Annotated in this window: 46 protein-coding genes and 1 tRNA gene (2 of these 47 running past the window's edge); 17 read left to right on the top strand and 30 right to left on the bottom strand. The window is 49.5% G+C overall.

From position 1 onward, the window contains the following. Together AAC022_RS00500 and lhgO are read right to left on the bottom strand one after the other, a co-directional pair. Positions 1-711: the 5' portion of a glycosyltransferase gene (locus AAC022_RS00500; RefSeq protein ID WP_339726936.1), read on the bottom strand. The gene continues 465 nt to the left of window position 1, outside the view; 711 of the gene's 1,176 nt are visible here — the first part of the coding sequence; its start codon is at positions 709-711; the stop codon falls past the left edge of the window. Between the two features lie 19 nt (positions 712-730). Then, positions 731-1,930 carry an L-2-hydroxyglutarate oxidase gene (lhgO, locus tag AAC022_RS00505; RefSeq protein ID WP_339726938.1) on the bottom strand — a complete coding sequence of 400 codons (1,200 nt, stop codon included), beginning with the start codon at positions 1,928-1,930 and terminating at the stop codon, positions 731-733. Positions 1,931-2,053: 123 nt separating this feature from the next. Between lhgO and AAC022_RS00510 the strand changes: the two genes are divergently transcribed. Then, entirely contained in the window at positions 2,054-3,427 is a 1,374-nt protein-coding gene (locus AAC022_RS00510) for a dipeptidase (RefSeq protein WP_339726940.1), read from the top strand. A 308-nt stretch (positions 3,428-3,735) separates the two neighbouring features. Here AAC022_RS00510 and AAC022_RS00515 read toward each other — a convergent pair whose 3' ends face one another. From AAC022_RS00515 to AAC022_RS00530, 4 genes are all read right to left on the bottom strand, one after another. Further along, positions 3,736-4,404, bottom strand: a complete 669-nt coding sequence (locus tag AAC022_RS00515) for a nitroreductase family protein (protein WP_339726941.1) — start codon at positions 4,402-4,404, stop codon at positions 3,736-3,738. Positions 4,405-5,447: 1,043 nt separating this feature from the next. Beyond that, a complete protein-coding gene (locus AAC022_RS00520; protein ID WP_339726943.1) occupies positions 5,448-6,791 on the bottom strand; it encodes a DUF1501 domain-containing protein in 1,344 nt (447 codons plus the stop codon). A 135-nt stretch (positions 6,792-6,926) separates the two neighbouring features. Then, positions 6,927-7,667, bottom strand: coding sequence for a 2-amino-4-hydroxy-6-hydroxymethyldihydropteridine diphosphokinase (folK, locus tag AAC022_RS00525; RefSeq protein ID WP_339726944.1), 741 nt, complete (start codon positions 7,665-7,667; stop codon positions 6,927-6,929). A 249-nt stretch (positions 7,668-7,916) separates the two neighbouring features. Beyond that, positions 7,917-8,087 (bottom strand): Flp family type IVb pilin, encoded by a 171-nt coding sequence (locus AAC022_RS00530; RefSeq protein ID WP_339726945.1) that lies wholly within the window; start codon positions 8,085-8,087, stop codon positions 7,917-7,919. 394 nt (positions 8,088-8,481) lie between these two features. Between AAC022_RS00530 and infA the strand changes: the two genes are divergently transcribed. The 3 genes from infA (at position 8,482) to recG (ending at position 11,432) form a co-directional block, all read left to right on the top strand. Further along, entirely contained in the window at positions 8,482-8,700 is a 219-nt protein-coding gene (gene infA, locus AAC022_RS00535) for a translation initiation factor IF-1 (RefSeq protein ID WP_339726946.1), read from the top strand. 141 nt (positions 8,701-8,841) lie between these two features. Further along, positions 8,842-9,336 (top strand): ribonuclease HI, encoded by a 495-nt coding sequence (rnhA, locus tag AAC022_RS00540; RefSeq protein ID WP_339726948.1) that lies wholly within the window; start codon positions 8,842-8,844, stop codon positions 9,334-9,336. 20 nt (positions 9,337-9,356) lie between these two features. Then, on the top strand, positions 9,357-11,432 hold the full coding sequence (recG, locus tag AAC022_RS00545; protein ID WP_339726949.1) for an ATP-dependent DNA helicase RecG: 2,076 nt from the start codon (positions 9,357-9,359) through the stop codon (positions 11,430-11,432). Positions 11,433-11,453: 21 nt separating this feature from the next. Here recG and AAC022_RS00550 read toward each other — a convergent pair whose 3' ends face one another. Then, a complete protein-coding gene (locus AAC022_RS00550) occupies positions 11,454-12,572 on the bottom strand; it encodes an LptF/LptG family permease (RefSeq protein ID WP_339726950.1) in 1,119 nt (372 codons plus the stop codon). Between the two features lie 442 nt (positions 12,573-13,014). On the opposite strand from AAC022_RS00550, the gene AAC022_RS00555 reads away from it, so the two are divergent. Together AAC022_RS00555 and AAC022_RS00560 are read left to right on the top strand one after the other, a co-directional pair. After that, complete coding sequence (locus tag AAC022_RS00555) at positions 13,015-13,467, top strand: TraR/DksA family transcriptional regulator (protein WP_339726951.1); 453 nt, start codon at positions 13,015-13,017, stop codon at positions 13,465-13,467. Positions 13,468-13,739: 272 nt separating this feature from the next. After that, positions 13,740-15,266, top strand: a complete 1,527-nt coding sequence (locus AAC022_RS00560; RefSeq protein ID WP_339726953.1) for a trypsin-like peptidase domain-containing protein — start codon at positions 13,740-13,742, stop codon at positions 15,264-15,266. A 199-nt stretch (positions 15,267-15,465) separates the two neighbouring features. On the opposite strand, the gene AAC022_RS00565 is transcribed toward AAC022_RS00560, so the two are convergent. Next, positions 15,466-17,634 (bottom strand): hypothetical protein, encoded by a 2,169-nt coding sequence (locus AAC022_RS00565; protein ID WP_339726955.1) that lies wholly within the window; start codon positions 17,632-17,634, stop codon positions 15,466-15,468. A gap of 509 nt (positions 17,635-18,143) precedes the next feature. Here AAC022_RS00565 and AAC022_RS00570 point away from each other — a divergent pair. The 9 genes from AAC022_RS00570 (at position 18,144) to argS (ending at position 28,291) form a co-directional block, all read left to right on the top strand. Continuing rightward, positions 18,144-18,890: a hypothetical protein gene (locus AAC022_RS00570; protein ID WP_339726957.1), complete on the top strand. Its 747-nt coding sequence runs from the start codon at positions 18,144-18,146 to the stop codon at positions 18,888-18,890. Continuing rightward, entirely contained in the window at positions 18,877-19,776 is a 900-nt protein-coding gene (gene lipA / locus AAC022_RS00575; RefSeq protein ID WP_339726959.1) for a lipoyl synthase, read from the top strand. The genes AAC022_RS00570 and lipA overlap by 14 nt, the downstream gene beginning before the upstream one ends. Continuing rightward, a complete protein-coding gene (locus AAC022_RS00580; RefSeq protein WP_339726961.1) occupies positions 19,777-20,043 on the top strand; it encodes a lipoyl domain-containing protein in 267 nt (88 codons plus the stop codon). It begins immediately after the preceding gene. A 27-nt stretch (positions 20,044-20,070) separates the two neighbouring features. Then, entirely contained in the window at positions 20,071-21,126 is a 1,056-nt protein-coding gene (holB, locus tag AAC022_RS00585) for a DNA polymerase III subunit delta' (protein WP_339726962.1), read from the top strand. Positions 21,127-21,318: 192 nt separating this feature from the next. After that, a complete protein-coding gene (gene ricT / locus AAC022_RS00590; RefSeq protein WP_339726963.1) occupies positions 21,319-22,170 on the top strand; it encodes a regulatory iron-sulfur-containing complex subunit RicT in 852 nt (283 codons plus the stop codon). Between the two features lie 217 nt (positions 22,171-22,387). Beyond that, positions 22,388-22,804, top strand: coding sequence for a Minf_1886 family protein (locus tag AAC022_RS00595; protein WP_339726964.1), 417 nt, complete (start codon positions 22,388-22,390; stop codon positions 22,802-22,804). 333 nt (positions 22,805-23,137) lie between these two features. Continuing rightward, a complete protein-coding gene (locus tag AAC022_RS00600) occupies positions 23,138-25,750 on the top strand; it encodes a sodium-translocating pyrophosphatase (RefSeq protein ID WP_339726965.1) in 2,613 nt (870 codons plus the stop codon). A gap of 62 nt (positions 25,751-25,812) precedes the next feature. Continuing rightward, positions 25,813-26,202 (top strand): ribosome silencing factor, encoded by a 390-nt coding sequence (gene rsfS, locus AAC022_RS00605; protein ID WP_339727642.1) that lies wholly within the window; start codon positions 25,813-25,815, stop codon positions 26,200-26,202. A gap of 124 nt (positions 26,203-26,326) precedes the next feature. Beyond that, positions 26,327-28,291, top strand: a complete 1,965-nt coding sequence (gene argS, locus AAC022_RS00610) for an arginine--tRNA ligase (protein ID WP_339726968.1) — start codon at positions 26,327-26,329, stop codon at positions 28,289-28,291. 74 nt (positions 28,292-28,365) lie between these two features. Here argS and AAC022_RS00615 read toward each other — a convergent pair. From AAC022_RS00615 to AAC022_RS00660, 10 genes are all read right to left on the bottom strand, one after another. Continuing rightward, positions 28,366-28,436 (bottom strand) — tRNA-Gln (locus AAC022_RS00615). A gap of 142 nt (positions 28,437-28,578) precedes the next feature. Beyond that, entirely contained in the window at positions 28,579-29,904 is a 1,326-nt protein-coding gene (locus AAC022_RS00620; protein ID WP_339726970.1) for a DNA-directed RNA polymerase subunit alpha C-terminal domain-containing protein, read from the bottom strand. Between the two features lie 215 nt (positions 29,905-30,119). Continuing rightward, the gene (gene rsmB, locus AAC022_RS00625; protein ID WP_339726972.1) at positions 30,120-31,565 is read right to left on the bottom strand and encodes a 16S rRNA (cytosine(967)-C(5))-methyltransferase RsmB; all 1,446 of its coding nucleotides are present in this window, start codon (positions 31,563-31,565) and stop codon (positions 30,120-30,122) included. Continuing rightward, positions 31,547-32,815: a 3-phosphoshikimate 1-carboxyvinyltransferase gene (gene aroA, locus AAC022_RS00630; RefSeq protein ID WP_339726973.1), complete on the bottom strand. Its 1,269-nt coding sequence runs from the start codon at positions 32,813-32,815 to the stop codon at positions 31,547-31,549. The genes rsmB and aroA overlap by 19 nt, the downstream gene beginning before the upstream one ends. A 149-nt stretch (positions 32,816-32,964) precedes the next feature. Next, positions 32,965-33,879, bottom strand: coding sequence for an SDR family oxidoreductase (locus tag AAC022_RS00635; RefSeq protein ID WP_339726974.1), 915 nt, complete (start codon positions 33,877-33,879; stop codon positions 32,965-32,967). A 41-nt stretch (positions 33,880-33,920) separates the two neighbouring features. Further along, entirely contained in the window at positions 33,921-34,421 is a 501-nt protein-coding gene (locus tag AAC022_RS00640; protein ID WP_339726975.1) for a hypothetical protein, read from the bottom strand. Between the two features lie 63 nt (positions 34,422-34,484). Then, complete coding sequence (locus AAC022_RS00645; RefSeq protein ID WP_339726976.1) at positions 34,485-35,432, bottom strand: ribose-phosphate pyrophosphokinase; 948 nt, start codon at positions 35,430-35,432, stop codon at positions 34,485-34,487. Positions 35,433-35,647: 215 nt separating this feature from the next. Continuing rightward, positions 35,648-36,394: an NTP transferase domain-containing protein gene (locus tag AAC022_RS00650; RefSeq protein ID WP_339726977.1), complete on the bottom strand. Its 747-nt coding sequence runs from the start codon at positions 36,392-36,394 to the stop codon at positions 35,648-35,650. A 51-nt stretch (positions 36,395-36,445) separates the two neighbouring features. Continuing rightward, positions 36,446-37,594, bottom strand: coding sequence for a hypothetical protein (locus tag AAC022_RS00655; RefSeq protein WP_339726978.1), 1,149 nt, complete (start codon positions 37,592-37,594; stop codon positions 36,446-36,448). 528 nt (positions 37,595-38,122) lie between these two features. Then, the gene (locus AAC022_RS00660; RefSeq protein ID WP_339726980.1) at positions 38,123-38,362 is read right to left on the bottom strand and encodes a hypothetical protein; all 240 of its coding nucleotides are present in this window, start codon (positions 38,360-38,362) and stop codon (positions 38,123-38,125) included. Positions 38,363-38,748: 386 nt separating this feature from the next. Between AAC022_RS00660 and AAC022_RS00665 the strand changes: the two genes are divergently transcribed. After that, a complete protein-coding gene (locus AAC022_RS00665) occupies positions 38,749-39,744 on the top strand; it encodes an NAD(P)H-dependent glycerol-3-phosphate dehydrogenase (RefSeq protein WP_339726982.1) in 996 nt (331 codons plus the stop codon). 118 nt (positions 39,745-39,862) lie between these two features. Beyond that, on the top strand, positions 39,863-41,152 hold the full coding sequence (locus AAC022_RS00670; RefSeq protein ID WP_339726984.1) for a PQQ-binding-like beta-propeller repeat protein: 1,290 nt from the start codon (positions 39,863-39,865) through the stop codon (positions 41,150-41,152). A gap of 91 nt (positions 41,153-41,243) precedes the next feature. On the opposite strand, the gene AAC022_RS00675 is transcribed toward AAC022_RS00670, so the two are convergent. The 12 genes from AAC022_RS00675 to AAC022_RS00730 all read right to left on the bottom strand — a co-directional run. Continuing rightward, positions 41,244-42,692 carry a DUF1501 domain-containing protein gene (locus AAC022_RS00675; protein WP_339726986.1) on the bottom strand — a complete coding sequence of 483 codons (1,449 nt, stop codon included), beginning with the start codon at positions 42,690-42,692 and terminating at the stop codon, positions 41,244-41,246. 204 nt (positions 42,693-42,896) lie between these two features. After that, a complete protein-coding gene (locus AAC022_RS00680; protein WP_339726988.1) occupies positions 42,897-43,217 on the bottom strand; it encodes a hypothetical protein in 321 nt (106 codons plus the stop codon). Positions 43,218-43,391: 174 nt separating this feature from the next. Further along, the gene (locus tag AAC022_RS00685; RefSeq protein WP_339726990.1) at positions 43,392-44,390 is read right to left on the bottom strand and encodes a DUF1559 domain-containing protein; all 999 of its coding nucleotides are present in this window, start codon (positions 44,388-44,390) and stop codon (positions 43,392-43,394) included. 515 nt (positions 44,391-44,905) lie between these two features. Further along, positions 44,906-45,904: a DUF1559 domain-containing protein gene (locus AAC022_RS00690; RefSeq protein ID WP_339726992.1), complete on the bottom strand. Its 999-nt coding sequence runs from the start codon at positions 45,902-45,904 to the stop codon at positions 44,906-44,908. Positions 45,905-46,084: 180 nt separating this feature from the next. Next, positions 46,085-47,659: a CRTAC1 family protein gene (locus AAC022_RS00695; RefSeq protein WP_339726994.1), complete on the bottom strand. Its 1,575-nt coding sequence runs from the start codon at positions 47,657-47,659 to the stop codon at positions 46,085-46,087. A 155-nt stretch (positions 47,660-47,814) separates the two neighbouring features. Further along, positions 47,815-49,125, bottom strand: coding sequence for a tetratricopeptide repeat protein (locus AAC022_RS00700; protein ID WP_339726996.1), 1,311 nt, complete (start codon positions 49,123-49,125; stop codon positions 47,815-47,817). 236 nt (positions 49,126-49,361) lie between these two features. Next, complete coding sequence (locus tag AAC022_RS00705) at positions 49,362-51,416, bottom strand: hypothetical protein (RefSeq protein ID WP_339726998.1); 2,055 nt, start codon at positions 51,414-51,416, stop codon at positions 49,362-49,364. Beyond that, positions 51,413-52,162 (bottom strand): RNA polymerase sigma factor, encoded by a 750-nt coding sequence (locus AAC022_RS00710; RefSeq protein WP_339727000.1) that lies wholly within the window; start codon positions 52,160-52,162, stop codon positions 51,413-51,415. Before AAC022_RS00710 ends, AAC022_RS00705 begins: the two co-directional genes overlap by 4 nt. A 133-nt stretch (positions 52,163-52,295) precedes the next feature. Then, a complete protein-coding gene (locus tag AAC022_RS00715) occupies positions 52,296-52,730 on the bottom strand; it encodes a hypothetical protein (RefSeq protein ID WP_339727002.1) in 435 nt (144 codons plus the stop codon). Between the two features lie 375 nt (positions 52,731-53,105). Next, a complete protein-coding gene (locus AAC022_RS00720; protein WP_339727004.1) occupies positions 53,106-53,660 on the bottom strand; it encodes a hypothetical protein in 555 nt (184 codons plus the stop codon). Positions 53,661-53,727: 67 nt separating this feature from the next. Beyond that, positions 53,728-56,964: an efflux RND transporter permease subunit gene (locus tag AAC022_RS00725; RefSeq protein WP_339727005.1), complete on the bottom strand. Its 3,237-nt coding sequence runs from the start codon at positions 56,962-56,964 to the stop codon at positions 53,728-53,730. Positions 56,965-57,038: 74 nt separating this feature from the next. Beyond that, positions 57,039-57,671 carry the final stretch of an efflux RND transporter periplasmic adaptor subunit gene (locus AAC022_RS00730; RefSeq protein WP_339727008.1) on the bottom strand. Its footprint extends 858 nt past the window's final position, so only the last 633 of its 1,491 coding nucleotides appear in the window; its start codon lies beyond the right edge, outside the window; it ends in the stop codon at positions 57,039-57,041.

Genomic DNA, 57,671 nt, shown 5'->3' on the forward strand with positions numbered 1-57,671 from the left:
TACATCCAGCTTGATCGTTTCAAAGCCGCCAATCGCCTGATACACGGAGGTCCGCACGAGGTTAAACGCCCCGATGCCGATATAGGCGAAGGTCCAGCGAGTAGGCACTAACCAGAGAAACGTGCCTCCGGTGAGCAGGAAGCCGAAGAAGGTAATGAACGCCATTTCAATCAAACCGCCGCGTGCGAGTTGCGGTAACAAGCAGAGATGATCGAGCTGCTGATGCAGAAAAATGCGGGCAGCGCTGGAGATGGCGTGCGGAGTAAAGATGATGTCGCCATCCGTAAATAGCAGGAGTTCTCCGTTTGCCCGCTGCGCTGCTTGATGCATGGCGTGCGACTTTCCCATCCAGTCTGATGGCAATTCTTTGATGTGGACCACCTGCATCGAAGTCTGTTCGTTTTTTGCGGCTTCTTTGGCGACGCGTTCCATGATTGGGCCGGTCTCATCCGTAGAGCGATCATTGACGGCGATGATTTCCAGGCGGGGATAGTCAGAGGCCAACAGTGAGTTGAGCGTAACTTCAATCGTTTCGGCTTCGTCTTTGGCGGGGACGATCACCGAGATCAACGGCCATTCCGCGGGAATGTCTGTATCAGGCACACAGCGAGAGATGCGTTTGCGGATCATCATGACTAACGAGGGGGCGAGTATGACGATCCAGAAAACAATCGTCGCATAACCCCAGTAGGTGATGATCAATGCCTGCATGGAGTTGAACTTCCTTTGATTATTCGAACCGGGGTGCCAGCAGGTCGGTGACCATCGTGCCGATGCGCAGCGATGACGTCGCGGCGGGCGAGGGAGCGTTGAGGACATTGACCATGCGGTCTGATTCATCGATCAGAAAATCATCAATCAGCGTGCCATCGGGGCCCAGCGCCTGGGCGCGGACGCCTGCGGGAGCGACTTCCAGATCTTCGGCTTTGATTTCGGGAATCAGACGCTGCAGTTCTTTGACAAACGCAGGTTTGCTGCAGGAGCGCCACATTTCTTTCAGGCCGGTCTTCCAATATTTGAGTGCCATCTTCAAGAAGCCGGGATAGGTAGCGGATTCAAACAGATCGCGAATGTTGATCTGGCTTTTCGTGTAACCTTCGCGGGCAAAAGCCCAGACGGCGTTAGGACCACATTCGACGCCGCCTTGAATCATCTTTGTGAAGTGGACGCCGAGAAACGGGAACTCAGGATTGGGCACGGGATAAATCAGCGAGCGGCAGAGATGTTCCGCTTCCGGCTTGAGTTCAAAGTATTCGCCGCGAAAGGGGACGATTTTGGAGGCAGGATGTGAACCGCCCATACGGGCGACGCGGTCGCTGAACAGGCCACTGCAGTTGATGACCTGTTTCGCGGCATAATCGCCTTGCTTTGTTTGAATCGTTATATAGTCGGCGTGATGCTGAATTCCGATGACTTCGGTGCCGGTGAGAATCTGGTTCTCTTTATCCTGAATGCGTTCGGCGAGTCGAGCGGAGACCTGTTTGTAATCAACAATGCCAGTTTCAGGTACATGGATGCCGCGAATGCCGGCGACGTGCGGTTCGAGTTCTTTGAGCCGTGCTTCATCGATCATTTCACAGGTGACGCCGTTTTGCTGGCCGCGTGAAAAGATGGTGTCGAGGGCCGCGAATTCACTTTCATCGACGGCGACGATGACCTTGCCGCATTGATCCCAGGGAATTTCTTCCGCATCGCAGAAGGCTTCCATGGCAAGTTTGCCTTCACGGCAGTTGGTGGCCCTTAAGGAACCGGGTTTATAATAGATGCCTGAATGCAGCACGCCGGAGTTGTGTCCGGTCTGATGCTGGGCAACCTGCTTTTCTTTTTCGAGAAGTAAAATCGATTTATGGGGAAACCGCTGTGTGATCTGCCAGCCGGTGGCCAGGCCGATGATTCCTCCCCCAATTATTGCGACATCTACCGTTTTCATGGATGACTACTATACTCAAATGGTCCACAGGTTCTTATACTCGGACATCATGACATCATTCACGAAGTCTCTCTCACCTTCAGTGATACCATAACTTAGCAGGATCAAGGTTACAGGAAAACAATGGTTGAGCAAGTTCGCAATTATTTAGAAGAACATCAAGATCGGTTTGTCAGTGAACTGGTTGAATTATTAAAAATCCCCAGCGTGAGTGCCGACTCGACTTTGAAGTCGGAAACAAGGCGCGGTGCCGAGTTTGTTTTGAAACAACTCGAAGCAGCGGGCATTGAAAGCCGACTGGTGGAAACGGCCGGGCATCCGATTGTGTATGGGTCATGGAAGAAAGCAGCCGGCAAGCCGACGGTACTGGTTTACGGGCATTATGATGTGCAGCCTCCCGATCCGCTGGACCAGTGGACGACGCCCCCCTTCGAACCAGATATTCGCGACGGACATATTTATGCCCGCGGTGCGACGGACGACAAAGGGCAGATGTATACACACATTAAATCGGTCGAAGCGTGGATGAAAACACACGGGGAACTGCCGGTGAATGTGGTCTTCGTGATTGAAGGCGAAGAAGAAGTCGGCAGCGATAACCTCGATCTCTTTCTGGAAGAGAACAAAGATCTGGTGGCTTGCGACATCGCGGTGATCAGTGATACCAGCCAGTATGCACCGGGCATTCCGGCGATTACCTACGGCTTGCGAGGGATTTTGGCGTGTGAAGTGATCGTCCGCGGGCCAAAGCAGGATTTGCATAGCGGCGTATTTGGTGGTGCGGTCACAAACCCGGCCAATGGTCTGGCTCGTATGATCGCAGCATTACACGATGAGCAGTGGCGGGTGCAGATTCCCGGATTCTATGATGGCGTGATCGAACTCACACAGGAAGAACGCGACCAGTTCGCCGCCCTGCCCTTCGATGAGTTCGCTTTTATGGAAAGCCTGGGCGTGAATGCCGTCGATGGTGAAGAAGGCTTCAGCACACTGGAACGACGCTGGGCACGGCCCACCTGTGATGTGAACGGCATGATTTCCGGTTATACCGGGGAAGGTCCCAAGACAATTGTGCCTGCGGAAGCCCGTGTGAAGATCACTTGCCGTCTGGTGCCTGATCAGGATCCGGCTGCGTTGACGAAAGCACTGGAACAGTTTTTACGCGATCAGCTGCCGACCGGCCTGACGATGGAGTTCATCGATTTCCATGGCTGCCGGGGACTGGTGTTTGATTTTAACAGTCCGTATATGAGCGCCGCTCGATCGGCGATTGAGCAGGCCTTCGGTGCGGCTCCGGTGATGATTCGCGAAGGGGGCTCGATTCCCGTTGTGGAAACGTTCCAGAAACTCGTGGGGGTGGAAACACTTTTACTTGGCTGGGGCCAGAACACTGACAATCTACATAGCCCGAACGAACGCTTTTCTCTCGAATCATTTCGACAGGGAACCCTGGCCAGTGCCCTGCTCTGGCAGAAGCTGGCGGAAATTCAGGTGTGAGATTTTAATACCACGAAATTCACGAACGTGTGGGAATTAAAAAGTGAGCGTACCGGGTGGTCCCGAATGCAATTCGGGATTGCTGTAAGCAACAGGAAACTGACAGGGTATTTGAACGAATTTTAATATCACACCAATCTTTAACGATCACTCAAATATCTCGAGCACTATTCCTTGTTCTGGTTCTCTGCCAGATTCCTGCTCGCTGCGCTCGGCCCGAATTTTATTCGGGCCCACCCAATATTTGTGAGTGGAAATTGGATGAGGATTATCAAACAAAAAAGTGAATATGTATGATTTGGTTGTTCTCAAAGGGTCACTTCGCGAATCCACTGATCACTCCGATTATTTCGCTGGCTCCCTGCTTTGCGCTCTTTGGAATCATCCATCATTTCCGGGTACTCAACAAAGACGGCTGCCAGTAATCGTTCCTGCTTGGAAATGCCCAGATAATTGAACATCTCGGGTCCCCGCAGTTTTCCGCCACTCGACCAGTAGTTTCCCATGCCGTGGGCGGTCAGCATCAGTAATAGATTCTGGACCATGGCTGAAGCAGCAGCCAGGTGTTCTTCGTCACGTGCGATTTGTGCTTCTCGGTCGAGTTTGGAAGCATGCTGCGATTCAAGGTCATAGAACTCCGGTAGCCATGTCACGAGCACTAACGCACTACAAGCGGCTGCCAGCCTGGGCCCTTTTGTGGTGACGTTTAACTCATCACGCAGGTAAATCGCCGCCTGTTTTGCTTCCTCATGCCATAAGACATGCGCACGCCACGGTTCCGCTAAACCATCGACTTTCCGTGGATAGTGAAATGGAGCCCAGCCCGCAGTCTTAATCGCCTGGAGTACAATTTCTCGATTCCGTTCCGCTACGTCAGTGGGAACAGGCCGGTGTGACTCAATATCACAGAGTACTTTTTCCGTCTTGCGTTTTCGGATTATGGTTTCCATGGTCTCTGGTGATGTTCTGTCGGGCATCTTTAATCCTTCGAGTCTCTTCACGCGACAAAGCTGGCGTAAGTGATTCCATATCGTGTTAACTGAGTGTTGCGATTTGAAGTGTATTTGACAGAATATCCATCGAAAAGTACAGCGTGATATTTCTGTAGTCGAAACGCTGCTACTCGGTTGGGAACAGAACATCGATAACCCAGCAGATCGAACGAACGGTATTTACTGGACTCATTTCGCCAGGGAACACTGACCTGTCCCCTGCTCTGGCAGGAACTGTCGGAAATTCAGGTGTGAGCGTTGGTTGAGATCGGGTAGAATGGAACGTGCTGCTTCGTTTTTTTACTACCACGAAAAACACGAAAGTTCACGAAATCATTTTTAAGTTACTGTACCTGAGGATTCTTTTTATTTCTGAATTGCATTCGAGGCTACCCATTTTGATGTAACGGATGCTTTTTCTCATTCACTGTTGGCAAGCCAACAGTGCCAGCCGGTTGTGGCTGATGAGGTTGAGAAAAACGATGCGTCGTCTCGGATTGTTGTTGAATCTGATGTCAGATGACAGAGATTTGGAGCCTGGTTCAAGCACTGTCGGGCAAGCCGATCAGTGGCACACGGACGTTGTTAATTACTGTTTGATTGCGGACAGGGAAACGGGCTTATTCTTGTATTTGGGTGTTGTGACTGCTGGTAACTTATGATTTGGAATTATGCTGGAGGGCGTGGTTGGTGCAAGGCGCATTCTTGTTGAACATGGTTCTGCGTTTGTTTAAATCGTCTCCAAGTGTGTCATTTTATGGTTCGTTGCGACACTCTTGAAACTGATCATATTGAAGTAATGACGGCGTTTTTACTATTGGTTCGCGTATGCATAGCGGCTTTTATAGTGCTGCATCTGACAGGTGCTGAATTCATCAGTATTTCCCTCACGCGCGCGACGCAGGCCTTGTATGATGGCGGAGGGCGGCGTGAGGTCAAGGTGTAAAAAACGCCCTGTTTCCAGGGCGTTGAGGTGTCTTTGAATTGTCATGAGATTGTCAAGTGGATTTCATTTTCGCACGGATTGCTTAAACGAGTTCAGGCATGACTTTGTACTGGTTGGTGTCGACCAAGTAGCGGGGTCGTCCCTGGAGATCCGTGACGGTGCTGTTTTCGACGTTGATTCCCAGATTGTGATACAGGGTTGCAAAGACTTCCTGGAAATGCACGGGACGGGTTTCTGCATATTCGCCGAGACGGTTGGTGGAGCCGATGACCTGACCGGTTTTCATGCCGCCCCCTGCGAGCAAGGCTGTGGAAACACGGGGCCAGTGATCGCGGCCTCCATTGGCATTGATTTTGGGAGTTCGACCGAATTCACCCCAGACGACGACAGTAACGTCGTCGAGCATGCCACGATGTTCGAGGTCTTCTACGAGGGCGGTGACCCCTTGATCGAGCATCGGCATGTCTTCGCGGCCGCGATTGAAGTTTCCGCTGTGCCAGTCCCAGCGACTGAAGGCGAGCGTCACACAGCGGGCACCGGCTTCAATCAGACGGCGGGCTGTGAGGAAATCATCGAGTAGTTTTGGTCCACCGTCGGCGCGAAGCTGTTTGGTCCCTCGGCCGTAACGGTCACGGAGCTGCTGATCTTCTTTGGAAAGATCAAGGGCATCGGCGAGTTTGCTGGAGGTGAGAATTCCAAACGCCTGCTGTGTGAACGAATCGAGGCCTTGCATCATGCCAGACGAATCGACTTTGCTGCGGAACTGATCGAGCGAGTTGAGAACCTGCTTTCGGTTATCGAGTCGATCGAGAGTAATGCCGTTGAGCGTCATGTTCGCCATGCCTTCGCCGTTAGGTCGGAAGGGAGCGTGTGCTAAACCGAGAAAGCCAGGCTCACCGGCGCGAGCCCATTCCATATGGCCCATTTTCGGAGAGAGACCGAGGAACGGAGGCACCGAAGGATCGACGGCGCCATATTTTTTGGAGAGGACTGATCCCAAACAAGGCCAGCCGCCGAGTGGCTGGTTATTGAATCGCTGACCAGTGAGACATTGAAAGGCGTCGTGTCTTCCATCTGAACCGACCATGGAACGAATGAAGGCAAACTTGTCGGCCATTTGTGCCATGCGTGGGAATTGATCGCCGATTTCAATGCCGGAAACGTTGGTTTGGATCGCGTTGAATTCACCACGAATTTCGCTGGGAGCATCGACTTTGATATCCCACATATCCTGATGGGACGGACCTCCCGGCAGGAAGATCATGATGACGCCTTTGTGGTTCTTCCGCTGTGGCGTTGCTGCTTCTGCCTGCAGGATTTGCGGGAGCGACATGCCACCTAACGCGAGGCCACCGATTGAAAGAAAGTTTCTGCGTGTAATCTGATCACAGAATTTACTTTTTTGAGAACCCAGGATATTCAACATCGTGTCAGGTCTCCAAATTCAAAAAGGTGGGAGGAGCATGGTGGGCAAGACTGACAGAATCAACCCGTCTGTGTGAATCTGATCAGCCCTCATATTAAACATCGGCGAATCTTAATATTATAGTATAGATGTTTTTTACTGGAAATCTAGCGCAGATTGCAAGACATGAATGATTTGTCCAGTAATGTTTTGCTCTTTCGAAAGAGCCAGACGCGGCAAAACAGGGAGTGAATCCCAATTTGGTGCCGATTGAGGAGTGCCCAGCCAGGCAATTAATGTGGGTTCTTCTGCCTGGGACATATTTTCGGTTAATTCCCAACAGGTAAATACAACATCGGGATACTGAGGCTTTAACTCTTCAATCAGGGCTGCTGTCTCGTCCGGTGGTAATCCAGCGATAGAGAATATAAAGGGTTGTTTCAGCAGTCGCTGCCTAAGTTGTTTGATGGTGATGTGTTTCAGCGGATGCAAAACGTCGGGGGCGATTTCGGTTAATGGATCGAGCACAAAGCGACGGTACCAGAACGCAGGATGCGGAATGAGTAAACCGGCCGATTCAAAAACGAGTTGATCGTACAGCAGCAAATCCAGATCGAGTGTACGGGCACTCCAGCGAACTTCGCGAACGCGGCCCATTTCTGTTTCGACGGATTGCAATTCTGCCAGCAGTGCTTCAGGCAAGAGACTGGTTGAAAGATGGGCGGCCCCGTTAAGGAACGTGGCATCGGTTTGGCTGCCTACCGGTGCGGTTTCTACCCATTGGCTGGTATTGATCAGCGAAATCTCAGGATGCTGGTTCAGTCGATCCAGTGCCTGGGAAAATGTTTCCCGGACATTCCCCTGGTTTCCTCCCAAAGCGATATAGCAGTCAGGCATAGCCGTTCCGTGAGACTGAAGAAAAGTGTATTTTGATCTGTATTGACTGCCTGTGTCCAGGTTGATTGAAACGCATCCAGGGTCATTCGGACCGAGTATAATAGCACGGATGACTTTATGGTTAAATGGGATGCGCTCTCAAAGTTTAGTCAATCAGTAGAGAAGTGCAATTCCACAGAGAGTGGATTGAATATCGGGAAGTGATGCGCGTTGCGCGAGAAAGAATAGGAGCGCGTACAAAAAAGAAGCTTAGCCGTGATTTTGTAATTCGGTCGTGGCGTTTTCGAATAATGCGTTCGTGCGTGTTCCGACTGCAGCGATGGCGGCGATACAAACCATAACAATGGCTGCCAGCATCACAGCATATTCCACCGCGGTGGGACCATCTTCTTCTATTAGCAATCGTTTGAGAAATTGCATGTCTACAACCCTTAGGACAAATGGCAGTCTGAAATTACCTGTCGACATCAAATAAGTGGTTCTTGGGCGTCAGTTCTGTGAGAGAACGCACTCTGACTCCGATTGCATAAATTTACCTCACGTTTTGATAAGGAGATCCGTAAAAACGGGAAAAGTTGTCCTAAATTTCTAAATTTGTAGATACGAAACCGGAATTTTCCCAGGGAATTAGAAGGAATGGCGGTTGGGAGTCTGTTCAGACTGGCATATTCGACGGTCCCCTGTCACAATAAGCGATACAAACTCTCTCCCACTGCAGACCCCAATTTGGTCAGGAACAGTCAGGAGTTAGGTTTATGCGAGTTGTTTCGCTTATTCCCATTTTTTGAACTTTATTGGATAGGATACCATTGTTATGGCCAAAGAAGAGGCCATTGAAGTCGAAGGTACAGTGACAGAAGCACTGGCTAATACTCAATTTCGAGTAGAACTGGAAAACGGGCATCAGGTCATGGCTCACGTTGCAGGCAAAATGCGAAAGCACTTCATTCGTATTGTTCCTGGTGACAAAGTCGTGGTTGAAGTATCACCCTATGACCTGAACCGAGGACGAATCGTCTATCGAGAACGATAGACCGTTTTTTCTCCCCGTCAGATTTTCCGAACCAGCAGCAGGATGAATCACCCATTGAGTGCTGTTCCCTGCGTTTGCAGTTCGATCTGAATTCATATTTGATTCGTACTATTTTCCAATCAGACTTGCGCCTGAAGAATTATGCCCGATCCATCAGAGAAACCGGAATCTCTTCCGTTTGTGCAAATCTTTACCGATGGCGCCTGTCGAGGAAATCCGGGGCCTGGAGGCTGGGGCGTCATACTACGACATCCCTCGACGGGAACGGAAAAAGAGTTTTCAGGCGGCGAAGTTCTCACGACGAATAATCAAATGGAGCTGCAGGCAGTCATTTCCGGCCTGGAACTTTTAAAGAAATACTCGCGCGTCGAAATCATTACAGACAGTGTTTACGTGGCGAAAGGCTCCCTGGAGTGGATGCCGAACTGGAAGAAAAATGACTGGCGTCGGCGAGAAGGCAAAAGCTGGAAGCCCGTCAAAAATGAAGAATTGTGGCGGCGTCTGGATTCGCTGCTGGAACAGCACGAAGTAGCGTTTACCACAATCAAAGGTCATAGCGGCCATCCCGAAAACGAGCGCTGTGATGAGCTGGCTGTCGAATATGCTTTAAAGCTGCAAAGCCAGTCTGATTTATAAACCCAGGGTTCTGGAACGCGATGACCGAATCCCCTTTGGAAACCCCTGTTCAATTACTTAATGGAGTAGGATCGGACCGCGCAGAGGTTCTGGCTAAAATTGGGATCCAGACCGTTGAGGATGTTTTGTGGCATCTGCCGCGCAGCGTACTCGACCTGACTGATGTCCGCCCGGTTAACGAACTGGAAGATGACCAACCCGCTTCCGTCTGTGGAAAAGTAGTTGATCTGGACGCCCGCACGATTTCTCGCGGCCGCACAATTACCGCAATCATGCTGGATTGTGGTACTGGTTTTCTCAAAGGAACCTGGTTCAACCAGCCTTGGGTTATCAAGCGTTTCTTTCAAGGCCAGTTCCTGATGTTTTCGGGGAAGGCAAAACGCCGCTCGGGCAAATGGGAAATGTCGCACCCTCAATATCAGGCATTGGAAGAAGACCTGGACGATCCGCAAGGCCTGATTCTGCCGAAGTACAGTTTGACCGAAGGCATCAAAATGTATCAGATGCGGCGGCTGGTACGGGCTGCCGTTGATGATTATGCGCATCTGATACCGGATTACCTGCCGGAAGCGTTTCGCGAGGAACACTCCTTAATCCCCTTGTCCCAAGCGGTGATTCAGATGCATAAGCCGCAGACGATGGAAGAATATCATGCTGGCGTGCATCGCGTAATTTTTGACGATCTGCTGGAATTTCAACTGGGACTGGCGATGCGACGGCGACTGTGGACGTGTGTGGATAATGCGCCGCTGCTTAAAGTTACCGCGAAGGTCGATGCCCGCATTCGGCGGCTGTTTCCTTATGAATTTACCGAAGGGCAAAATCAAGTCGTCAAAGAGATCAATGCCGATCTGGCTTCGGGGCGCGCTATGCATCGCATGCTACAAGCGGATGTCGGTGCCGGTAAAACGGCAATCGCGATTTACGCGATGCTGGCTACGATTGCCAGCGGTTATCAGGCCGTGTTGATGGCGCCCACAGAATTGCTGGCGGTGCAGCATTGGGAGACGATTAATAAAATCTTACAACATAGCCGGGTTGAGCGGTGCCTTCTGACCGGCAGCCTCTCTGCTGCTGAGAGAAAAACCACACGGGAGCAGATTGCGAGTGGGCAGCAGCAACTGATTATCGGTACGCAGGCAGTCGTTCAGAAGGACGTGCGGTATCATGATTTGGGACTGGTGATTATTGACGAACAGCACAAGTTTGGCGTAATGCAGAGAGCGCATTTTACGAGCGATGAGAATACGCCGCATATGCTGGTGATGACGGCCACGCCGATTCCTCGCAGTCTGTGCCTGACTCAGTTTGGAGAGCTGGATATTTCTGTGAACTCGGAGCTCCCTCCAGGACGACAGCCAGTCGTGACCAGCCGAGTGAGTACAACGCCACAGAGAAAGAAGGCATGGGAGTTTTTACGAGCTCAAATTGCTGCGGGTCGGCAGGCTTTCATTGTTTGCCCAAGAATCGATTCGGAGATTGAGCAGAACAGCCGTTCCAGCGCAGAAGAAGTGTATCGCAAGCTGCAGAAAAGCGAACTGGCTTCTGCTTCGATTGGTCTGGTACACGGGCAGATGGATCGTGAGGAACGTGCTCAGATCATGAACGAGTTTCATCGCGGCACCGTTCAGGTGTTGGTTTCCACAACCGTTGTCGAAGTCGGCGTTGATGTTTCAAATGCAACTTTAATGGTCATCCTGCAAGCTGACCGGTTTGGGTTATCACAGCTGCATCAGCTCCGCGGTCGCGTGGGGCGTGGTGTCCATCGCGGGCATTGTTTTCTCTTTTCCTATACCGAAAATGAAGATGCTTTAAAACGGCTTTCGGTAATGGAGCAGACGACCGATGGGTTCGAAATTGCCGAAGCAGATTTTCAGGCACGAGGCCCGGGAGATATCTTCGGAACGAGGCAGCACGGAGACCTCCCGCTGCGCGTGGCCGATTTGAGGCGTGACGAAGCGATTCTACAGGAAACACGGGCTGTCGCGCTGCGTCTGGTAGAAACAGGGGTATTCGATCAACCGCGGTTTGCCCCTTTAAAAAATCGCGTGCTGGATCGATTCGGCCAGTTGATGGACCTGGGACAAAGTGGGTGAGTCGGTAGCGAGCCGAACTTGTCAGGTCCAGACACGATTGGAAAACCAGGCGGCCAATGCGCCACATGTGATGACCGGAAACCAGGCGGCCTGATCGGGGCTAATCATTCTGGTAGTTCCCAGATAAAAAAAGCACTGAGAAATGGCAAACAGGCTCCCCATGACACAGGCACAGACGGCGATATTCAAAATCTGACTTCGGCTCTCTTTCCGCAGCACAAATGGTATCGACATCATCACGGCGATCAAATTCATTAAGGGACGCGTTAAGCGAGAATGCAGATCCAGCGTCTGTTTGCGAATTGAAAGATCACTGAAAGAGGGATTATTGATACGGGCAATCAAGTCGGGTGTGGAAATCAAAGAGCTGGTATTTCGATTACAGAGTTGATCGCAGCCAACATCTGTAACGATAAAAATATCATTCGGATTCGTTCCTGGAAGGATCATTTCTTTGGCAAACTCTGCAATTTCCAGTTCTTCGTAATTCGGGTTGGCTTCTTTAAGTAGCCAACCTCCCGGTCTATCCAGAGTTTCAGTCTGGTAAAATGCCTCATCTGATTTGACGGTCACAAAGTCATGCACTGTGGGCTTTGACAAAACAAACTCTGCTTTGATCATTTGCTTTTCTGTTAGATAGAGTTGCTCACCATTAATCATAATTCTGGTACTGAAGTCATAGACCGGTTCGACGAATTGCGCACTACTTCCAAGATCGCCGCGTTCCGCCTGCAACTTGTCCGCAATCTTGGGAATTAAGAGTTCCTGATTTGCGACAATCAAGCAATTGACAACAATGGTTGCCAAAGCCAGTGGAATGGCGAGTCGGTACGTTGGAATTCCGGCTGAAAGAACCGGGTTGAGTTCGCCATGACGGACCAGCAACGAAAATACGACGATGCCAGAGAGTACTGTCAGAATCGGGCTGACCATATCAAAAAAGAGACTGGACCGAAATGTATAGTATTCCAGCATAACCATCAGCAGGCTGGTTGAAGAATCTTCTTTGATCTCTGCCTGAAAGCCATCAATATTCGTAAAACCATCGAAAACGACGTAAAGGCCGTAGGTTGCGATGAATCCAATGATGAAAACATGGAAATATCGTTTTAACAAATAACGGTCGAAAGTAGTAAACACGTTTCTCAATCGCTGTCTGTGGCTGATCAATCAACCCATAAAAAAGTGCGGAAACACAAGGGACGCGTATTACATCGGAATCAGACAGATGGGTCAATATCAGGAAACCGACAAGAACGCCGCCCCATACTGAACAAACAACACCGCAGCTTGCAGCAGAAAAAGTTGAATTCCGTGAGTGGCGTTTCGCGGAAAATGAAGAAAACCGTGAAATCAATAACTACCATAAGTTATTGATCAATAAATACTTGTGCATAATTTTTACATTTTAAAAGTTTCCAACTCTCGACATTTAATTCGCGTATTGAATAATAGCTAAGGAGGCATTTGATTTAATAACTGTCAATGTTTCTGATATCTTAAGCTCATTTAAAAGCTATGTTTTGGGAGAATCCACTTTTGAATTTGCTTGCCGAACATGATTTTTATGAGGAGAAGAAACATGGTCCGAAAAGACGCAATAGTCCGGTTGCATAAGCAACTGTTAAACAGGCGAGATGAGCTTAAGAAGATGGTGAGCGACAGTTCAGAAGGATCTTCTGCAAGCCGCTCTACCGTGGAAGATATTGGTGATGCTGCCCTGCGTGAAACGCGGCAAGGACTGGAATCGCATCTGGCAGAAATGGAATCGAAAGAACTCATGCAGATTCGTCGTGCGATCTCGCTGATTCAGGAGGGCCGCTATGGTCATTGTGAGACCTGCAACAAAAGCATTCCGATTGCGCGGCTTAAGGCGGTTCCTTACACGATGTTTTGTGTCGATTGTGCGCAAAAACGCGAATCAATGGGCTTAACCAGTCATGATCTTACTAGCGATTGGGAAAACGCCTACGAGTACGAAGGACGTCTTAACGACCAAGAAGTCAGAATCAACGATTTAGACCTCGATAAATAAGCTCTCCCTCCGATAATAAACAACAGAGGGTCACTGCGACTTGATTGCGTTTATTCATCTCTCCACAAACGACTTTCCCTCATGCCTGATTTAATCTCGGGAGAGATTCACTGCAATCAGTCTGGTGTCCCTGCGTATTACATGAAATCAGACTTTGATTGGTTTCATGGAATCAAATCGTCCGGCAGTTGGCGAAGGATTGCCTTTTTTTGCCGTAGCTAGAAATAGCTGGAATGCAAAAGGGTCCTGAGTCACGCTGAGAGATTTGCAATATGAAAAACCGATACTCACTTTTGCTGGTGCTTGCACTTGTTGCCTCTGCTTTTCTATGGAATACCTGCTTTGAGTCTCCCTTGATTCCAAAGCAACTGGAAGCAAAAGTTCCTTCGCAGGGAAACTCACGGCAACCTCACTCTGCGATGTTTTCGCACTCCACATTGCACGAGGGCAGTAAGCATCTGGCCAAAATTGCAAAACTAGCCACTCCCAGCGTGGTGCATATTCAATGTGAGAGACAGACTCCACGTGGCGCCGTAGAAGAAACCGGTTCCGGCGTGATTGTGCGTGGCGAAGGTGCTCCTGGCTTGTATATTGTCACAAACCGCCACGTTGTTCGCGATTCCAATGGGCAGTCGATTTCGATTCAACTGCATGATGGTCGCATGATTCATCCGCAGCGCAAGTGGGAAGATAAAGACACCGATTTAGCGATTTTAAAAATTAACGTGACAGACCTGGCCCCCGCAGATTGGGGTGACAGTGACAAACTTGACATTGGCCACATGGTTTTGGCGATGGGAAGTCCCTTTGGCTTAAGCGAATCGGTTACCCTGGGAATTATCAGTGCCAAAGGGCGTCGATCGCTTCAATTAGGAAGTGGTTCTGAAGTTCTCAATCAAAACTTTTTGCAAACAGACGCCGCGATCAATCCTGGTAACAGTGGTGGACCGCTGATTGATCTGGAAGGAAAAATCATCGGGATCAATACGGCCATTGCCTCGAATAGTGGTGGCAATGATGGGATCGGCTTCAGTATTCCCAGCAAACTGGTGCGACACGTATTCAATCAGCTCGTCAAGTACGGGCAGGTATACCGGGCTTACCTGGGCGTCCAACTCGATCCCGAATTCAGTGTTGCAACCGCGGGACGTTTAAAGCTGGACCGTGTCCGAGGTGCTCGGGTTGTCAAAGTGATTTCCAATACCCCGGCTTCCCGTTCGAATTTGAAATATGATGATGTCATCCTGAGTTTCGGCGGAATTGACGTTCTGGACCAGAATCACTTAATCAATCTGGTCAGCCTGACTCCCATCGACAACAGAGTCAGCGTGGTTTTACTTCGTAGTGGTCGCAAAGTGAATGTGATGGTGGAGCTGGCGAACAGAGAAATTCTTGATGAACTGGAAAAAAAGCAAAAAGAATCTCAACAGTCTTCTCGCCGCTTTAGAACTCCCGCTGAGCCAATGAGCTTCCAGCGAGTCAAGCATTCACAAGATCAGGATGCCCTTTCGGGATTACAACTGTATGCCATGAACACAGAACTCGCTGACCAATTGGGATTTGAGAAATCCCAGTCAGGATTGCTCGTGATGAATGTAGACCAGCAGAGTTCACTCCACGGCGTTGTTGGTTTGTACGATGTCATCGAAGAAGTGGCCGGGACCCCGGTGCACAACCTGAGTGAACTACGTCAGGTATTAAGCGAGAATCAGACGCGGAATAATCTGGTAATCAAGGTTTCCAATGGCAAACAGGGAAAACCACATCATCAGCTCGTGATCTGGCAGAGAAAGCAATAAGTGTTTTTGTGTAACAGCTTCCCGAGTGTTATCAGCTGAATAGCAGTCTCGCAATCGACTTTGATTCGATGAACGTGATCGATTTGCTCACGGATCGAAAACAAGGTTCATTGTCCCCAACAGGCTCTGCTTCAACGAAACAAAACCAGGTCAGAATGTTCTGACCTGGTCTTGATTTTTTCGTTACTGCGTGATTCGTTTAGTCTCGATAGAATCGAGTCAATTCTTCAAACAGCAGTGGATCGCGGATCGAGTCGCTGGCGAGACGTGCTCGGAAGCGATGATTTCCTTCGAGCGTACCCCGCACGACGACCTGGTATTGAACCGAATCTCCCGGTGCCAGATCTCCTAACGACTTGAAGACGACAACACCATTTTCAGCGATGTGCTGAGTCGGCCCGGTTGCAGAGATCAATTCCACCCCTGGAGGCAGTTCACAGGATACGGAAACATTGGAAGAAGACTTGCTACCATCGTTCTTAACAACGACTTTGTATCCGGTTTCTTTACCGATTTCGACAGGGTCATCCAGATCAGAAATTTCGAGAACCAGTTGAGCAGTGCCTTCAATTCGAGTTTGAATCTGAGCATCTGATTTCACATTGTGCTCAGAGATGGCCCGAACATGATGGACATAGTTGCCAATGGTTTTGGACTTCAGATCCAGATTCACATTCGCAGATTGCCCTGGCTCCATGCGTCCGAGGAACCAGCTGATCGTAGAATCTTCCGGATTAAACTGACCGCCGTGATCGGCTTTGACAAATTCGAAACCGGCTGGAATTTTGTGTAAGACACGAACGTTGTTTGTCGCGGCAGCTCCGTCGTTCAGCGTTGTGATGACATACTGAGCACTGCGACCTTTATAACGCAGTCCCGGTCCATCGATGGCAACCTGTACTTTGGGAGCAATGACATTCACGCGAGCTTGAGTCGCCTGCTGGAGGCCACCTTCCGCTTTAGCCATAACATTCAGAACCTGTTCGCCACCCAAGACGGCAGCTAATGCCAGACGAATCGTACGAGTCTCACCCGGATTGAGTGATCCGACCTGCATCTGCAGATACTCGGCTGTCACATGTTCCAGTCCTTTGGGAATTTCTGCTTCAAGAACAACGTTGTGTAATGTTCCTGTTCCCGGATTGGAGATTGTCACAGACTGTGATGCAGGTTCGCCGATCATGACATTGGTGGGGCCTTTGATGGCCACTTGCAGCAGGGGTTCTGCTACAGTAAATGATTCGGTTAACACGTTGGTATAGCGAACATTGGCAGAAGCCGAGATCGCACCACGTTGACTGGGAATCATGGTAATCGTAATTGATTTTGTTTCGCCGGCTTTCAGCGACTCAAATTTCCATTCCAGATGATCACGGCTGGAACTCGGACGTGGAACAGAATTTGTCAGGCGAACGGAGACAGGAAAGAACGCTTCTACCAGAACATCTTTGGCAGACTGCTTTCCTTCATTCGTGATCACCAGTTCAAATTCACATTCCTGGCCTACGTTAATTTCACTTTTCTTAATCCACTTGTGAGAAACCTTTGCGCTGGAGACTTCGGAAGAAGTACCAACGGGTTTCGATGTCGGCTCATTGCTGCGACGACTCTGCGGTGTAGACGAAATTGTGATTCCCGTATGCGGGGTTGCTTTGTTTTCCTGTTGTGTATTCCCGAAAGTCAAATGATGTTTGTTTTCAACAGTCTTTTGATCTGGAATTCGGGGAACAACTGCATTTGTTGACTTGGGAGCTGGTTGATTGAACTCCGTTGGCAAGCGGAATTGCTCTGTGCTTCTTCCAGCAGAACTAACCTGCTGAATTTTACCTTGAGCGGTTTGACGATTGCCCTGCTGAAATTCGGCATGAACAATCCCTTTTTTACCTGCCTGCCCTGAAGTGAATTCTTCATAGCGAACTTTTTTCTGGCTGTCGTCTGATTCAGCATGACCAACCTGCTGAAATGGAGACTGGCTTATCGCTGGTGTTTGTGCTTTTTCGTCCAGCCGACGAAAAGGCCGCTCCTGACCAAACAATTCTTGATAGTAATTGGGGACCTGTGAGAGTTTGGCTTTGTCCGTTGGTTTAAATTGCGCTGTCTGAGGTGAGACAGGTGCGTTCTGTCTGGAGGCGTTCTGTCTGGAGACAGTTGCTTTCTGCCTGGGCTGTGAAATGGTGACTCTGCCTGTATTACTTGCAGGCGCGAGTCCAACATTCGTTTTCCCCGTGTAGAATTCGCTCGTTGTTTTCGATGGGGGAGCTGAATCGAAGGGTGACTTTGATTCAAACATGCGATCATCGGCGGTTGCGATACTCGCACTCATTACCATAGTTGAAAATATCGCGAGCATCTTTTTTCCGCGTCGCATTTTGTTTCTCCTTACCGATTGGAATTTACTGCTGGATTGGGACTGATTTGTTTTTTGGATTGACATGACGAGAATTGTGAGACAGGGTGAGATCAAATAAATTTCAAAACGGTTTACTATTATTATCCATCTCTCTCTATCGGATGTGAGGATTCCCGAAATTGAACCAGATGTGCTGATTTTTTAAAATAAACCGAAATTATAGATTTTTCCGGTTATGACGATTTTCCGTCATTCCTCAAAACAGATATGGCTAATTTTTCGCAAGCCCATATGAAATATAGCCTTACGCAGTTAGTTTTATCAGCAGCCAGTGTAAAATCAATTCCTGCCTTCACCCAGTTACCCCAACGGGAAACAGGTCTCTAATTCCCCTGCCCAACGATTCAATCCAGGCTATTCCATTTTATGAGTCCCAATCATTGACTCATGAACGCAACCGCTGAAAATGATAGTAGGCCGTGAAAAGCCTGCTTCGAATGTAAATTTGTCCCCTGTCTGACAGAACCATGAAAACTGAGACCCCCTATTTTGAGCGAGCGCAACACCAAGACCGGACGATGAAAATCTACATGCTGGGCTGTGTTGATTTTGATTCGCTGCTGGTTTTACAGGAACATGCTCTACAGGAACTGCGTCGAGCGCAAAACGAGTCAGCCGTGCTTTTCGTCTGTGAACACCCTCCGCTGATTACCGTGGGACGTGAAGGCAGCCACGCCCAGTTATTTGAATCTGACCAGGATTTGAAATCCAGTCAGATTGAGGTCCGTTGGGTCAACCGCGGTGGGGGCGCCATCCTTCATGCCCCGGGTCAACTGGCCGTGTACCCCATATTACCGCTGAAACAGCTTGAGATCGGGATTCATGACTACCTGAGCGGACTGGAACAGGCGATCATAGCCATGGCGGCCGAACAAGGCGTCCAGGCACAACAACAGCCCGATTCCGTAGGAATTTCTGGTCGTTGTGGGCAGTTTGCCTGCCTGGGGGCTGCGATCAAATCCTGGATTTCTTACTATGGGTTCTATATAAATGTCTCACCAGATATGAAATTACAGCGCTTGATTGACTCCAATCGATATGATCATCGCCTGACATCGCTGTCCGCCACGTTGACGCGGGAGGCCAGCATGAGTTCTGTTCGCGAAAGTATCGTGCGGAATCTTGCTTCGAAGTTTGGATACCGGGACACCCCTGTTTTCACACGACATCCCTTATTGAATAGAGTGAAGAAAAAAGTTTATGTCCACACTTAATATTCTAACAGACACTCAACCTGCTCCTCGCCAGCGACTGCCAAAGTGGCTTAAACGGCCACTCCCGAAACCAGGCATGTCATTCACCAGCAATGTGATCGACGATTTGAACCTGGTTACTGTTTGTGAAAGTGCAAAGTGCCCGAATCGGACGGAATGTTGGTCTCACAAAACGGCAACGTTGATGATCCTGGGGAACGTCTGCACGAGACCCTGTGGTTTTTGCTCCATCCCGAAGGGAAAAACAGAGACCGTTCAGATTGATGAACCGGAACGCGTTGCTGAAGCAGCCGCCCGTTTGGGGCTGAAACATGTCGTGATCACATCGGTCACACGCGATGATTTACCCGATGGGGGTGCAGAGCATTTTTATAATTGTATTCTGGCAGTACGAGAGCGCACGGGGTCAGACATTGAAGTGTTGACTCCCGATTTCCGAGGCGATCGCCGTGCCATTCATCGAGTCATCGAAGCCCACCCCGATGTGTTCAATCACAACACCGAAACGGTTCCCCGGCTCTACCATCGAGTCCGTCGTAATGCCGTGTATCAGAGAACGCTGGATCTACTGATTCAAGTCAAAGAAACAGATCCGACCATCGTCACCAAAAGTGGATTGATGCTGGGGCTCGGTGAAACAAGAGAAGAAGTATTGGAAGTCTGTGCTGACCTGCGGGCAGCCGGCTGTGATATGATTACGATTGGACAATATCTGCAACCAACGCCTGAGAACTTACCAGTCGAGCGTTTTCTTCCACCGGAAGAGTTTGACGAAATCGGAGATCAAGTCCGGGCGATGGGCTTTAAACTGGTCGCCAGTGGTCCGTTTGTCCGCTCGAGTTATAATGCGGGCGAAATGGCGGCTGTACTGGGAACTGATTCCTGAATGCCCACCCCAATCGTCGTCCCCCTGTTAGGCAATGCGGACCGCCGCTTGACAGTGAGTTTATGGCTCACACGAGTCGGAGAACAAGTTGCTTCGGGAGATCGTGTGGTTGAACTGCTGATGCCGGGAGTGACCTTTGATGTCGAGGCTCCCTGTACGGGGACCATCATCGGGTGTGAGTGTCAGCCGGGTGTCGAAGTCGAAGCAGGAACGGTATTAGGCTGGATCGAACCGGCAGTCGCTGATAAGCCTGAACAGGAAGACTGATCTGTTCGATCAGAATGGGAACCGAGAATGACAACCGATCAAATACGAGGTCATCAATCGATACTGGAAATGTTGCAACGCGCCCTCTCCCGAGGCCGCTTGCCGCATGCACTCCTGTTTGCCGGAGAGGCCGGGATTGGTAAAAAACGGGTCGCCTTGCATCTGGCACAATGTTTGTTTTGTGAGCAAACGTTACCAGATCAATTAATAAGTTGTGGCGAGTGTGCATCCTGTAAACAGATGGGAGCGGGAACTCACCCCGACCTGATTTCGGTCGAGTGTCCTCCGGACAAAGCGATATTGCCCTTGAGTCTGATTATTGGTGGCGATGACCATCGCGGCCGTGAAGGCGTGTGTTATGAAATGTCATTACGACCGATGACCGGAAATCGGCGGATTGCCATCATTGATGATGCGGACAAAATGAATGCGGAAAGCGCCAACGCCTTACTCAAAACCCTGGAAGAACCCGCGGCCAATTATTTAATGGTCTTGATCGCCAGCGAGCTGGACGCCATCCTGCCGACGATTCGATCCCGCTGCCAGTTAATTCGATTCGGACGTCTGTCCCAGGAGGACGTCGCTGATTTATTAATCGAACAACAATTACTCGATTCTGTAGAACAGGCAAATCAGATTGCCCGCCTGGCAGAAGGATCACTCAAAATAGCCAGCCAGCTTCTGGATGAGAACCTGGAAGCACTGCGAGTGAAGATCACTCGCATTCTGAGTAAACATCCTTTCCAACCACAAGTATTTGCTCAAGCCGTCATTCAAGCCATTGATGATGTCGGAGGCAATACGGCGGCACAACGAAAGACAGCGAACTGGATCATTAAATTTTGTGCTGATTTTTATCATCAGGCATTACAGTTTGCCGCGGGATACCACTCGGATTTTGAATCAGAGCAAACCAAAAAATTTGTCGCGGGAATTCCCGGAGAAGTAGAAGACCAGATCGAGAAAATTGGAAACCTGCTGGATCGGATGCTGCTGACGGAAGAACAAATCGCGAAAAACACTACGATCGCGCTGTGTATTGAAAGTTTAGGCGAAGACCTGAGGGGTATACAGATGAAATAAGGGCAGACCATGGGCGATGGGAAGCGGTAGCCGCAGTTTTTAAAATATTCATTTTCCCGAGAATAAGTGAAGATTGCCTACTCAAGATTCGGTATACTAAACAGATTCCAGGAGGCCCTAAATATTTTTCACGATGTTTGCTATTCAATTCTGGCCGCCTTGCTCAATCTCAATTCAATGAAATTGTCATAAATGAATACCGAAGTATCAGCTTATATTGTCCGCTATGGTTCTACCCGTCTGATTGGCGAATTTACATTCAAAGGTCAGCCTGAGCTCCCCCGCAACGCGTCGGTGCTTATCAAAAGTGATCGCGGCCAAGAGTGGGGAGAAATCCTCTCGCCGGCTACGGAGCGAGTCCGCTCTTTCATGAAAACATCCGAGCCGGCAGGGCGCATCATCCGCTCGGTCACAGATGATGATTATCGCACACGTGATAAGAACCGTCACGAAGAGCGAAACCAATTCCAGGGATGCCAGGAACTGGTCAATGAGCATAAGCTGCAAATGCAGTTAGTTGATGTGGAGCATCTTTTTGGCGGCGAACGGGTCATCTTTTATTACCTCGCTGAAAAACGTGTCGACTTTCGCGAACTAGTGAAAGCGCTGGCCCGCAAGTATCGCTCGCGGATTGAAATGCGCCAAATTGGTGTTCGCGATGAGGCCAAGCTGCTGGCTGACTATGGCGATTGCGGTAAACCGGTTTGCTGTGGAACCCATCTGACAGAAATGCCTCCGGTTTCCATGAAAATGGCCAAGCTGCAAAAAACATCGCTGGATCCGAATAAACTTTCAGGACGCTGTGGGCGGCTCAAATGCTGTTTGCGATACGAATATGATACCTATAAAGACTATAAGAAAGAACTGCCTCCGATTGGCTCTACCGTGATCACCAAACAGGGTGAAGGTAAAGTGACGAATCAGGAAATCCTTTCCGAATGTGTGCAGGTGGTCTATCCAGACTCACGAAAAACAATTGTCCACAGAAAAGAGATTCTGGAAGTCATCAAAAAGAAAAAAGGAGAAACTCCTACGAATCAATGAGCAGATTCGACTCACACTCCTGTTCACACGATTTTGAACAGTAAAAAAAGGCCGAACAGGATTGATTTTCGTCAAGCTTCCATTGATAATTTTTCACTATCTGAAGTGTTATCTTATAAGATAGTCTTGACCAAAGTCACTCAGATCGAAACACTAGGATAAGAGACTACTTTCGCGACCGTAGTTATAAAGCTTTCTAAAGGGTATGGGTGAAACAATGACATCTGCCACAAATATTTCCCAACCAAAATTGCAATATCACCCTAATGCATACGAGTTTGTTTTTGAAGCGTTACAGCAGGCCCAGGAAATTTATGCGCGTTCGGTCACCAATGAGGATGAGCAGGAAGAATCGCACGTTTCCGGCCAGGAACTTCTGCAAGGCGTAAGAGAGCTTGCCGTAAAACAGTTTGGCCTGATGACGCTGACTGTATTTAAACAGTGGGGAGTTCATGCAACCAAAGATTTCGGGAAGATGGTCTTTGAGATGATCGAGCATGGCAGAATGCGCAAAACCGATAATGATCGGCTGGAAGATTTTGTCGACGTCTATGATTTCGAACAGGCCTTCGATACCAATTATGTGATTGATACGAGCCAGGTCTTTAACCGAAGTGCCGCCGAGCAGGCTTAAGCTTGCTCCCCCCTCCTATTCTCTGTCCCGTTTGTTCTCTGCCCCGCATGTTCTCTGCCATAGTGGCTGACTTACTGGTTCAGCCCCTGTTCTTGGCACTGTTTCTTTGCACTGTTTTTAAGTTTTGCGTTTAACGAACTTTGTTAAATTACTGTTATTGCAAAATGAGTTTCACGTGTTACACTCCCCCGAACAGAGTATTTGCTAGAGTTTTAACTTGTAACTTTTTGAGCATTCGAAATTACGTGCTGATAGTTGCCCGGAATCGTTTGAGGTTTTGAGGTTTTACAACAAGATTTACAACGGCTTATTTAAATGGAGTAAACTCTAAGGATGAGGTTTTATTTCCGCGCTCGACTCTCTCCCGTTCGTCTTCTTACAACTCTCCTCACACTTACGTTTTCAGCCTTCTTCTGCTCAGCTTCGCTGATCGCTGCAGAAGCGACAACAGACATAGCACCTGAAGCTGCGTCAGAAACAGTCGTGATCAGCTGGCTCGTGACAATTGCCGCTGCGATCTTCGCTTTATTTACCGCCTTCCGCTTCTTTTGCTGGATGGTGAATCAAAGCGAGGGTGATCCCAAAATGAAGGCGATCGCCGAACATGTTCGCGAAGGTGCCCGCGCTTATCTGGATCGGCAATTCAAAGTCGTAATACTCTTCTTTGCCGTGGTCTGTGCCTTACTGGCCTTCTTGGCGTTTGGACTGAAAACACAATCTCACTGGGTCCCATTCGCATTTTTAACCGGTGGTTTCTTTTCTGGATTGGCAGGCTGGTTCGGTATGCGAACTGCAACACTGGCCAGCGCAAGAACCGCGCACGCAGCAAAAGATTCATTAAATAGCGGCCTGCAGGTCGCTTTCCGTAGTGGCGCTGTAATGGGGCTGGTTGTTGTTGGCTTAGGCTTACTGGATATCAGCCTGTGGTTTGGTGTGCTGCACTGGGTTGTAAAAATGGAGCTGTCTGAGATCACTGTGACCATGCTCTGTTTTGGCATGGGAGCCAGTAGCCAGGCATTATTCGCACGTGTCGGCGGTGGTATTTTCACTAAAGCCGCAGATGTCGGTGCTGACCTTGTTGGTAAAGTCGAAGCAGGCATTCCGGAAGATGATCCGCGAAACCCGGCAACAATTGCCGATAATGTTGGTGACAATGTAGGCGATGTCGCCGGAATGGGGGCTGACTTGTATGAATCGTACTGCGGCTCGATTCTTGCCAGTGGTGCCCTCGGCGTTGCCGCCTATCATGGTTATCCTAAAATGCAGATGATGTGCCTGCTGTTGCCCATGTGTCTGGCAGCGGTTGGAATCTTTCTTTCTGTCACCGGTATCTTCATGGTGAAAGCGGAAGAAGGAGCATCACAAAAGAATTTATTAAAAGCGCTGGCGAAAGGAATCGATACCAGTGCGATTGGCGTGATCGTGGCTTCATTTGGGCTGGTCTGGATCATGCTGGTGATTCCCTCTCAGTCTGCCGGCATACCTGCCGACTCCCCGCTCGTCGTTGGCACACCTTTATTCGGCGTCTTTGGCGCCATTGTATGTGGTCTCGTTTCAGGTTGGATCATCGGTAAATGGACCGAATATTCGACCAGTGACGAATTCAAGCCAACTCGGTTTATTGCAGATCAATCTTCAACGGGCCCTGCGACAGTCATTATCGCGGGAATCGCCGAAGGCTTTTATAGTGTCTGGGTTCCGATCCTCGTGATCGGCATCGCCATTCTTTTAGCTTTCGGATTCTGTACGGGATTTGATTTTGCCAATTCCCAAATATTTGCAATGGGCCTGTATGGAGTCGCGATAGCGGCAGTCGGCATGTTGAGTACACTGGGAGTCACCCTGGCGACAGACGCATACGGCCCCATCGCGGATAATGCCGGTGGCAATGCCGAGATGAGCGGACAGGAACCTTTTGTCCGACAGAGAACCGATGCACTGGACAGCCTGGGAAATACGACTGCTGCGACCGGAAAAGGATTCGCGATTGGCTCTGCTGCGTTGACCGCCCTGGCATTGCTGGCGGCGTATGTGGAAGAAGTCCGTGTTGGATTTGAACGCTGGGTCGTCAATTCCGCGATTGTGGAAACGATCTCCGATGATATGTCGAATGCGTCTGCGTTGAAACTGAGCAAAAACTGTATTGCCCTGCGCACATTGAACCGCGATGGAATCGAACCGACACACAACAACCAGGGATTTTTGTTGTTTCCCGCGTTGAACGTTTCTCAGATCACTCCTGGTCGGGAAAAAATCGAAAAAGCGGATATCGGCGCGACGATCCGGGGACTCAATATTACCGCGCTACTCGAACGGGGAGAATGCGTGGACGTCAAGAAAGCGACCGTCCCCGATTTTTCCCGGTTCTATAATTTCTCTCTACTAAACCCTAAGGTGCTGGTAGGTGTCTTCTTTGGTGTGATGGTCGCGTTCGTCTTTTGTGCGATGACGATGAAGGCGGTGGGCCGCGCCGCGGGGGCAATGGTAGATGAAGTGCGCCGCCAGTTCCGGGAAATCAAAGGCATTATGGAAAATGAGGCCGAACCTGATTATGCCGCCTGTGTCGAAATTAGTACAGCTGCTGCTCAACGTGAAATGCTCCTGCCTGCGCTGCTGGGATTACTCTCACCAGTCGCTGTCGGGGTCATTCTAGGAGTCCCCGGAGTGGTCGGGCTCTTAGTAGGTGCCTTGACGAGTGGGTTTGCAGTTGCCATTATGATGGCTAATGCCGGTGGTGCCTGGGACAATGCTAAGAAGTACATTGAAGCAGGTGCTCATGGCGGCAAAGGAACTGATGCGCACAAAGCCACAGTAGTTGGTGATACTGTTGGTGATCCATTTAAAGATACAAGTGGACCAAGCCTGAATATTCTGATCAAATTGATGAGCATGGTTTCTGTTGTCATAGCCGGATTTATTATTCAATACGCATTAGAGTTATTTTAAGTATTTGAACCAGGCTAAAGGTTACGAAAATCAACACTGAACCTTCTCAACCATCCGATTCTATTGAAAGTGCGTCCAGCTTAGAACGTGCCTGTCTCTGCGCTAAGGTCTGTGATCACCTCAAAGGTAAAGACATCGTTGTACTGGATGTCGTTCAAGTCACGCCTTTGTTTGATTATTTCATTATCGCGACTGCCTCAAATACGAGGCAGAGTAATGCGATCGCGGAAGAGATCCGCGTATTAATGAAGCGCGACAGCACGCATCGTCGCAATATCGAAGGCAAGGACAGCGATTGGATTCTAGGCGACTATGGGGACGTCGTTCTGCATATTTTCACCGAAGAAACCCGTGAATTATATGACCTGGAACGCCTCTGGGCCGATGCCACCAAAGTCGACTGGCAGTCCCATATCGCTGACAAAGCAGACGACAAAGCCGATTCTGTCTAATAGAAGAGACCACTGTTTCTACCATTCTCCGTGCCCAGCGTGTATTCTGGGCATCGTCTATTGGATTGTCACATACATTTTCCATTAAAGAGAGAGATCAGGATCTCACTACTGGAATGATCGCATGAATATTCTCGCTGAACTCAGAAAACGATTTGAACCTGTTTTGGCTGAATGGACCGATGATCCATCATCAGTCATCGAAATGCTCAAAGCGTCTCAAGATGCCAAATTTGGCGACTACCAGGCCAACTTCGCGATGCCTCTGGCAAACCGCCTGGAGGGAGTGAAGCCACGGGATCTGGCAGCCCAGATCGTAGAAAAAGTCGATCTATCTGATCTCTGCGAGCCCCTGGAAGTTGCGGGCCCAGGCTTTATTAATATCAAACTGAAACTGAACTGCCTGGAAGAACAGACACAGCAGCTGGTAACAGATGAACGACTGGGAGTTGCGGTTTCGGAAACTCCTCAGAAAGTTGTGGTCGACTTTTCAGCCCCTAACGTCGCTAAGCCGATGCACGTGGGTCACTTAAGAAGCACGGTAATTGGTGATGCCAACTACCGGATACTGAAGTTTCTGGGACATGACGTTGTCGGCGACAATCACATCGGCGACTGGGGAACCCAGTTCGGAATGATCATTTTCGGGTATAAGCACTTTCTGAACGAAGCCGCTTTTGAAAAAGAGTCAGTCCATGAACTGGCGCGCCTGTATCGACTGGTTAATCAATTATCGGATTACCACACGACAAAAAACAACGTCCCGTTACGCCAGAACGATCTTGAGCAACTTGAAGCCAAGCTGCAGACGCTAGAATCGACAGCCGACCAGACAGACAAAAAAGTCCAGAAGCAGCTCAAAAAACTGAAATCGGATATCGGGGAACGAAAATCCGAACTGAGCTCGATGCAGGAAAAGCTGGCTACCCTGGAACAGAATGAAGACCTTAACAGTAAAGCGATCGCCTTTCCGGATATCGCCCGAATGGCGCGAGAAGAAACCGCCAAGCTGCACGCCGGCGATGCTGATAATCTTGCACTCTGGAAACAGTTTCTGCCGGAATGCCTGGACGCGATCCAGACGGTTTACGATCGCCTTAACATTCACTTCGATATGTCACTGGGGGAAAGTTTTTATCACCCCATGCTGGCTGATGTGGTGGAAGATCTCCAAGAAAAGGGACTTGCCAAAGAAAGCCAGGGCGCGATTTGCGTCTTCGTTGAAGGCTTCAGAGCCCCCTTTATCGTTCAGAAGCAGGATGGTGCGTTTACCTATGCCACAACCGACTTGGCGACCATTAAATATCGGGCCGAAGAACTGAAAGCCGACCGCGTGCTCTACGTGGTTGACTCCCGGCAAAGCGATCATTTTCAACTGTTGTTTGCCACCGTCAAAGAGTGGGGTTTCACTGATTTGAATTTGCAGCATGTGAGCTTCGGATCAGTTCTAGGCAAAGATGGACGCCCCCTGAAAACCAGAGCCGGTGATAATGTCGGCCTGGAAAGCCTGCTGGATGAATCAATCCAAAGGGCCTACACAATCATTGCTGAAAACGATGAAGCCAAACTGGATGGACCGGAGCTGAGCGAAGCAGAACGTCAACAGATTGCCGAAATCATTGGTTTGGGTGGAATCAAGTACGCCGACCTGAAACACAACCGAGACAGCGATTACATGTTTGACTGGTACAAGATGCTGGCAAACCGCGGCGATACCGCGACCTATATGCAGTATGCCTATGCCCGTGTGTCTGGTATTTTCCGCAAAGGCAACATTGACCGCGAGACGCTGCGAAACAATCAGGCAGCCCTTCGACTGCAGGACGAGACGGAACGTGCCCTGGCGCTGCAGATCAACCGCTATTCGGAAATCCTGGAGAGTGTGGGAGTTGAGGCACGTCCGAATTATCTGACGAACTACCTGTTCGAGCTCTCAAACCTCTTCAGTTCATTCTACAACCAATGCCACGTGCTGAAAGCCGAAGAGGAACAGGTTAAGACCAGCCGACTGCTGCTATGTGATTTAACGGCCCGGGTGATCGAGCATGGCTTGTCTCTCCTGGGAATTCGAACCTGCGAGCGAATGTAGTTTGTAAATCGAGCCAGTGAAAACACGACGTAAAAAAAACGCATTCCAATCAGGAATGCGTTTTTTATTTAATATTACCCGGCAAGGGCTCGAACCTTGACTAGCAGAATCAAAATCTGCTGTGCTACCATTACACTACCGGGTAATGCAGTTTCTGTATTTCTCAGACACAGTAGCTCAACTCGGGTTCACCACTGAAGCAGTGTTGAACCCGGGACCGAAGTTTATTGAATCATGAAAGATCTGGCAAGAGTTCTCTGAGAGAAATTCTGCATCTTTCCAATTCACTAATCGTTACGCAGCTTGAGGGCCATCTCACCCAGTTTTTCGCGGATTTCGTTGAGTGAAGTCACACCGAAATTACGGCTGGCCAGCAACTCATCCGGGCTGCGACGAAGCAGTTCACCAATGGAGCCAATCCCAAGACGTGACATACATTTTCGTGAACGTACAGAAAGTCCCAGATCGGAAATGGGTTTTTCAGTGACCGGGTTATCAGCCAACTCTGGTGGCAAGGCTGCGTAGCCGCCTTCTGTTCCCAGAGATTCGTGCAGGTTTGCACCGATGTGCAAGCCGAACGAGGACAGCATCTCGCGAATTTCATCGAGCGAGGTCTGACCAAAGTTCTTGCCGGCTAACAGGTCATTTTCACTGACGCGTGTCAGGTCACCCAGCGTATGAATATCCATCGCATGCAGGCAGTTTCGGCTGCGAACAGAAAGTTCGAAGTCGGTAACAGGCCGATCCAGCAATTGTTTCATGCGGGCTTCGTTGCGTGCGGTCTCTTCGTCGTAATACATGTTATCAGCCGCTTCGATGTCCTTGAGGTACATCGCAGCCATTTCGTTGCTCGGATCTGTTTCCAGAATCCGTCGGAAACAAAATGCAGCAGCGGGATAGTTTTCCATATCCTCATAGAGCAATCCCAGATTCAGGATCGCTCCAAGATAAAAGGGAGGACTGGAGAGTGACTGTTCATAAAGGCGAATCGCGTCTTCGTCATTTCCGCGTGAGGCGTTTTCCCCAGCAAGACGAAAAATGGCTCGCGAGTGACGCGGGTCCATATCGACGGCTCGTTCGAAATACTCGATGGCTCCATACAGATCACCGCGGTCTGAGCGAATACATCCCATCTGGAAAGAGTACTCAGCACGGCCAGCGGCATCTTTGGCGATGGAGGAAAGAATCGCTTCTGCTTCGTCCAGTTTTCCTACCAGACGCAATGTTTCTGCTCTTCTGAGAGAGCACTCAATTGAATCGTAGCCAAGCTTTGCTGATGCTTCCAACTGCTTATCGGCTTCGTCGTATCGTTTCAACGCGATTAGCGAAACAGACTGATAGAAACTGGCTGCCGCGTTGTCTTGCACTTTCTCAAGTTGCAAAACGGCGTCTTTGTGTTGTCCCAACAAATGCAAGGCAATCCCCGCTCTTGCATTCAGCCCGGCAGAAGCCTGACCTTCAGCAATATCTTTGACGAGCGCTTGCACTTCATTGCGTAAATCAGAGACCTGATCAGAGCAGACAATTTCTGACAACTGTTCTACATCTGAGAATCCTACGCCTTCGGAGCTTTGTAATACACCTTTTACGTCAATTAATTCGTCGACACTCACACTATTTTCCTTTATTGCAGCTAGCGCGCAGATGGAAGCAGACAATAGAGTTTATTCACATAAGCTATTGCCAAATTTCATAAACCCGAATCTTACTATCTGTTTAAGCAAACGGCAACCATTAAGGCCCGTTTCGCCCTTTTTCTCGCTGTGGCTATGTACCTCACACTCCCACACCGCCAAAACAATAAACCTAAGTACACCTTAATCGGCGATTATTGGACGAGTCCCTGATATCCACCATCACTGGGGTCTCCGGGGAGATGCCGATTTTCCTGAATGATCTTCCGGTCCGGATAATCTCTGAGAACGCTTTGTAGCAGCTCCTCGTTCTCTCTGGAGTCGAAAGAGCAGGTTGAATAAACCAACCGTCCTTCCGGTTTCAGGTGATCCAGAGCAAGTTGCAGCAGGTTCCTCTGGATTTCTGTTAATTCCTTGATGGCCTCGTCGTTAATTCGCCAGCGTGCTTCCGGTCGCTTTCCCAGCACTCCGGAATTAGAACAGGGCGCGTCAACCAAAATCGCATCAAAGGGGCCTTCGGGCAATGTTGTCTCGTGTGGATGAATGAGTTGAGTTTGAATGCTCGTCAGTCCCAGTCGCGATGCGTTCTGTTCAATTTTGTCGAGCCGATCCTCGCTGACATCCGTGGCAATGATCGTGCCTCGATCGTACATCAACTCTGCCAGAAGCGTAGTCTTGGTTCCGGGAGCCGCACACAAATCCAAAACGATTTCCTCTGGTTGAGGATTGAGCAGGTTACCGGCGGCGATGGCAGATTCATCTTGAATCGTGAATTTGCCGGACTCCAATCCAACCAGCGATTCCAATGGAACAATTTCATCCAGCTTGATCGATTGCGGTTCTTTTCCCGGACTGGCCTGAATGCCCGCCTCTTGAAATTCTTCCAGTAAGTCATCGCGACTCGTTTTCAAGACATTGGCCCGCAAATACAATTTATTGCGTTGATTAAACCATTGGGCAATCTGAAGCGTCTGCTCCCAACCAAAGTGTGTCAGCCAATCCGAGATCAGCGTTCGTGGAAAACTGAATGCTCTGGAAAGATATCCTGCTGGATTGGCTTCGGGATCGTCAAACAAATCTGTATTGAAGCTGCGATAACGGTCGGTGCTTAAGGGAATCGCGCTGGCTTGTGGCGTTGTTGCGAGGTCCTCATTCAGCAGCCTATCGATAGAGCGTAAAATGGCGTTGACCATTTTTTTCCAGCGAACCCGATTCAGTTTCCCAGCAAGATCAACGGTCTCTGAAACAGCAGCATGAACGGGAATCTGATCCAGAATGACCAGTTGATACACGCCCGTTTGCAGCAGCGTCCACAAGGGGGCTTCCACTTTTTCGCGAGGACGCGTTAGCTGGCTTTCGATCAACGTATCCAGGGTCAATTGGCGTCGAATCACACCAATACTGATCTCCATCGCCAATCGCCGATCCTTGGAAGACAGGTCGATACGACGTTCCCAGCGCTGAATCGAATCGCTGATAAATTGATTGTTCAGGCGATATTCTTCAAGCAGAAAAAAAGCGAGTTCGCGTGCCGATCGAAAAGATTGCGGCAACGGTATACTTTCGGAATCGATCTCGGGGGCAGCAGAGGATGTTTTTTGTTTCCAGACATTTTTCTTTTTCACGATGACTGACCACACAAGCGTTCCAGATCGGCAAAGAAATGGGGGTACGTTTTGATCGTACAATCGGGATCAGAAATCACGATACCAGGTACTTTTAAGCCAACCAGAGCAAAGCTCATCGCCATCCGATGATCATCGTATGTCTCGATTGTGGCTGGTTGAATTTCCCCCGGATAAATAGTGACGGAATCTTCGGTTTCTTCAACCTGAATCCCCATGCGTTTCAATTCGGTGGCAATCGCGGCAAGACGGTCTGTTTCTTTGTGGCGAATATGTCCCACGTTTCTGATACAGGTCGGCCCTTCTGCAAATAAAGCAACGGCTGCTAACGTTTGCGCGGTATCACTGATATCATTCATATCCACGTCGATGCCTTTGAGAGCTTTTCCGTGAACGGTGATACTATCGCGTCCGCGTTTGATCTCACAGCCCATGTCTTCCAGGACTCGGATAAAATTAATGTCGCCTTGCAGTGCATCCTGATTCAAACCTTCCACAGTGACCGCCCCGCCTGTAATCGCAGCGGCAGCAAAAAAGTAGCTGGCCGCAGAGGCATCGGGCTCAATATCATACGCCACAGTCCGTTGGTAAGTTTGAGGTTGTATTCTCCAGACGGAAGCGTCAAGCCGATTGATGGTGACACCGAATTGTGCCATCACACCGAGTGTGATATCCAGATAAGGCTTTGACACCATTTCATCCAGAATCGTAATCGTGATTGGACCTTGTGCGGCGGGAGCCACCATCAGTAATGCGCTTAAATACTGGCTGGAAACGCTACCTGAAATGGAAGTTTCTCCGCCCGGTAGTCCCTTTGCTTTCACGCAAACCGGTGGACAGCCGGTGCCATTTTCACAGACGACATCGACTCCCAATCTTGCTAATGCTTCCACCAGATCTTGAATCGGCCGCTCTTGCATGCGTGCATTGCCGTCTAAAACATATTCCCCATTACCGCTCGCACAAAGAGCCGTCAAAAACCGGATGCTGGTTCCACTGTTTTCCAACCAGAGTGAAGCTGACTGCTGCGGAATCTTTCCGGCACAGCCTTTGACTTCAATGGTACATGACTTTACATCGTGTTTGACACTAATGCCCAGACGATTCAGGCTTTCAATCATCACCTGCGTGTCCTGGCTATCAAGCACACCGGTCAGATGGGTTGTGCCCTCCGAGAGTGCCGCCACGATTAATGCACGGTTGGTAATGCTTTTGGACCCGGGAGGTCTGACAGTTCCCTCAACGGGACCTGTTACTGGCTTCACTTGATAAGTTTTAGGCATGAGTTACGTTAATGATATGTTGAATTTTTGCGAACGTCTCGAACATGAGATGTCATTGACTGCGTGAATCATCACAGCATACACACTTGATAACCAAACCTAAAGTGAGGCGGTCAATCAGTTACCATCTCTTAAGTATTTTCGACAGCCTGTGGAAGACCTTCCTGAATCGTCGGATAAACCAGCTCTACCCCCAACTCTTCACGTAACCTTTTATTACAGCAACGTTTATTCAGTCCTGCTGCACGTTCGGTGCTGTGCATGCGTTGGGACTTCACAGCAGGTTGCTCTGGCGTCTCTGCCGCAAATTGAGGAAGCGGCGCCTTGATCAGCTCGGCCAGCGTTTCATAGTATTCCTGCCGAGTAATCGGACGGCTGTCACTAACCAGATAATGCGATTCCAGATGAATGTTTGTATCACATTTCAGGATTGTATTCACGATATCTGTGACATGAATCAGATTCAGCCAGGCGTCCGGGCTACCTGACAGCGGTTCACCCGCCTTGATTTGCTGCATCCGAGCCAGGAGCCTCCCAGGTCCATAAATACCGGCCAGCCTGAAAATCACAGCCGTCGCAGTTCCGCGTTGTTCCCGTTTGGACAGCAATCCGTGCTGTTCAAATAACTGCTCCGCTTCGAGGCAAATCTGGCCGTTTTCCCGTTCCGGTTCACAATTGGATGTTTCATCGACCCATTCGCCGGCAGATTGTCCATAAACGCTGGTACTGGAGAGGTATATGATTTTCTGAGTTCGCTGTTTGATTTCTGACAGTGCGTGGTTCAATCCCTCGACATAGATCTCACGCCGCGATTTCTCAGCCGAACGATCAAAGCCTACGGCATACAGGACCGTCTCTGATTCTGGCAATCCCTTGAGTGAATCGGGCCGGGTAATATCCCCCATAACAGGTGTGATTCCGAGTTTCGTGAATTCAGTGGCGTGCGTTTCAGAGCGCGTGAGCGCAGAAACAGTATGCCCCTGCTCCAGCCACTTTTGAGCGACCGACAAGCCGACATAACCACAGCCTATGATAAGTTTCTGCATCGAAAAACCACTTTCAGGAGAGCGGGGACGAAAGATCTGACTCAACGTTTACCACGAATCCGCGGCGACAGTTGATCTGCGTGCTGCAGAACCTGCTGGATTTGAGTTTGAATCTGGTCGCGTAATTCACTTTCGGCATCATCAGGCAGAGTCTGGATCTTCTGAATCCCCGATTCTTCACGGAAGGCAGATTCCAATTTCCGAAACCGGTCCGCCATCGTCTGCAATAATAACCCTACCTCTGTTATAGACAGATCGTAGCGATTGAGAATGGTTTCTTCAGAATTCCTGACGCGGGTCAACCGAGCCAGAGTGTTTCCCTGGGTGCGATACAAAGCGCCCTCGATATAAGCGCGCCTTAAGAACCCGGTCTGATCAAACTGGTAAACCGGATCGCTGCCAAAGTAAAAAGAGAAATGGCCGCTTTTCTTTTGTCCCCAGAAGACGGGAAACGATTCGTGAACGACCTGCAGTTCAGCACGGGGAAATAACGCCGTCGCTTCCCGCATCAGGTCTTCGCGGTCTTCTTCATTTCGCGCCATTGCAGTCTCTTCATTCCGATCGCAACTCGGGATTACCGTATTCGGCTCCACTCCACGACATTGCTAATCAAACAGATGGCTGACCGATTCGTTACGGTGAATGCGTCGAATGGCTTCACCTAGCAAAGGTGCAATCGAAATCGTTCTTAAATTGGAGAGTTTATCCTGATCAGGAATCGGCAGACTGTTCGTGACCACGATTTCTTTAATGGGTGCTTCGCTCAGCAACTTAATCGCAGAACCACAAAAGACAGCATGTGATGCACCGACATAAATTTCACTGGCACCGTGTTCTTTGACCACATTGGCTGCCCCAACAATAGAACCCGCGGTCGAAATCATATCATCGAAGATCAGGGCCACTTTACCTTCGATAGGCCCACCAATAATATTTGCCTGCTGTGTTTCCAACGCGTTTTTGCGGCGTTTATCAACTATCGCCAGCGTGCCCCCGATATTGTCGTTATGCTGTAGCGTACGTTTGATACTACCTTCATCAGGGCTAACCACTACCAGGTCTTTATCTGGAATATTTAGCGATCTGAAGTAACGATCCAAAATCGGAGCCGCGTACAAGTGATCAACGGGCGTATCAAAAAAGCCCTGGATCTGTGCCGCGTGCAAATCCATCGCCAGCACCCGGTCGGCCCCTGCTTCATTGATCAGATTGGCGACCAGCTTTGAAGTAATCGGTACCCGACCAGAATCTTTACGGTCCTGTCTGGCATATCCGAAATAAGGAATGACGGCGGTAATGCGTTCTGCGCTCGCACGACGACAGGCGTCCATCAGAATCAACAATTCCATCAGATTGTCATTCACCGGAGGCGATGTTGGCTGAACGATGAATACGTCCCGCCCCCGGACATTCTGATTAAGTTTCAGACTGATTTCCCCATCGGGAAAATTGGATAACTCTACCGAAGCCAGTCGAATGCCGAGATATTCCGCGATTTCTCTAGCTAATTGAGGATGAGCTCGTCCACTAAGAAGAGTCAAATGATCATACATTGAAAGCGAAGCCTGCAGTAGTGCGATACTTTGAGTTGCGGGAACAAAGGCCGTCAGCGCCGAACGGATCTGTTTGGCATACTTCCCTATTCACGCTTATCGAGAGAAAGAAGTCAAGCACGAGCTTTCGATTTCGAGCGAAAGTCCCCAAATGCCGTTTTAGAGACACTCTTTGCAGGAACTAACGGCTAACCAAACGCGCGAATCTTTATCGATTATTCAGCAGGCGTCTGTTGAAGAATCTGAGCCACTTCGGCCAGTTGTTCCTGAGTATTAATGCCCATTGCCTCCTGGATATCAAAGACGGGATCAGCCAGAACTGTCTCGCCTTCTTTAAGCAGGATCTCTGCACAGTCCGTCAGATAGTATTCCGCCTGACTGTTATCGGGCTTCACCTTTTCCAACGCATGGAATAATTGCCGCCCGTCAAAGGCAAAGCAGCCAGTATTGATCTCTTCAATCGCGGCCTCTTCGGGAGTTGCATCTTTTTGCTCTACGATCCGCAAGAATTTGCCATTCGCATCGCGAACAATACGTCCCAGACCTTGATTGGCTTTTGTCGTCGCTGTTCCTACAACACAGGCAGCCTGGTTCTGCTGTTGAATCTCGAGCAGCTTCGCGAGAGAGCTTCCTTTCAAGAGTGGCGTATCACCGGCGAGGACTAAAACGGAGCCATCGTGATCGGCCAGCTTGTCGGCACTCATCATCACAGCGTGACCCGTTCCTTTCTGGTCAGCCTGCAATGCAAATTCCACATCGGAATGATCGGCGAGTGCTGCTTTCACCTCATCTGCTTTATGACCGACGATGACAACCAATTTCTGGCAATGCGCGGCGCGTGCCGCATCCAGAACATATTCAATCATCGGACGTCCCAGAATGGGATGCAGAACTTTGGGAAGCTCTGACTTCATCCTTGTGCTCTTACCGGCGGCAAGGATGACAGCTGCAGGAGGATTCACGAATGAATTACCTTTATCAGGGTTATGCTGGAAATCGAACTAGAGAGCGGATTAAAATTGCATTCCGAAACGGGCGATGAAGCCATCTTTGATGTCAAATCCACCACCGCTTCTGAAGTCAGCCTCACGTTTCATAATTCCCCCTGCTTCGAGGAACATTGACCGACAGCCGTTGTCGCTACGAATACCGAGCATCATGACGTAATCCTTGAATTCCACCTGATCGCGGCCTACTACGCCTGGCCGTTCGACCTGAAACGCTTCGATATCGTATTCAAAGCTACCATAGACCCAGACGCTTTTGCCCCCCATATTCCCCATGAATCGGCTGACACGGGATTTGGGGAACATGGCTCGAACTTCCCAAAGATCATTGGGTGTCCAGACCGCACCGGCGTAAGGAATGACATAATCTCCTACCCTGTCCCAGTAGGCGGCCCCTGCGGCGAACATCCAGGTCTCAGAAGGTCGGAAGAATAACACAACCCGCGCATCAAACTGCCAGGCATTCGAGCTTAAACTTTTACCCAAATCGGAGGCAATCGCAGGAGTAAATCCGAGCTGAACGCTCCACAGTCCGTTAGCCGGTGTTGATAACTGGAGGTCAGTACCAAACCGAAATCCCTTGCCCGGCAATGAGATAAATTGGGGACCATCCCAACCGCGGTAGTCAAATTCTGGAGTAAACATGAAAATCCAGCCATTGCGAGTCGGAGTTGTGTACTGCAGATCAATGTCGGTTTCAGTAACGGCAAAATTACCGCCAGCGACTCCTCCTGGAGGAACATAGGTGCGTGCTTTGGGCAAAAAGCCAAATTCAAATCTGGAGGTCCATCCAAAACGGTATGGCTGTGGTCCATTCAAACCAGTCGTATAACTGGGCATCTGCTGTGCCCCATACGGGTCCATGCCTGGACCACCGGGAGTGAGAAATGGATCATAGCCCGCCTGTGGTGCTCCGTACAGATTTCCGCCTCCTGCATTCGGATCAAATGCCTGCCCATTCGGGGCCGCATACGAGCCGCCATTCTGAGGCGTCGTTCCAAACGGAACCGACTCTTCATACGTCGGTGGTGGACTTTGACCACGAATGACCGCATCAAAGTCATCTGCGGGAGTATAAAGCGTAGGCATTTCAGCGGCGTTCAATTGAAGTCCGGCTGAAAACACGATGGCAAGACAAAGAAGGGAAGCTTTCAATGTACAACCTGCAAATATAGGATTAATCAGTATATGAGCTGAAATGCTCTGTCTGAATGGGGAGTCAGCAACACAATGCGGCTTAACTCTTCGTTATTGGGGTGGTATCGTGAGGGGATTTTCCAAATGTTGGAGATTAGGTCAACATCAATCTGAAGCGTGGTGGCTGCAAACTTGAGGAAAAGTTAGAATTTTCTGGCATTTTGTGAGAAAAAAAGGCTGCCTGAGAAACGATTTGGAGAGTTTCTCACCAGAAAAAAGAAAAAATGAGAGGAGTAAGTGAATCGACTTTATACCTCTCAGCGTGGGCTGCCAGAAACTGCGGGATCAGCGTGACGCGTCAAAAATCTTACGGCAATACGCATCGCAATTTTGATCGAGCGTTCGGCGTCGACAGAGCCTGCGAGAGACACGAGATGTGATGCTATTAAGAATCACCCCATCTACAAAATTCGCGCAGTGCCGCTGCAGGCACTCTCTACACTCGACGACTATGATTAAAATAACTGTGATTCAATCGTGGTCGGTCTATTTGTGGTAACCCAGACCGGTGACGACAGAATGCAATTCTTCAAACGTGATGAACCGTCGGCGGTGACGCAGCTTGTACTGGTCGATGGCCAGCGCCAGCTCATTGACGTCCTGGTTTTCTGAATTGTACGAGTTACTGAATTGTCGTCGTTCACCAATTCCATCAGGTCGATTACTATCGCGGTTTTGGCGACGATCCTCAAATGTGACAGATTGTTGCTCGGTAACCTGTTTCATAAGATTGCTCCTTGATTAAATATTTACCAAGCAAAACCTAGGTTGCATTTTTTGGTAATGTGTGAAAATTTAATATCTGCAACGATTATTTCTGTCATTTGTCGCAAAACATTTCTACTGTTCTGATTAGGAGAGTTGTACGAAAAAATCAGCACAAATGACCTTTGCAGGATTTAGGGGGAGTCAATCTCGGCCCGGAATACTCCTGTCAGAAATACCATCGACGATAATTTCGGTCTTCTTTGGCTTACGCGGCAATTCTCGTTATATTACAAGTATTCGGATCATGAGTATTCTTCCTGTCATGCTGCAGTAAACGGGAGGGATCTCTATCATCGGTGAATAATTAAGACGATTCAGGCTCAGAAATGAAAGATGGATGTTTTATGGATACAAAAGTTGCAATTTTGGGTGGTGGTGGGATGGCAACTGCCTGCGCAGCGTTACTCACGGAATCTTCGGACGTTGCTGTTTCCATGTGGGTTCGCAAACCCGCGATTGCGGAAGATCTGAGAACGCATCGCGAAAACAAACGACTGCTTCCCGGTGTCACACTTTCGGAAGCCATTCATTTCACATCAGATATTGATGAAGCAGTGGCAGACGCCGACTTTCTGGTTGTTGCCATTCCCACAGAGTTTCTCAGAGCAGCGCTGCACACGCTGGCTCCCCATCTCCAGAATGGGACTCCCGTCATCAGCGTCGTTAAAGGGATTGAGCAAGAGACGTTTTATCGTCCCAGCGAAATTATCGCCGATGTTCTGGGGCCTCGCCCTGTGGTCGCGCTGGGAGGCCCGAGCCATGCGGAAGAAATCGCCCGCCGTCTGCCGGCCAGCGTCGTGGCTGCCAGCGGTGATATTCAACTTGCCAAACAAACCCAGAAGCTGTTCAGCACAGATCGATTCCGCGTTTATACGAATGTGGATATTGTCGGAGTCGAATTAGCAGGAGCCTTGAAGAATGTGATTGCGATTGCCGCCGGTATCTGTGACGGTGGAAAGTACGGCGATAATGCCAAGTCGGCAATCATGACCCGTGGTCTGGTGGAAATGAACCGCTTCGGTTCAGCACTGGGCGCGGAACCTTCCACCTTCTCCGGCCTGGCTGGCGTCGGCGATTTGATTACGACCTGTATGAGCCCGTTCGGCCGCAATCGCAAACTGGGAGAACGTCTGGGACAGGGAGAATCGCTGAAACAGATTCTCTCCAGCATGGACGCAGTGGCAGAAGGAGTGAATACAACGCGGAGCGTATACGACCTCGCCGACGAGAAAGGGCTCGATATGCCGATCACCACGGAAATCTACAGGGTCCTGTTTGAAGGCAAATCGCCGGACGACGCGACACAAACACTGATGACACGCCCCCAGCGTGAAGAATAATTCTGCCGGTAATGTGTGAGATACATTACATCGTTAAAGGAACGTGTTTGATAGATTACATCATTGAACTTGCTCAAAATTATCATACATACCAACACACCAATTCAGGAGTTTTTCCATGCGATTTTCTGGACTGTTGATTCCCGCCATCATGGTTTCCCTATTGATCCCTGCACTCGTTCAAGCAGAGACCTGGCCTCAATTTCGCGGAGCGACAGGCAGTGGTATTTCCACCGAGAAGAACCTGCCTGCGAAATGGTCGGAACAAGAGGGTCTCCTCTGGTCTGTTGCGCTGCCGGGACGTGCGAATTCTTCTCCCGCTGTGACCGCTAATCGGATTGATCTCACTTCGAAAACCGATGATAACGGGCTGTGGATTATTTCCCTTGATCGCAAGAGCGGCCAGGAAATCCGTAAAGTCAAAGTTGGTTCAGGGTCGTTGTCTGCTCCAGGACCACGCAATCTGTGGGCGCACCGTCATAATCCAGCCACCCCTTCGCCGATTGCTGATGAACAGAATATCTGGGCATTTTTCGGTTCGGGTCTGTTGGTGTGTCTGGATGCCGAATCCGGAGAAATCGTCTGGAAACGGGATCTGGTCAAAGACTACGGCCCTTACAATATTACATTCGGCATGGGTTCGACGCCCCGTTTATGGGGCAACCTGTTATTCGTCACCTGCATGACCAAAGGCCCCTCTTATGTCGTCGCCTTTGACAAACAGACCGGAAAGGAAGTCTGGAAAGCCAATCGGAAGCTGCCTGCTCAAAAAGATGGAGCCGACGCCTATTCGACTCCCACCATTTTTCAAAACGGCGACAAAACTGAACTGCTGGTTTCCGGTTCCGATCATGTGAACGCCTACAATCCACAAACGGGAAAACAGCTCTGGATCGCCGGTGGTCTGGATATCCCCAGCCCATTCGGGCGGATCATCGCGGCTCCCGTAGCGAACTCGAACCTTGTCATTGCGACAACGGGAAATCCGGGAGGTGGCGGACTGGGATACATCAAGGCCTTCAAACAAGGTGCCTCAGGCAATATCACCAAATCCGGCCTGTTATGGAAGTATGACGTGTCCACCGCTGATTCTTCGACTCCGCTGATTCTGGATGACAAACTTTATATGGTGAGCCAGAATGGCATCGCAACCTGTTTGAATTTGAAAGACGGAGAACCACTCTGGAAGAAACGCATGAAAGGGGAATACTTCTCAGCACTGGTCGCCGGTGATGGAAAAGTTTATTTCCTCAGCACAGATGGTCTTTGCACGGTGATTGATGCCGACAGCGGAGATGTCATCGCTGAAAATCAACTGCCGGGTACGTTCTATTCGACTCCTGCGATCAGCGAAGGAGTGATCTATTTACGCTCCTTTGACCGGTTGTATGCCATCAAAGAAAAATAAATCACAGAAAAATAAATCGCTGAAAAATAAATCGCAAAACAGCCCTCTGCTATCAACAACAGAGGGCTGTTTTTTTATCCTGATTAGGGAACTAAGCACGGCCAGCGAGCTCAGTAATAGCGTGGCCTTGTGTCACAATCGGAGTCGGTCGCCCGGTAAAGTCCGGCAGGAACGTGTTGGCATAATCAATGCCCAGGTGTGCGTAGATCGTCGCCAGGAAATCTTGTGGTCCGACGGCCCGTTCGACAGGACCTTCTCCTTTTCCATCGGTGGCGCCAATGATCTGGCCGGTGCGAATACCGCCTCCGGCAAACAGCATGGAGTTGGCGTTCGGCCAATGATCCCGCCCAGGCTGCTTCGTTCCCGCTGTGCCACTGGCAATCCCGGCACCGGTACTTTTTGCATAAGAAATCCGAGGCGTACGGCCAAATTCTCCGGCGACAATGACGAGCACACGCTCATTGAGACCACGATCATAGACATCTTCGATCAAAGCTGTGACCGCCTGATCAAAAAAGGGAGCCCGATATTTAAGCGCGTCAAACACATGCTGATTGACCGCATGATCGTCCCAGTTCCCGACCCGACCACAGAGCGGACCAGAAAGCTCAGTGGTGATAATCTCCACTCCCGCTTCCACCAGCCGCCGCGCCATCAGGCATTGCTGTCCCCATTGATGCATTCCATAACGATCGCGAACGTATTGAGGCTCGCGAGATAAATCGAAGGCTTCGGCTGCCTGTTTGCTGGTCAGCAGATTCGTTGCCTGCGATTCAAATTGATCCATCGCCTCCATCGCGCCTTCCAGGTCCAGGTCGCGGCGAAAATGATCTAAGCTTTGTCGTAAGGAAATCCGTTTGGTGATCCGCTGAGTTTCCTCCTGATCAGTGAGCCCGATGTTAGGCACATTAAAGTTTGGTTTGCTGGGATCTCCCTGGATCTGGAACGGCCCTGCTCCCGGCCCCAGATAAGTCGGACCGGCAATCTGAAAGCTGTCATAATTGGTAATGGCATTCACGCCGATGTAGTTGGGCAGCACGTTTCCGGTCGTATCGCGTCGCAGATAATTGGCCACTGACATGAAGTCAGGCAGTTTTGGCTTTTGTTTATCGATCCGATCTTTGTCACCCCCGAGAACCTGTAATGAGCCGGCTGGATGGCCGCCACCCGTATGACTGATGGAACGTAGAATCGAAAACTTATCGGAAATCTGGGCATGTCGCGGCAGCAGTTCGCCTAAATACAGGCCTTCTGTCTTGGTCGCGATGGGAGAATAAGGGCCTTTATAATCGGAAGCCGCTTCGGGTTTGGGATCATAGGTCTCCAAATGGCTCATACCGCCACGGCACCAGACCAGAATCACGGCCGTTCGCTCTTTCGGTTTCTTTGTTGCGTTGGCCTGCTTCGTCGCAGCCTGCAACTGATACAGCCCCGGCAGGGAAAGGCTACCAAACCCACCCAGGCCGATCTTCAAAAAATCGCGTCGTGCTGCTGCATGTGACTGCAACTTTGATCTCAGCTTTGCTGAAGGATGCTTCATATCGCCAACCATGATTCCAATCGAGTTTTCTATCCCAGGGAGATGAGCATTCCCTGCACATTACATCGGAATTATATCATATGATCCCAGATTGTGTCTAACATAACGTGGCTTTCTCAATTGACTTCTACAGAAGTATCCACATGAAAAAAGCCCTTGATTGAAGTATTCGATCAAGGGCTTTGGTCAATGTCGTCGCTGAGTTTAAAGCTGATCAGCCATTTGTTTTGCAATTTTTTTGGTCGCTGCTGGTGTTGAGGCAGCTTCCAGCTTCTCCAGATCGGTAAGCAGTTTTTCGGCTTTCGCTGCATCCGATTGCTTCAACCCATCCAACGTTTCACGAAATCCCATCGCAGCACTCCCCATTTCACCTGTTTGTGCTATCGACTCCAAGGCTGATTTCATGTCGGCGGTTGAAGTGATATTGTTTGTTTCAGCAACTGGATCACCGTCGCCACTACCAGCGCCACCACAGCCTACGCAAGTCAGTACAAACAGTAATAAAATTGTCGGAATTGCTTTCATGTTTCTGGTCCTTTGTCGATCGAAAATTAGTTGAGTTATAAGATATAAGTTTACTCAGGCTACGTTTCACTGTGAACAGTCTGTGGAACCCGCAGAAATAGGAATTAAAAAAGAGCGACACTCATCATCACGAGAATCGCTCTTTTAAAAACTTAAACACTCAAAGAGTTTGTCTTACCACTCGCCAACCACTTCTTCACCGGAGGTCGACCCGAGATGCTGCCAGAGATTGGTGTCGATGTTATCGCTGGCAAATCTGACAGCGCCATCGCCCATCAAGACATGAGCCCCGCCCGTATGCCGACTACGTGCGGACCAAACTCCCGCAGAATCGTACCAGCCACAACCACCACAAGGATGGGCATCTGGGTTAGGTGAGTTAGGTACATTCAAGGTGTTGAACACGGTTTGACCACCAATGCCATTCATCCATTCCCGGTTTACATGACTGTGAGTATTGGTCGTCCCGGTCAGAGCTTGCACACCATAAGCGTCAAGCTGGGCCTTGGTCGCGTAGGAATTAGGCATCCCACCTGGAAACGCCTGAGAACGAACCAGGTCTGTTTTCACGTTGAACTTGCTACCATTATTGTCACCGACGGTTCTTTCAGAAGCCGCAATGGTATTCGATGAACCATCCAGCACATCTCTAAGACGTGTTGGTTTGCTGAAATTAAACATCCCGACTTGATCCCCCTGGCCGACACGCCACCACAAGGATGGGCCCGCGCTGACAACATAATTGTTACCGGGATTTCCGTCTGAGTACTTTAAATCAGAGGGACACAAAAATGCGGGGATAATCGTGTTATCAACCGTATTATTGGGTGCCATATCATAGCGGACATTGAAGTCGATCTGGTTGTAGATATTGGCTTGATCCATATAAGGCAGAAGCAGGGCATGGGCACTCATCCCACGCCAGGTACAAGCACCTGCGCAGGAACCGTGCTGCGTGGGCACATTGGCGATCGGAAACATTCCATGTGCGTCATGGTAATTATGCATCGCCAGGCCGAACTGCTTTAGATTGTTCTTACAGGTGGAACGGCGGGCCGCTTCACGAGCCTGTTGTACTGCGGGCAACAGTAACGCAATCAGAATCGCGATGATGGCAATCACCACCAGCAATTCAATCAGCGTAAACCCTCGTCGAACTAGTCGCTTCATCATACTCTCCCATAAAATTAGTAAAAAAATAATAAATTAGTCCGTATGGACGCCTTAACCAATCCTCGGATCAGTATCAGCATTTACTTAATAAAATATAGTACTGGTACCATATTAGATAAAAAGACGTACTTATAGCAACTTATGTTTCCCTTTAATTTTACGTTGAGATGCACACAGAATTAGTTAACAATACATACAATTGATTTTGACGCAATTCACATCCACGCCAGTACATATCACCTAAACCCCAGTACCCTGCCCATGCTACAAATAGCTAACAAATTCAAAATCTAAGACTTGAAATACCGATCTCAATATCTCTGTCCACTTGCACAGTTAACTTTAAAAAGCAAGATCACGGAGAAACGTGAAATGGAACAAGCAGATAAAAAACGGTTCTGTCCGATCGCTTAATTTTGAGTCGTTGATAATCGTTCCAGAGAATAAAAAAAGAGCGAGACTCATGTGACTGAGAATCGCTCTTATGAAAAACGAAATGTTTTAAACAGACTGGCTCACCATTCGCCAACCGTCTCCTCACCAGCGGCTGAACCGAGAGACTGCCACACAGTGAAATCAATATTATCGCTGGCAAAACGGACAGCTCCATCGCCCATCAAAACATGAACCCCGCCCGTATGCCGACTGCGGGCAGTCCAAACTCCGGCCGAATCATACCAACCACAGCCAGAACAGGGATGGCAATCCGGATTGGGTGAGTTCGGCACGTTCAATGTGTTGAAAATAGTTTGGCCACCAATGCCATTCATCCATTCTCGATTCACATGACTGTGAGTGTTAGTGGTTCCCGACAGACATTGCGTCCCATAGGCATCCAGATTTGCTCTGGAAACAAAACTCCGTTCTGAAAATGGAAGAGCCTGGGCGCGAACGAGGTCTGTTTTTACATTGAATTTACTACCGTTGTTATCGCCGACAGTACTTTCACTGGCCGCGATCGTGTTTGATGTTCCATCCAGCACATCGCTCACGCGAACGGGCTTGCGGTCATTAAACATCCCGACTTGATCGCCAAAGCCAACTTTCCAATACATTGAGGGTCCGGCACTCACAACATAATTATTGCCGGGATCCCCGCCGGGATATTTTAAATCGGAAGGACACAAAAATGCGGGGATTTTTGTGTTATCAAGTGTATTATTTGGTGCCATATCATAGCGTACATTCCAGTCGATCTGATTGTAGAGACCGGCCTGATCCATATAAGGCAGAAGTAATGCATGGGCACTCATACCACGCCACGACCAACTTCCCAAGGTACCTGAATCATGTACGGAGGGCGTGTTAGAAATCGGAAACATACGATGCGCATCATGGTAGTTGTGCATCGCCAGCCCCAACTGCTTGAGATTATTTTTACAGGTAGAACGGCGGGCTGCTTCACGGGCCTGTTGAACGGCGGGAAGTAACAACGCAATCAGAATTGCAATGATGGCTATCACCACCAGCAATTCGATTAACGTAAAACCACGATGTCGAATGAGACGCTTCATTGAACTCTCCCCTCAATAATAAAATGACTAGACCATAGATGATTTGTATTCCCAAACTAGTATTCCCACCTACAGCTTAAAAAATAACACCTAGCACATCATAACTAAAAGCATCTTTCGCTCAATATTTTTCTCTTATTTCAAACGAATTCCCTTAAATTCCCCTTAGGAGAGTAGATATCACTCAATAAACGTCAGCCGTTGATTGGGAGGTATTTTTGTTTCAGTCTGCGTCTTTCCGGATGGCCAGTGGACCGTGATCCCCTGAATCTTTCCGCCCGGTGGTAGACCACAATGCACTACGTAACTACCCTGTGATAAATAACTTCCGCCACCGGTGACAAATCGGGAGCGATCCCCTTTACTCGTATGAAATGTCACCCTGGCGCCGATTGCGTCTCGATTCGATTCTGTACCAACCAACCGAATTTTGAACGACTGTGATTGAGGTTGCGTTTGATTCTCAAGAATCGCAGCCCGTTCATTGCAGTTGGCGAAGACGAGATCTAAATCCCCGTCATTATCAAGATCATCAGTGACGACCCCGCGTCCATAATGTAACTGTCCCAGATAATTGGTTTTGTCAAAATTCAACCGCTGAAATTGACCTGCCTGATTTTCTAGTAAGAGAGGCAATTGCCGAACGGTCGTATGTCGGGGCGCATGAATCACATGCCCGTTCGTCACAACAATGTCTTCGTCTCCGTCAGAATCAAAATCGCCAAACTGCGTCCCAAATCCCACAAAGAGATTCCCGATAGCGCTCACGCCCGTCTCACGGCTGGCATAAAGAAACTGCCCTTTCCCGATATTTTTATAAAGCGCAAATGCCTCTGATTCATAGTTGGCGACCCACAGATCCGGCAGGCCATCCAAATTAAAATCGCTGAGATCCACTCCCATACTTCCGTTTGCAACCGCCTGGTCATCAACGGCGACTCCCCGTGCCAGCCCCGCTTCCAGCAGGTTCCCTTTCCCATCATTGAGGTAGAGCACATTATTGGTCGTATCATTGGCCACATAGATATCAAGATCGAGATCGCCGTCAACATCTCCCAGAATCACGCCCAGACCTTTACCCTTTTCAACCAGCCCCGCCTCGCGTGAGGCATCTCGAAACGTTCCATCTCCGTTGCTAAAAAACACACGGTCATCCAAACCCGTAAATTGTCGGGGAGGGCAAACATCTCTCTTTCCAGAGGGATCACCACATACTGGATCATTCTCGAAAGACCAGTCCACATAGTGTGCCAGATACAGATCCAGCGCTCCATCGCCATTTAAATCTCCCCATCCCGCGGAGGTGCTCCAGCTGGGATCAATCAATCCCGACACTTGCGCCACTTCTTCGAACGTACCATCTCCCTGATTATGCCAGCAAAGAATCCCCCCGTAACCTGTGATGACAAGATCCGGAAATCCGTCGTTGTCATAATCGGCGACAGAACAGCCATGCGAATAATAGGGGCTTGGTGATATTCCGGAATTTAGACTCTGGTTCTCATACTGGCCTGCTGAGACCTGACTGAACAGCGCCGAGGGAAGTCCGGCAAGTTGCTTCCCACCGGTAAACGAACCGCCTCCCGGAAATAACAGATCGACGTACCCGTTAAGGTCATAGTCCCAAACGGCGACACCTCCTCCGATTGACTCCAGAATCGCATAGGTCTCAGCCTGTTGATCATTGTGGTATTCAAACTCAATTCCAAGGGAATCGGTGATGTCAAGAAACTTGATGTGAGAAGTCGTTGGCACGGCGGTTTCCGCACTTTTCCCCTCGACAGGTGGACTGACCGGCGGCTGGGAATGACAGCCCCATAAAACCACGAGCAACATGCTGTACACAGAAAATCGTTGAATGAGAACACCTCTCGTCGAAATCTCGGTTGAGTCAAATCATACTGAATGATTTACTGCGTTGCCCGGGAACGTTGTTTTGCATAATAATCATCCAAGGCTTGTTTGGCCTGCTGATGCTGGGGGTTATAATAGAGTGCATTTTTCAGCCAGACGACTCCCTGATTTTCCGAAATATGTTCCAGGAAAATCTGTCCGATCTCAGCACGCAGGTCGGCGTTATCCAGGTCTTTTTGAAGCAGGTCGAAACACTCATCCAGACGCTTGATGGCCTGCTGTGTTTTCTGAACGATTTGAATTTGCTGTTCTGCTTTCTCAAGCATTCCTGATCCTCGGTACGCATCGGCTAAGGCGAGCCGGGCCTTGCGATCTTTGGGATTCAGCTTAATCGCTTCTTCTAAATCAGAGACCGCTTGTTTGTAATTACCTGACGACAGTTCCAATTGTCCCAATTCCAGCAGGATTGCATTCCTGGCCACATAAGCGGGATCTCCGACAGTGCGAAAATCCTTCAGCCGCTGCTGTTCCGGAACTTGCTGCGCTTGCTTCAACACTTCTCTGGCGGCGTCTGCATCCTGCTTCATCCTCAAACAGCGCGCGATGCCTACTAAAGCGGCTGCATGTTCCTTTTGATTTTTTGTGCATTGTTGATAGTTTTCCAGTGCTGCATCAACCTGATTATGTGATAACTTCACACGCGCCAGATTATAGGCAGAGGGAATATGCTCTGGAGAAATTTTCAACGCCGCGTTGAATTCATTCGCTGCATTCTCCCAGTCGCCCTGATGCTCGAGAATACGGCCATGGTAGTAATGCGGGAGAGGGTCATTGGGAAAGTCCGCTTGCCAGACTTCGATCATTCTGATCGCATCATGAAAACGGTAATTCAAAATGCAACTGTTCACGAATGTCTCACAGATGTCCTGCGCATGCCCTCTCGGGTCGATCAACATATCGGCCAGATGCTGTTCCAGGTTGGTGAGATCTCCCACTTGCGCTTCCACAAGCCACTGTTCGCGATGTAACTCTTCTGAGGGACCGGCGCGCTTAAATAACATCTTCAGATATTTAACGGCAGGTTCCACGTCGTGAGCACGACGATGGGCACGCGCCAGGATTAACAGAGTTTCCGTATTCTGAGAGTCTGCCTGATAAGCTTTGGAAATCCAACTCAATGCCGCTTCGGCATCGCGCGACTGCAGATTTCGTTCTGCCTGCCACTGACAGAACGTGATCCAGACTGATTTCCCAAAGATCAAACCAGCAAGAACAATCACCACACACAGGCCTCCCACGATGATTCTGGAGGAGCGCCGCCTGGTTTTCTGATCGCTGCTACGAGACTCTGTTACTTGTGATGTCATGAACACCCACAATTTACCGGATTTGATCTGATATCGCCTGAATCTCTTACGCTGTAGAGGGTTCACTGCGAGCATTAATTTTACGCAATACCACCCATTTGAGTCATAAAAACACCTACCCATTGCGTAACCCGATTATTATAACACGCCTCACAGGCTTGTGTCTAACATGCTTCGTACTCAGAAGATAAATAACGAGACTTCGTTATCAAAAACAAGACCGAGTCAGATCCAGGTCACCGTTGACGGCGGTTTGTGTTGCCCGAGGGTCGGCCTGTATTACCGGTTGCCCGCCTGAGTTTCTGCCTGACGCTGTTGACGGCGGCCAGTGTGGGCTTGCTGGGATCATACTCAGCAAAGCGCTGACGCGTGAGCTGTCTCAAGAAATGAATTGAACATTGTCGGACGAAGAGAGGCTGCTTCGCTCCCAGCCCCAATGAAAGTTCTCTGAGAAGCTGCTGGGTTCCGGGTACCTTCCGTTGTGCCATTTGAAACCAGGTTTGGAGAGGTACGGTGGGCGTCGTCGTATTCTCGATCACTTTTACCCGGTTCCAGACTGCACGCGTTGTCGGATTGTCTTTCGCCGCCAGTAACCATTCAATGGCGGCGGTCCGTTGTATTTCTGATGGTGACGAGGTAGCGCGTGGCACGGCGACCGTGGGATCGAGTGTGAAACCGAGATTCGTACTGGCAAGCACTACCAGCCCCGATTGACCTGCAGGCACCGTCATCAGGGAAGCCAGTAAATTTTCGCTCTGATTCATGCGTTCAATCAATGATGGTTTCAACTTCAAGACTCCTGACGGTGTTGAGCGCCAGTTTTGTTTGCCCGTCAGCTTCAAAGGCAGACTGACAGACTGATCTTTGATCAGAAGCATTTGATCTACTTTTAATGAAACCTGCTGCTCTGATAATGGAACAGTGACAAGAACTTCCCCTGCAAAGGCCATCAATTCTCTTCTGTTATCCCCCTGCTGCAAAAAACCGATCGCTGTATCATCCTGTTTCACTTCAACCAGCCACTCCTGCCGTTGCTGCTGCAGCCGCAGAACATCACCTGCCTGAAGATGCGTAAAGGCGACTTTGCCTGCGTCTAATTGCAAATCGAGAATAGTCTGCCGCCGTGTGTTGTCGGATGGCTGTTTCGCTTTCGACAGGATGACCTGAATGGAAAGTTGGATTTCGGAATTGGCGTCCATCACCAGTTCCTGTCCTGTATCAAGTGTTCCCTGCAACCAACTGAAGGGCAAGGTGCGCAGTTCCAGATACATCGTCTGGTCGGTTTTCAGTGTGGTGCCATCCGCCAGGATACCTTTCCAGGGAGAACTGCGATCCGTTTTCAAACCGATAATCCCCGCCAGTTTCGTCCAGTTAACCGATAGTTTGATCGGTGTCGCCGGGGCATCCTGTGGTTTCTGTGCGACCAGCGGTTTTGCGTTGAGTCCATTCTCTCTGTCGGGAGTCCGGGGAATCATTTCAGGCGAATCTGGTGGTCTGTGAACCTCTGGTTTCGGCTTAGGGACTGCTGCCAGTTCGGGAGCCAGTTCAACATCGAAAGGCTGGTTCGGCTTTAAGTCGGGAGTTGGAACCAGAGGAGATGGCGTTTTAGTGATCGAGGTCCTGGCAGGCTGATGAACGAACACAAAATAAGTTGGCAGGATGACAATCACGACCACAGCGACTGCGACAGAGAACCAGAGTGCCCCGTTTCGCTTCTTCTGCGAGAGGCGGCGTTGAGGACGAGTTTTGACGGACGACGGTTCTGGTTCGCTTGATGCTGTTTCTGCCGATTCCAAAACGGTTTGCTGCTGGTCTTCAATCGGAGCCAGGTAGTCTGCTTCAGTGCATACCGTATCGGCTAATTCAGTCTGCCCAGTGTTAGTCTGCTCAGAGAGAATATCACGCATCCGCTGCGATGATTGCGAAGCATGCTGTGCGTATTCATCGGGAATACGAATTGAACTCACATCGAAATGTGCTACCTGATAGGCGGCGATGACTTCGCGAAGTAATTCCGCCTGTTCCCAGCACTCCGATTCGAATGCATCCCGTTGATCAGAACTCATATCGTCTTCTACGAATGCAGCGACGGATTCTGCGTCAACGCCTGAGTGCTGCAAAACCTGAATGGATTTAACAGGCTCCTGGTATAACTGGGAAAGCGTTTTCCAGTGCTGTAACAAAAGCGAATCCGAGGCTAACTGCTCGCGCACCGACAAACCTTCTGCGTCGGAAAGATGACCTTCCCGCAGTTTGATTAATGTCAGAAGTTGCGATTGATTCGGGTTCATGTTTGTTTGCTACTGGCTTTCATTAGTTTTTTCAATCGTTTTTGGGCACGGTGCAATTTCGGGCCGACGGCATTTTCTGTAATGCCTAGGGTGTGTCCAATTTCGGCATAACTCAATTTCTGATCAAAGTACATCACCAGTGCCTGTCGGTCCGTTTGCTTTAACTGAGTCATACAAGCCTGAAGTTGAACGCGCTCTTCCGCAGGTAAGTCGATGGTTCCTTGAGAAAACGGGTCGGGAACGGTGGCAATATCGAACTGGCTATCGTTGGGACGAATTTTCTCATTATCCCGCTGTTGTCGTCGCAGCACGTTTAAGGTGGTCCGCCGTACAATCACCGCCAGCCAGGTCGACAGTTTACTGCGTCCCTGAAACTGACGCAGTCCCTGCATCTCGTTCTGAAACAAAGCCGCCATCACTTCCGCTGCGCAATCTTCTACCAGATCGGGCCGAGGAGACAGGCCGCACTCTCGACAGGTAGAAAGAATACGGCTGACGATTAATCGTTCGTATCGTTCAACAAATTCATTCCAGCTCTGCGAATCGCGTTTGAGTAACAACAAAATAAATGGTCGCTCTTCGTGATCCTTTGCCCCGGGATGATTTCCCGAAGCAGTCTTTGTTTCCGGCTGAGCCTCTATTGATTGCTGATTTTCTCTGCCTGGCTGTTGACGTTCCTTCGACGAGCGCCTAGTCGGCACATCGCTGGGTGGATCATCGATCGCGGGAAAATCAGTGGATGTCATTGAGATGACTTATTCAAATGTTTTAAAACGTTCTCAATTTGCGAACAGGCCTCAAACTTAGAATAAAGCCGTCAACCGCATAAAATATCTTATGTGGTTGACGGACTCGATACAAGAAGTTGTTTTTCGTGAATTATCCTCCAAATGCACTGCGAATCGCGTTTTTCTCGCGTTGCAAGGTCGATCTCAATTTTGAAATCGCGTCCTTACAAACCATATTCACGCGGCGTGCCAGTTGCGGTTCTCCCAGATTGACCAGTTGATCAATACACGCATCGCAAATCCGATTGACTCGCTGGGCACATTTTTCTGTACGTTCGGTAGCGGACTCTACACATTCCGCGGCGACACGATGAGCGGCTCGTTCCCGACCGTCGGCCAATAATCGGCGAATTTTCTGGAGACACTCCTGTGTCTCATCAGCGGCTGCATTCTGGCAGCGTTCCACGGTCCCGTTCACGGCGCCAACACAACGGGCCGCCAGATCCTCGGGCGAGGTCTGTGCAGATGCGGTGCTTGTTACCATCAGTAGACCCAGTGTCGCGCAGAAAGCCAATAAATATTTCATCAGATTATTCTCCCTCAGGTTCAATTTGTCTGCCCCGGTCTTAAAACCGGCAAGCAGATCGATGTTTAGTACGATCAGAATTGATCTAAAAGTTTAAGATCAGAATTGACCTATAAAATTGACAGATTCACTTCGGTAAAGGAACAGGCCTGATTGTTTCTACCGTCTGATCTATTGGTGTCACGATTCGGGAGATCCGTGCAGATAAACCGAAAGTTTTTTTGAAATATCTGAAAACAACGTTTTTTCGCTGCTTTGTTGAGAATTCTTCCCCAGCGGATAACGCCGACAGCATCTGCACAAACATGAACAAAAAACGCCGTCCCTCATAATGGAACGGCGTTTCTCTGAAATCATGTTGAACTTAACTGAGAATCAGTCAGTATGCTTTTCGTCATGTCCGTGATCATGGTCATGATCGTGGGCATCAATTTCACCCGTGAATGATTTGCCATCGATCTCCAGCACAAGCCGGGCTGAGGTATCACCTTCATGAAGCAATTCGCCCAGTGCTTTGTCTTCCGTTACGAATCGCGAAGACTGCCCTTCAGGATCGCTCTTCTCGGGAGACGCCGCCAGAGTGAACTGCTGTCCTTTGCCATCATGTTTGATATTGATCAACACCGATTTTGCTTTGATGGGGACTGCTGCTTTCGCGGCACCATCCAGAATATAGATCGTAATTGCGCCGCTTTTCTCATTATGTACCAGTTCACCGTGATAGGCCTCTTTACCCAATTCAATCAACGAACCATGGTGCGGTCCCTCGCTGGGATGATCGTGCCCGTGATCGTCCATTGTCACATCTTCAGGTGCCGCTTCATCAAATGTTTTCGTTCCCTGGTCTGCGTCGTTTTTACATCCGGCTAACGTAAAAGTCACGATACAGAAAGACAATGCGAGAAAACTTGTCAAATTACGTTTCATCATACAACTCCTTTTTGGAAATTTTTGGTTTTGCTCTGCTTAACTAAAAACAGTACACACTCAAATGGTTTTATTCATGCCCTGAAGCAACGGTTACAGGAACTTCGTCCCGTTCTTCAATCAGTTCAATCTCAACTCCGGATTGCGCCACAATTCTGGCGCCTGCTTTTCGGCCGAAACTCCAGAACAGCGCCGGTCGGACGAAGAACTCCAAAATCGTACTACTTAATAACCCGCCAATAATCACCGTCGCCACCGGATAAAGAATTTCTTTTCCGGCTTCTCCCTGCGACATCGCGAGCGGAACCAGACCGATGCCTGACGTGAGTGCCGTCATCAAGACTGGTGCCAGACGTTCCTGCCCTGCTCTGACAATCATTTCACGGGTCCAGCCCTCTCCTTCATATTTTACCAGATGCAGATAATGATTTAGCAGCAGGATCCCATTCCGGGACGCGATTCCGCCCAGTGAGATAAAGCCGACCATCGCCGCGATTGTCAAAGTTTGCCCGGTCACGACAAGTGCAATCACCGAGCCAATAAAAGCCATCGGCAGTGCCGCCATCACCTGCAAAGAGAAGTTCGCTGAATGAAACATGGTAAACAGAACCAGGAAGACGCCCAGCATCGAGACCAGAAACAAAGCAGAGATCATGCGGGAAGCAGACTGCTGATTTTCGAATTGTCCGCTGTATTCCACAAAATAACCGGCGGGTAACGCTTCAATAATCGGCTTCTGTTTTTCCTGAATGTCCTTAACGACGTCTACGAGCCCACGCCCCGAGACATTACACTGCACAATGATCCGTTTCTGGACTTTCTCGCGATTGATCGTATTCGGTCCGGATGAAGCACTGATATCTGCGACCGAGGAGAGAGGCGTTGTCCCCCCATTGGGCAATTCGATCGAGAGTCGTTTTAACGCCTGGAGGTCTTCACGATATTTCTCATCCATGCGAATCAACAAATCAAACGTGCGTTGTCCTTGCAGTACCTGCGAGACAACCAGACCGTTCATCGCGGTTTCGATATATTCATTTACATACGCCGGTGTTAAGCCATACAGACGCAGTTTGTCTCGATTGAGTTTGATCTGCAGTTGAGGGATTTCAACCTGCGGTTCGACCAGAACATCGGTGACTCCAGATACGCTTTTCATTACCCCTTCCATTTTTTTAGCCGTGTTTCGCAGCACGGTTAAATCTTCGCCATAAATTTTGATCCCCACCTGGGCCTTCACTCCGGAAACCATATGCGAGATCAAATGCGCCAGCGGTTGTTCAACTGAGATCACAATTCCCGGAATGTCTTCCATCGATGACCGAATGTCATCCAGCACCGCTTCTCGACTGCGACCGGATTCCGGATCAAAGGTGATAATGAATTCAGAGATATTCACGCCCTCAGCATGTTCGTCGAGTTCGGCGCGGCCCGTTCTTCTGGAAAATGCCGAGACCCCTTCAATTTTCTTCAGCCGATCCATTACGGTTTCAGAGATTTCATTTGATTTTTTCAGCGAGGTCCCCGGCGGCAGGACCACGTTCAGCTGTGCCACCCCTTCATTAAAGGGGGGCAGAAAATCGCGTTCCAGTTGCATTAGAAGCAGAAACGCAATAAATACGCCTGCGACGCCTGCCATTAACATTGGCTTGGAAAGCCGAATACTGAAACTGATGACATAACCGGCAATCCATTTCAAGAATCGCAGCAGCGGTCCATCCTGATGGGCCTTGTGCGTTGAAGTATCATCAGGACTGACAGGCGAACCAAATTTCTTTCCGAGCAGCCAATAGCAAAGCACGGGGGTTAACGTCAGTGAAACCAGCAGCGAAGACAGAATCGAAACAATGTAGGCCACTCCCAGCGGTGCAAACAGCCGACCTTCCATACCTGACAGTGCAAACAACGGCATAAAGACCAAGACCACGATGACCGTACCAAACACAATCGAATTACGGATTTCACAACTCGCCTGAAAAACAATCAGTAGAATTGGTTTGGGATCTTTCTGGTATCGATTTTCCTGCAAACGACGAAAAATGTTTTCCACATCGACGATGGCATCATCGACGAGTTCGCCAATCGCCACTGCCAAGCCGCCCAGCGTCATCGTATTAATTGAGAGTCCAAAGATGGCAAAAATGATCGCGGTAACGGCGATCGAAAGCGGAATCGCCGTTAACGTAATGAAGGTCGTACGGAAATTCATCAGGAACAGAAACAGAATAATCACGACCAGAAACCCGCCATCGACCAAAGCGTCAATCACATTTTCTATCGAGCGATCAATGAATGATTTCTGAGAGTAGAGTTCGGGTTGAATGCGGATATCCGCAGGTAACGAAGGCTTCAATTCTTTTAATGCCTGCAGTACATCCTGGGCGACGCGACGCGTATCGGCATCGGGTTGCTTATTAACGGTCAGCACCACGGCGGAACCACCGGCAAAGGTTCCATCTTCCTGTTTCACGAACGCAGAACTGTCGCCCCGCTTGACCTGCGCTCCTTCGACAACTTTGGCTACCTGCGAGAGTACAATGGGGCGTCCTTTTTTCGTGGTGATCACCACTTTTTCCAAATCTTCCAGAGTTTGAATACGCCCCAACGCACGAACCAGAAATTCATTCGGGCCCTGTTCATCCAGATAACCGCCGGTCGCATTCTCATTACTCTCTTCACAGGCCTGCCTGACATCGTGTAGCGTGATTCCATATTTCACGAGTGCTTCCGGATTGACGAGCACCTGAAACTGTTTTCGTCCGCCTCCCATCGTAAAGACCTGAGAGACGCCGGGAATCGTTAACAGTCGTTGGCGGACCACCCAGTCTGCCAGCGTGCGGACTTCGAGAGGCGAGGTTTTGTCGTCTTCGCTCCACATGCCCAGCATCATGATCTGCCCCATGATGGAAGAGATCGGTGCTAACTGCGGCTTGACGCCGTCTGGCAGTCGTTCGGTGACCAGCTGCAGTCGTTCATTGACCACCTGCCGATCATTGTAAATATCGGTTCCCCACTCGAATTCCACGTAGATGATTGAGATCCCCACGCCAGACGAACTGCGCACGGCTTGCACGCCGGTCGCGCCGTTTAAGGTGGTCTCCAGCGGAAAGGTAATCAACGATTCCACTTCTTCGGGAGCCATGCCGGGTGCTTCCGTCATGACAACGACACGCGGGCGATTCAAGTTCGGGAACACATCAATTCCCATACTAAACGCCTGCCAGGTTCCGAAGCCGATCAGAAACAGGGAGAACGCCAGCGTTAAGTGTCGCTGTTTAAGAGAAAAACGAATGATGGCATTCAACATTTTGCTGATCCAGACCTGGGACAGATTTTAATAAGGACGCGATGGTTTTCTAAACGGTTTTCATTTCCAGAACGCTAATGCGAGTGTCCTGCGTGCGGATCAACACCACCGCCGGCCTTATTTTTCAATGCCATCTGTAACTGATGTGCCCCAGCGAGCGCAATCTTGTCACCCGGGAAAACCGAGCCATCATTTTGAATTACCGCCCACAGCTGATCCTGATACAGAATATGCACCGGACGTCGATCAAAATGGGCGCCGTTTTCCTGAAACACAAAATGTTCGGCTCCTTCACTGGCGATGGCTTCCACAGGAAGTACGATTTGTTTCTCCCAGATCTCAACGGGAACTCGCAGTTGCATTCTTTGTCCCGGCTTGAATTTCCAGGTAATAAAACGGTTTCCGTTTTGTCGAACGGCGTCATACTGAACCTGATTGGGTAGATTCACAAAAACAGAAAACGTTCTAGAATCGGTTTCAATCTGATTGTCCAGATAATCAATTTTGAGATGGTTGAGTAACTTCTTCTCTTTATTATTGACTTCCTGAATTGCCTGAACGGGCCATTGTTTTTCCATGCAGCGTGTGAGTTCATCGGCTTCCTGCTCGAAAGCCTGGCCTTTGAGATACAGATCACTGTAGTCCGCTAAGACACACAGTGTGTCTCCCGCCTGTACGAAATCGCCTTTACTGACCTTCATCGACTG

It is taken from the genome of uncultured Gimesia sp. (genome assembly GCF_963976445.1).
Lineage (GTDB): Bacteria > Planctomycetota > Planctomycetia > Planctomycetales > Planctomycetaceae > Gimesia.

Excerpts from the sequence above, each read along its gene's own strand:
- lhgO (WP_339726938.1), bottom strand. The coding sequence starts at position 1,930 with ATGAAAACGGTAGATGTCGCAATAATTGGGGGAGGAATCATCGGCCTG.
- AAC022_RS00510 (WP_339726940.1), top strand. The coding sequence starts at position 2,054 with ATGGTTGAGCAAGTTCGCAATTATTTAGAAGAACATCAAGATCGGTTT.
- AAC022_RS00515 (WP_339726941.1), bottom strand. The coding sequence starts at position 4,404 with ATGCCCGACAGAACATCACCAGAGACCATGGAAACCATAATCCGAAAA.
- AAC022_RS00520 (WP_339726943.1), bottom strand. The coding sequence starts at position 6,791 with ATGTTGAATATCCTGGGTTCTCAAAAAAGTAAATTCTGTGATCAGATT.
- folK (WP_339726944.1), bottom strand. The coding sequence starts at position 7,667 with ATGCCTGACTGCTATATCGCTTTGGGAGGAAACCAGGGGAATGTCCGG.
- AAC022_RS00530 (WP_339726945.1), bottom strand. The coding sequence starts at position 8,087 with ATGCAATTTCTCAAACGATTGCTAATAGAAGAAGATGGTCCCACCGCG.
- infA (WP_339726946.1), top strand. The coding sequence starts at position 8,482 with ATGGCCAAAGAAGAGGCCATTGAAGTCGAAGGTACAGTGACAGAAGCA.
- rnhA (WP_339726948.1), top strand. The coding sequence starts at position 8,842 with ATGCCCGATCCATCAGAGAAACCGGAATCTCTTCCGTTTGTGCAAATC.
- recG (WP_339726949.1), top strand. The coding sequence starts at position 9,357 with ATGACCGAATCCCCTTTGGAAACCCCTGTTCAATTACTTAATGGAGTA.
- AAC022_RS00555 (WP_339726951.1), top strand. The coding sequence starts at position 13,015 with ATGGTCCGAAAAGACGCAATAGTCCGGTTGCATAAGCAACTGTTAAAC.
- AAC022_RS00560 (WP_339726953.1), top strand. The coding sequence starts at position 13,740 with ATGAAAAACCGATACTCACTTTTGCTGGTGCTTGCACTTGTTGCCTCT.
- AAC022_RS00565 (WP_339726955.1), bottom strand. The coding sequence starts at position 17,634 with ATGCGACGCGGAAAAAAGATGCTCGCGATATTTTCAACTATGGTAATG.
- AAC022_RS00570 (WP_339726957.1), top strand. The coding sequence starts at position 18,144 with ATGAAAACTGAGACCCCCTATTTTGAGCGAGCGCAACACCAAGACCGG.
- lipA (WP_339726959.1), top strand. The coding sequence starts at position 18,877 with ATGTCCACACTTAATATTCTAACAGACACTCAACCTGCTCCTCGCCAG.
- AAC022_RS00580 (WP_339726961.1), top strand. The coding sequence starts at position 19,777 with ATGCCCACCCCAATCGTCGTCCCCCTGTTAGGCAATGCGGACCGCCGC.
- holB (WP_339726962.1), top strand. The coding sequence starts at position 20,071 with ATGACAACCGATCAAATACGAGGTCATCAATCGATACTGGAAATGTTG.
- ricT (WP_339726963.1), top strand. The coding sequence starts at position 21,319 with ATGAATACCGAAGTATCAGCTTATATTGTCCGCTATGGTTCTACCCGT.
- AAC022_RS00595 (WP_339726964.1), top strand. The coding sequence starts at position 22,388 with ATGACATCTGCCACAAATATTTCCCAACCAAAATTGCAATATCACCCT.
- AAC022_RS00600 (WP_339726965.1), top strand. The coding sequence starts at position 23,138 with ATGAGGTTTTATTTCCGCGCTCGACTCTCTCCCGTTCGTCTTCTTACA.
- argS (WP_339726968.1), top strand. The coding sequence starts at position 26,327 with ATGAATATTCTCGCTGAACTCAGAAAACGATTTGAACCTGTTTTGGCT.
- AAC022_RS00635 (WP_339726974.1), bottom strand. The coding sequence starts at position 33,879 with ATGCAGAAACTTATCATAGGCTGTGGTTATGTCGGCTTGTCGGTCGCT.
- AAC022_RS00640 (WP_339726975.1), bottom strand. The coding sequence starts at position 34,421 with ATGGCGCGAAATGAAGAAGACCGCGAAGACCTGATGCGGGAAGCGACG.
- AAC022_RS00645 (WP_339726976.1), bottom strand. The coding sequence starts at position 35,432 with ATGTATGATCATTTGACTCTTCTTAGTGGACGAGCTCATCCTCAATTA.
- AAC022_RS00660 (WP_339726980.1), bottom strand. The coding sequence starts at position 38,362 with ATGAAACAGGTTACCGAGCAACAATCTGTCACATTTGAGGATCGTCGC.
- AAC022_RS00665 (WP_339726982.1), top strand. The coding sequence starts at position 38,749 with ATGGATACAAAAGTTGCAATTTTGGGTGGTGGTGGGATGGCAACTGCC.
- AAC022_RS00670 (WP_339726984.1), top strand. The coding sequence starts at position 39,863 with ATGCGATTTTCTGGACTGTTGATTCCCGCCATCATGGTTTCCCTATTG.
- AAC022_RS00675 (WP_339726986.1), bottom strand. The coding sequence starts at position 42,692 with ATGAAGCATCCTTCAGCAAAGCTGAGATCAAAGTTGCAGTCACATGCA.
- AAC022_RS00680 (WP_339726988.1), bottom strand. The coding sequence starts at position 43,217 with ATGAAAGCAATTCCGACAATTTTATTACTGTTTGTACTGACTTGCGTA.
- AAC022_RS00685 (WP_339726990.1), bottom strand. The coding sequence starts at position 44,390 with ATGATGAAGCGACTAGTTCGACGAGGGTTTACGCTGATTGAATTGCTG.
- AAC022_RS00690 (WP_339726992.1), bottom strand. The coding sequence starts at position 45,904 with ATGAAGCGTCTCATTCGACATCGTGGTTTTACGTTAATCGAATTGCTG.
- AAC022_RS00700 (WP_339726996.1), bottom strand. The coding sequence starts at position 49,125 with ATGACATCACAAGTAACAGAGTCTCGTAGCAGCGATCAGAAAACCAGG.
- AAC022_RS00705 (WP_339726998.1), bottom strand. The coding sequence starts at position 51,416 with ATGAACCCGAATCAATCGCAACTTCTGACATTAATCAAACTGCGGGAA.
- AAC022_RS00710 (WP_339727000.1), bottom strand. The coding sequence starts at position 52,162 with ATGACATCCACTGATTTTCCCGCGATCGATGATCCACCCAGCGATGTG.
- AAC022_RS00715 (WP_339727002.1), bottom strand. The coding sequence starts at position 52,730 with ATGAAATATTTATTGGCTTTCTGCGCGACACTGGGTCTACTGATGGTA.
- AAC022_RS00720 (WP_339727004.1), bottom strand. The coding sequence starts at position 53,660 with ATGATGAAACGTAATTTGACAAGTTTTCTCGCATTGTCTTTCTGTATC.
- AAC022_RS00725 (WP_339727005.1), bottom strand. The coding sequence starts at position 56,964 with ATGTTGAATGCCATCATTCGTTTTTCTCTTAAACAGCGACACTTAACG.